The sequence below is a fragment of the Bartonella sp. B10 genome (assembly GCF_053794435.1).
On the sequence record NZ_CP200030.1, the window covers coordinates 1,292,844 to 1,350,514 of the forward strand.

The 57,671-nt window shown below is 37.5% G+C and carries 42 protein-coding genes, 2 tRNA genes, 2 other RNA genes and 3 pseudogenes (2 of these 49 cut by a window edge); 39 read left to right on the forward strand and 10 right to left on the reverse strand.

Going from position 1 to position 57,671, the window contains the following annotated elements; translation table 11 throughout:
* The 21 genes from V3565_RS05450 to ligA all read left to right on the forward strand — a co-directional run.
* Positions 1 to 510: the 3' portion of a lytic transglycosylase domain-containing protein gene (locus V3565_RS05450; protein WP_455478173.1), read on the forward strand. It extends 3 nt beyond the left edge of the window; 510 of the gene's 513 nt are visible here — the last part of the coding sequence; its start codon lies beyond the left edge, outside the window; it ends in the stop codon at positions 508 to 510.
* Between the two features lie 94 nt (positions 511 to 604).
* Positions 605 to 997: RNase P RNA component class A (rnpB, locus tag V3565_RS05455), an RNA gene on the forward strand.
* 214 nt (positions 998 to 1,211) lie between these two features.
* Positions 1,212 to 2,252, forward strand: a complete 1,041-nt coding sequence (gene rsmH / locus V3565_RS05460) for a 16S rRNA (cytosine(1402)-N(4))-methyltransferase RsmH (protein WP_455478174.1) — start codon at positions 1,212 to 1,214, stop codon at positions 2,250 to 2,252.
* Positions 2,249 to 2,635 carry a cell division protein FtsL gene (ftsL, locus tag V3565_RS05465; protein WP_455478175.1) on the forward strand — a complete coding sequence of 129 codons (387 nt, stop codon included), beginning with the start codon at positions 2,249 to 2,251 and terminating at the stop codon, positions 2,633 to 2,635. The genes rsmH and ftsL overlap by 4 nt, the downstream gene beginning before the upstream one ends.
* Positions 2,632 to 4,386, forward strand: coding sequence for a peptidoglycan D,D-transpeptidase FtsI family protein (locus V3565_RS05470; RefSeq protein ID WP_455478176.1), 1,755 nt, complete (start codon positions 2,632 to 2,634; stop codon positions 4,384 to 4,386). The genes ftsL and V3565_RS05470 overlap by 4 nt, the downstream gene beginning before the upstream one ends.
* 21 nt (positions 4,387 to 4,407) lie before the next feature.
* A complete protein-coding gene (locus V3565_RS05475) occupies positions 4,408 to 5,859 on the forward strand; it encodes a UDP-N-acetylmuramoyl-L-alanyl-D-glutamate--2,6-diaminopimelate ligase (protein WP_455478177.1) in 1,452 nt (483 codons plus the stop codon).
* Complete coding sequence (locus V3565_RS05480; RefSeq protein ID WP_455478178.1) at positions 5,856 to 7,289, forward strand: UDP-N-acetylmuramoyl-tripeptide--D-alanyl-D-alanine ligase; 1,434 nt, start codon at positions 5,856 to 5,858, stop codon at positions 7,287 to 7,289. Before V3565_RS05475 ends, V3565_RS05480 begins: the two co-directional genes overlap by 4 nt.
* Before the next feature lie 21 nt (positions 7,290 to 7,310).
* Positions 7,311 to 8,381 carry a phospho-N-acetylmuramoyl-pentapeptide-transferase gene (gene mraY, locus V3565_RS05485; RefSeq protein WP_455478179.1) on the forward strand — a complete coding sequence of 357 codons (1,071 nt, stop codon included), beginning with the start codon at positions 7,311 to 7,313 and terminating at the stop codon, positions 8,379 to 8,381.
* A 4-nt stretch (positions 8,382 to 8,385) separates the two neighbouring features.
* On the forward strand, positions 8,386 to 9,801 hold the full coding sequence (gene murD / locus V3565_RS05490; protein ID WP_455478180.1) for a UDP-N-acetylmuramoyl-L-alanine--D-glutamate ligase: 1,416 nt from the start codon (positions 8,386 to 8,388) through the stop codon (positions 9,799 to 9,801).
* A gap of 108 nt (positions 9,802 to 9,909) precedes the next feature.
* Positions 9,910 to 11,067, forward strand: coding sequence for an FtsW/RodA/SpoVE family cell cycle protein (locus tag V3565_RS05495; protein ID WP_455478181.1), 1,158 nt, complete (start codon positions 9,910 to 9,912; stop codon positions 11,065 to 11,067).
* Positions 11,057 to 12,190, forward strand: coding sequence for an undecaprenyldiphospho-muramoylpentapeptide beta-N-acetylglucosaminyltransferase (gene murG / locus V3565_RS05500; protein ID WP_455478182.1), 1,134 nt, complete (start codon positions 11,057 to 11,059; stop codon positions 12,188 to 12,190). Before V3565_RS05495 ends, murG begins: the two co-directional genes overlap by 11 nt.
* Complete coding sequence (murC, locus tag V3565_RS05505) at positions 12,174 to 13,601, forward strand: UDP-N-acetylmuramate--L-alanine ligase (RefSeq protein WP_455478183.1); 1,428 nt, start codon at positions 12,174 to 12,176, stop codon at positions 13,599 to 13,601. The genes murG and murC overlap by 17 nt, the downstream gene beginning before the upstream one ends.
* Entirely contained in the window at positions 13,579 to 14,547 is a 969-nt protein-coding gene (gene murB / locus V3565_RS05510; protein ID WP_455478184.1) for a UDP-N-acetylmuramate dehydrogenase, read from the forward strand. The genes murC and murB overlap by 23 nt, the downstream gene beginning before the upstream one ends.
* A gap of 248 nt (positions 14,548 to 14,795) precedes the next feature.
* Positions 14,796 to 15,716, forward strand: coding sequence for a D-alanine--D-alanine ligase (locus V3565_RS05515; RefSeq protein ID WP_455478185.1), 921 nt, complete (start codon positions 14,796 to 14,798; stop codon positions 15,714 to 15,716).
* Positions 15,704 to 16,609, forward strand: coding sequence for a cell division protein FtsQ/DivIB (locus tag V3565_RS05520; RefSeq protein WP_455478186.1), 906 nt, complete (start codon positions 15,704 to 15,706; stop codon positions 16,607 to 16,609). Before V3565_RS05515 ends, V3565_RS05520 begins: the two co-directional genes overlap by 13 nt.
* The gene (gene ftsA, locus V3565_RS05525) at positions 16,606 to 17,907 is read left to right on the forward strand and encodes a cell division protein FtsA (RefSeq protein WP_455478187.1); all 1,302 of its coding nucleotides are present in this window, start codon (positions 16,606 to 16,608) and stop codon (positions 17,905 to 17,907) included. The genes V3565_RS05520 and ftsA overlap by 4 nt, the downstream gene beginning before the upstream one ends.
* A gap of 70 nt (positions 17,908 to 17,977) precedes the next feature.
* Complete coding sequence (ftsZ, locus tag V3565_RS05530; RefSeq protein WP_455478188.1) at positions 17,978 to 19,729, forward strand: cell division protein FtsZ; 1,752 nt, start codon at positions 17,978 to 17,980, stop codon at positions 19,727 to 19,729.
* Between the two features lie 209 nt (positions 19,730 to 19,938).
* Positions 19,939 to 20,811, forward strand: a complete 873-nt coding sequence (gene lpxC, locus V3565_RS05535) for a UDP-3-O-acyl-N-acetylglucosamine deacetylase (protein WP_455478189.1) — start codon at positions 19,939 to 19,941, stop codon at positions 20,809 to 20,811.
* A gap of 174 nt (positions 20,812 to 20,985) precedes the next feature.
* On the forward strand, positions 20,986 to 21,879 hold the full coding sequence (locus V3565_RS05540; protein ID WP_455478190.1) for an outer membrane protein assembly factor BamD: 894 nt from the start codon (positions 20,986 to 20,988) through the stop codon (positions 21,877 to 21,879).
* 6 nt (positions 21,880 to 21,885) lie between these two features.
* Entirely contained in the window at positions 21,886 to 23,553 is a 1,668-nt protein-coding gene (gene recN / locus V3565_RS05545; RefSeq protein ID WP_455478191.1) for a DNA repair protein RecN, read from the forward strand.
* 100 nt (positions 23,554 to 23,653) lie between these two features.
* A complete protein-coding gene (gene ligA / locus V3565_RS05550) occupies positions 23,654 to 25,813 on the forward strand; it encodes an NAD-dependent DNA ligase LigA (protein WP_455478192.1) in 2,160 nt (719 codons plus the stop codon).
* 70 nt (positions 25,814 to 25,883) lie between these two features.
* On the opposite strand, the gene V3565_RS05555 is transcribed toward ligA, so the two are convergent.
* The 7 genes from V3565_RS05555 to ssrA form a co-directional block, all read right to left on the reverse strand.
* Positions 25,884 to 27,710, reverse strand: coding sequence for an aminopeptidase P family protein (locus V3565_RS05555; protein WP_455478193.1), 1,827 nt, complete (start codon positions 27,708 to 27,710; stop codon positions 25,884 to 25,886).
* Between the two features lie 14 nt (positions 27,711 to 27,724).
* On the reverse strand, positions 27,725 to 28,594 hold the full coding sequence (locus V3565_RS05560; RefSeq protein WP_455478194.1) for a 50S ribosomal protein L11 methyltransferase: 870 nt from the start codon (positions 28,592 to 28,594) through the stop codon (positions 27,725 to 27,727).
* A 26-nt stretch (positions 28,595 to 28,620) separates the two neighbouring features.
* Positions 28,621 to 29,202, reverse strand: coding sequence for an SCO family protein (locus V3565_RS05565; protein ID WP_455478195.1), 582 nt, complete (start codon positions 29,200 to 29,202; stop codon positions 28,621 to 28,623).
* Positions 29,203 to 29,881: 679 nt separating this feature from the next.
* Positions 29,882 to 32,224 (reverse strand): ATP-dependent helicase, encoded by a 2,343-nt coding sequence (locus tag V3565_RS05570; RefSeq protein ID WP_455478196.1) that lies wholly within the window; start codon positions 32,222 to 32,224, stop codon positions 29,882 to 29,884.
* A 143-nt stretch (positions 32,225 to 32,367) separates the two neighbouring features.
* Positions 32,368 to 32,658 (reverse strand): ribbon-helix-helix domain-containing protein, encoded by a 291-nt coding sequence (locus tag V3565_RS05575; protein WP_455478197.1) that lies wholly within the window; start codon positions 32,656 to 32,658, stop codon positions 32,368 to 32,370.
* A gap of 89 nt (positions 32,659 to 32,747) precedes the next feature.
* Positions 32,748 to 33,293 carry an SspB family protein gene (locus tag V3565_RS05580; RefSeq protein WP_455478198.1) on the reverse strand — a complete coding sequence of 182 codons (546 nt, stop codon included), beginning with the start codon at positions 33,291 to 33,293 and terminating at the stop codon, positions 32,748 to 32,750.
* A gap of 168 nt (positions 33,294 to 33,461) precedes the next feature.
* Positions 33,462 to 33,818: a transfer-messenger RNA gene (gene ssrA / locus V3565_RS05585) on the reverse strand.
* 97 nt (positions 33,819 to 33,915) lie between these two features.
* On the opposite strand from ssrA, the gene V3565_RS05590 reads away from it, so the two are divergent.
* The gene (locus V3565_RS05590; protein WP_455478199.1) at positions 33,916 to 34,221 is read left to right on the forward strand and encodes a DUF2853 family protein; all 306 of its coding nucleotides are present in this window, start codon (positions 33,916 to 33,918) and stop codon (positions 34,219 to 34,221) included.
* A gap of 77 nt (positions 34,222 to 34,298) precedes the next feature.
* On the opposite strand, the gene V3565_RS05595 is transcribed toward V3565_RS05590, so the two are convergent.
* Positions 34,299 to 35,606 carry an MFS family transporter gene (locus tag V3565_RS05595; RefSeq protein ID WP_455478200.1) on the reverse strand — a complete coding sequence of 436 codons (1,308 nt, stop codon included), beginning with the start codon at positions 35,604 to 35,606 and terminating at the stop codon, positions 34,299 to 34,301.
* A 336-nt stretch (positions 35,607 to 35,942) separates the two neighbouring features.
* Between V3565_RS05595 and V3565_RS05600 the strand changes: the two genes are divergently transcribed.
* The 10 genes and pseudogenes from V3565_RS05600 (at position 35,943) to ilvC (ending at position 48,377) form a co-directional block, all read left to right on the forward strand.
* Positions 35,943 to 36,737 carry a thymidylate synthase gene (locus V3565_RS05600; protein ID WP_455478201.1) on the forward strand — a complete coding sequence of 265 codons (795 nt, stop codon included), beginning with the start codon at positions 35,943 to 35,945 and terminating at the stop codon, positions 36,735 to 36,737.
* On the forward strand, positions 36,734 to 37,243 hold the full coding sequence (locus V3565_RS05605) for a dihydrofolate reductase (protein WP_455478202.1): 510 nt from the start codon (positions 36,734 to 36,736) through the stop codon (positions 37,241 to 37,243). The genes V3565_RS05600 and V3565_RS05605 overlap by 4 nt, the downstream gene beginning before the upstream one ends.
* A gap of 121 nt (positions 37,244 to 37,364) precedes the next feature.
* Positions 37,365 to 38,509 (forward strand): annotated as a pseudogene (hflK, locus tag V3565_RS05610) (FtsH protease activity modulator HflK).
* A 2-nt stretch (positions 38,510 to 38,511) separates the two neighbouring features.
* Positions 38,512 to 39,447 (forward strand): protease modulator HflC, encoded by a 936-nt coding sequence (gene hflC / locus V3565_RS05615; protein ID WP_455478203.1) that lies wholly within the window; start codon positions 38,512 to 38,514, stop codon positions 39,445 to 39,447.
* Positions 39,448 to 39,585: 138 nt separating this feature from the next.
* The gene (locus V3565_RS05620; RefSeq protein ID WP_455478204.1) at positions 39,586 to 41,103 is read left to right on the forward strand and encodes a Do family serine endopeptidase; all 1,518 of its coding nucleotides are present in this window, start codon (positions 39,586 to 39,588) and stop codon (positions 41,101 to 41,103) included.
* Between the two features lie 504 nt (positions 41,104 to 41,607).
* Positions 41,608 to 42,534, forward strand: coding sequence for a tRNA (adenosine(37)-N6)-dimethylallyltransferase MiaA (miaA, locus tag V3565_RS05625; RefSeq protein WP_455478205.1), 927 nt, complete (start codon positions 41,608 to 41,610; stop codon positions 42,532 to 42,534).
* 175 nt (positions 42,535 to 42,709) lie between these two features.
* Positions 42,710 to 44,512, forward strand: coding sequence for an acetolactate synthase 3 large subunit (locus V3565_RS05630; RefSeq protein ID WP_455478206.1), 1,803 nt, complete (start codon positions 42,710 to 42,712; stop codon positions 44,510 to 44,512).
* A gap of 351 nt (positions 44,513 to 44,863) precedes the next feature.
* A complete protein-coding gene (locus tag V3565_RS05635; protein WP_455478207.1) occupies positions 44,864 to 45,985 on the forward strand; it encodes an ATP-dependent DNA helicase in 1,122 nt (373 codons plus the stop codon).
* A 58-nt stretch (positions 45,986 to 46,043) separates the two neighbouring features.
* Positions 46,044 to 46,778: a pyridoxine 5'-phosphate synthase gene (locus V3565_RS05640; RefSeq protein ID WP_455478208.1), complete on the forward strand. Its 735-nt coding sequence runs from the start codon at positions 46,044 to 46,046 to the stop codon at positions 46,776 to 46,778.
* Positions 46,779 to 47,357: 579 nt separating this feature from the next.
* Complete coding sequence (gene ilvC / locus V3565_RS05645; protein ID WP_455478209.1) at positions 47,358 to 48,377, forward strand: ketol-acid reductoisomerase; 1,020 nt, start codon at positions 47,358 to 47,360, stop codon at positions 48,375 to 48,377.
* A gap of 84 nt (positions 48,378 to 48,461) precedes the next feature.
* Here the strand turns inward: ilvC and V3565_RS05650 are convergent.
* Positions 48,462 to 49,861 (reverse strand): annotated as a pseudogene (locus tag V3565_RS05650) (amino acid permease).
* A gap of 957 nt (positions 49,862 to 50,818) precedes the next feature.
* On the opposite strand from V3565_RS05650, the gene V3565_RS05655 reads away from it, so the two are divergent.
* A complete protein-coding gene (locus V3565_RS05655) occupies positions 50,819 to 51,055 on the forward strand; it encodes a hypothetical protein (protein WP_455478910.1) in 237 nt (78 codons plus the stop codon).
* 80 nt (positions 51,056 to 51,135) lie between these two features.
* A pseudogene (locus V3565_RS05660) lies at positions 51,136 to 51,808 on the forward strand (late control protein); the annotation flags it as partial.
* 221 nt (positions 51,809 to 52,029) lie between these two features.
* Here the strand turns inward: V3565_RS05660 and V3565_RS05665 are convergent.
* Positions 52,030 to 52,104 (reverse strand) — tRNA-Asn (locus V3565_RS05665).
* Between the two features lie 188 nt (positions 52,105 to 52,292).
* On the opposite strand from V3565_RS05665, the gene V3565_RS05670 reads away from it, so the two are divergent.
* From V3565_RS05670 to V3565_RS05690, 5 genes are all read left to right on the forward strand, one after another.
* Positions 52,293 to 52,366, forward strand: a tRNA-Cys gene (locus V3565_RS05670).
* A gap of 211 nt (positions 52,367 to 52,577) precedes the next feature.
* A complete protein-coding gene (locus V3565_RS05675; RefSeq protein ID WP_455478210.1) occupies positions 52,578 to 53,252 on the forward strand; it encodes a protein-L-isoaspartate O-methyltransferase family protein in 675 nt (224 codons plus the stop codon).
* Between the two features lie 18 nt (positions 53,253 to 53,270).
* Entirely contained in the window at positions 53,271 to 54,620 is a 1,350-nt protein-coding gene (locus V3565_RS05680) for a TolC family outer membrane protein (protein WP_455478211.1), read from the forward strand.
* Positions 54,621 to 54,854: 234 nt separating this feature from the next.
* Entirely contained in the window at positions 54,855 to 55,421 is a 567-nt protein-coding gene (locus V3565_RS05685; RefSeq protein WP_455478212.1) for a DUF2497 domain-containing protein, read from the forward strand.
* Between the two features lie 142 nt (positions 55,422 to 55,563).
* A protein-coding gene (locus V3565_RS05690) for a valine--tRNA ligase (RefSeq protein WP_455478876.1) crosses the window boundary here: on the forward strand, positions 55,564 to 57,671 show its 5' portion. 616 nt of this gene lie beyond the right edge of the window; the window shows 2,108 of its 2,724 coding nt (coding positions 1-2,108); its start codon is at positions 55,564 to 55,566; its stop codon lies off the right edge, out of view.

Sequence of the window (57,671 nt, forward strand, 5' to 3'; positions counted from 1 at the left end):
CAATTTTTGAAAGTCGGTTTAAATATAATATTTACTATATTCTTTGTGTTTTACATAAGTTTATCTCATGCAGTATTATCTGTTTCAGATTCAAGTGAAGATTCAGCAATTATTACTTCTAAAGTTCCTAATCGTCCTTATGAATTTCTTATTAAGAAATTTGCAACTAAGTATAATGTTCCAGTTAATTTGGCGCACGCTGTTGTACGTGTTGAGAGCAGTTACAAGGCTCGTACAAAAGGAGCTGCTGGAGAAATAGGATTAATGCAAATTAAACCATCTACTGCGCGATTGCTAGGGTTTAATGGTTCTGTGCAAGATCTTTACGATCCCGCGATAAATCTTGAATATGGTATGCGTTATTTGGCACAAGCGCACAAACTAAGTGGAGGCAATACGTGTGGTACAATTCTTAAGTATAATGCAGGTCATGCTGCAAAAAAAATGAATTCCATTTCAGCAAAATATTGCTTAAAAGTTAAAACTTATCTCGCTTCATTCAAACGATAATGTTTTGTGGAGAAAATTCATCATCTTCGTTAGATTTTAAAAAATTTTGAAAGTGATATTTTCACGTAATAAAAAATATTTTATAAGTGATGTGTCAGTCGGCTGGGCAGCCGCGCTTGTTTGATATATCAAAGATGCAAGTGAGGAAAGTCCGGGCTCCATGGAAAAACGGTGCCGGGTAACACCCGGCGGGGGTGACCCTAGGGAAAGTGCCACAGAAAGTAAACCGCCTATTTTATATTAGGTAAGGGTGAAAGGGTGGGGTAAGAGCCCACCGCACATTCAGTAATGAATGTGGCAAGGTAAACCCCACCGGGAGCAAGACCAAATAGAAATGACGCGCAAGTTTTAACTTGCAGCCGGTTTCCGGGTGAGTCATTTGGGTAGGTTGCACGAGGCGGATGGTAACATCCGTCCCAGATGAATGGTTGCCATGTAAAGTGTAAGCTTTACTATACAGAACCCGGCTTATAGGCCGACTGATCGCTATATGGTCTGTGTTGTACACAGTTTTTACTATATTGGGTGCTATGGCGCTTTGTGTTTTTAGTTAGACACTTAAAATAAAGAGTGTTTTTTAAAATAATAACATTTCGTTAAGTATAATGCGTCAATATATGCATTGAACCGAATTTTAATTTCATCTTCTTCTTTTATTGGAGATATTAGAGTTAAGGTTTTGGTTATATCAGTTGCCATTGATGGTGATTAATTTAGAGAAGCATAAATCAAGACGGATTATTTTGACAAAATATGGTAACAAAACTGAGCGCCATATTCCAGTGTTATTGCAGCCGGTTTTAAGTGGGCTTGCACCATTGGTTGGGGCAAAGGTAATTGATGGCACCTTTGGTGCCGGCGGTTATACGCGCGCTTTATTGGATGCGGGTGCTGATGTTATTGCTCTTGATCGTGATCCTCATGCAATTCATGAGGGGCAATCTCTTGTTGATGAATTTTTCCCACGACTTCGTTTAGTACAAATGGCATTTTCACAATTAGATTGTGTAGTAGCAGAGAAGATAGATGCGGTTATTTTGGATATTGGTGTATCTTCGATGCAGCTTGATGAAGCTGAAAGAGGATTTTCTTTTCAAAAAGATGGTCCGTTGGATATGCGCATGTCTCAGACTGGTTTTACAGCTGGAGATGTTGTGAATTGTTTAAAAGTCAGTGAGTTAACTAGGATATTTAAAATATTAGGAGAGGAGCGTTACGCGGGTCGAATTGCTCGGATGATTGAAAAACGTAGATGTATACGTCCTTTTTTGCGTACATGCGATCTTTCTAATGCTATTGAAGCACTAATAGGTCGTAATCCTAGAGAGCGTATTCATCCTGCTACACGTGTATTTCAAGCTCTTCGCATGTATGTTAATAATGAGCTTGGTGAACTTGCATGTGGTTTATTTGCTGCTGAACGCGTTTTGAAGGCAGGGGGACGTTTAGGCGTAGTTAGTTTTCATTCGCTTGAGGATCGTATGGTTAAGCGGTTTTTTGCCGCTCGTTCTGGTAGACGTAGAGGATCACGTTATCTTCCTGAAATAGAAGAAGATTCAGCGACGTTTTTGCCTTTGTTTAAAGGCGGAGTAACTGCAAATCAAGAAGAATTACAACGCAATCCTCGTGCACGTTCTGCAAGATTGCGTGTTGGTGTGCGCACAGAGGTAAACAGTCTTGCTGCAGATATGAAATTGTTTGGCCTAACAGATATCGCCAGTTTTGAAGGCAGTAAGAAATGAAAGTTTTTCGCACATTGGATATAATTCTAGTGATAGTTATAATTTGTACGACAGGTTTCACTTATAAGGTAAAATATGATGTTAAAAAACGAGTTAATGAAGTTAGTCGTCTTGAACGTGAAATTGCTGAAGAAAAAAATATGGTTAGTTTGCTTCGTGCTGAATGGGCTGTGATGATAGAGCCTTCCCGTATGCAAAGACTCGCGAAACGTTATCAAAAGGAGCTTAACTTAGAGATAATAGAACCACATCAAATTGTTGAATTAGAAGATATTCCAATGCGTTTATATGATTCAATCGAAGAAGTGATTAAACAAAATACCATTAAACAGAATAAAGACTTTTTGGCCAATAATCATGTTTCACATAAAGGTATGCGATGACGAAACGATTATTTCCATTTTTACGAAACAAAAAGAATTTAACTCACTTATTAAATTTTAAAGAATCTCCTATTTGTCATCTACATTTTAGTCGTCCATTTTTATATCTTTTTTTGTTCATATTTTTCATTTTTTATTGCACTGTGGGGGCTTGTCTTATCTTTTATGGGTTTAAAGGTGGTCAAATTGAAGAAGCAAAAGGGCCGGTAGCATTGCAGCTGGCAGCTCGTCCTGATATTATTGATCGTAATGGCCGTTTATTGGCGACAGATATTGAAACTTATTCGCTTTTTGCTGAACCTCGACGTATTATTGATGTAGATGAAACAATTGAACTGCTTTCGACAGTTTTGCCCAATCTGAATTGGCAGGAAATGTATAAGCGCTTAAAAAAGAAAACAGGTTTTTCTTGGATTCAGCGTGGATTGACGCCAATGCAAAAAGCAAAAATTATGGCACTTGGTATTCCGGGCATTGGTTTTCGTACTGAGATACGCCGTTTTTACCCAAGTAGATGTGTAGCTTCGCATATTCTAGGTATTGTCAACGTTGATAATCAGGGTATAGCGGGCATGGAAAAATATATTGATGATGCTGGCTTGAGTGTTTTGCGTGCTACTGGTCTCGCAACTGAAACATCATTAAAGCCAGTTCAGCTTTCAATTGATATTCGTATTCAAACAATTGTGCATGACGAACTTGTTAAAGCAATGACGCGTTATAAAGCAGTTGCTGCAGGGGCAGTTATTTTAAATATTCACACTGGTGAAGTCTTAGCTATGGCATCTATACCTGATTTTGATCCTAGAAATCCTGTTGATGCTTTAAAAAGTGATCGATTAAATCGGATGACTGCAGGAACTTTTGAAATGGGATCTATCATTAAAAGTTTTACGACCGCAATGGCACTTGATTCAGGTATTTTTCATTTGAACAGTGTTATTGATGCTTCACATCCCATTCAAGCCAGTAAAAACTATTTTATTCGTGATTTTTATGGAAAAAATCGTCCTTTAGCATTATGGGAAGTTTTTGTTTATTCCTCTAACATTGGATCTGCCAAAGAGGCTCTGGAAATTGGTATTGACAGACATCGTGATTTTTTGAAAAAGTTTGGCTTACTTGATCGAATGATAACAGAATTGCCTGAAGTTGCTCATCCGGTTGAGCCTCGTCGTTGGCAAGATATCCATTCTATGACAATTTCTTTTGGACATGGTATGGCAACAACACCCCTGCAAACTGCGGTAGGTGCTGCTGCTTTAATGAATGGTGGTAAATTGATAGCTCCTACATTTTTAAAGCGTGTAAAAGTACAAGATTTGAAATATGTAAAACAGGTATTACATGCTAAGACAAGTCAGGATATGCGCTATCTTTATAAATTAAATAGTGATATCGGCTCTGGGCGCAGTGCAAAAGTAGAAGGTTATCGCGTTGGTGGCAAGACAGGAACAGCTGAAAAAATTGAAAATGGCAAATATTCTAAAACAAAAAATTTTAATAGTTTTCTTGCTGCTTTTCCAATTGATAATCCTTCCTATGTTATTTTAACAATTATTGATGAACCCCAACCTGAAGATGGAAAAAAATCTGCAACAGCAGCAATGAATGCAGGGCCGATGCTTGCTAATATTGTTCACCGTTCGGCTAGTTTTTTAGGAATAAAACCAGATTTTAAGAAAGAGTATGAGCCAATTTTAAGTGAGAATAATGATATGAAATTATTTAAAACAGTGGTGAAAAATTAACATAAATATAGGTTTGTAGTGATGTTACTTGGAACATTGTTTTCGGAATGTATTAAAGATGATGGTCTTAGCCTCATTGAAATTACAGGAATAAGTTCAGATTCGCGGCAAATATTGCCGGGCTATGTTTTTGTAGCTATCCAAGGGAATAAAAGTGATGGTAGACAATACATAAATGATGCGATAAAACGTGGTGCACGAGTAATCGTTACAGACTATAATTTTGTTTCTGAGAATTTATCTGTTCCAGTTTTACATGTTTCTGATGTCCGTCATAGTTTAGCTATAGCAGCGGCACGTTTTTACGGTTTCCAGCCTAAAACTATAGTAGCTGTGACAGGTACGAGTGGCAAAACGTCTGTTGTATCTTTTCTTCAGCAAATTTGGAAATATGCTGGGTTTTGTGCAGCTAGTATAGGGACAGTGGGTGTCGTATCTCCCAAACGCAATGAGTACGGGTCTCTCACGACCTTTGATCCTGTAATATTACAGCGTTTATTATATGAGATAACTGAGGAAGGTGTAACGCATGTAGCTCTTGAAGCTTCTTCGCATGGTCTTGATCAGAGTCGTCTTGATGGGGTTCAATTAGCAGCTGCTGCTTTTACTAATTTTGGGCGTGATCATATGGATTATCACGCATGCATAGAGGATTATTTGCGTGCTAAAATGAGATTATTTGATACGCTTTTACCACAAGATGCACCTGCTGTTATTTTTTCCGATGACGTCTATTCACAAAAAGTTATTGATTATGTCACACAAGTTCGCCGCCGTGTACTAACGATTGGGCGTCAGGGAGAATTCATCACAATTAATCGTGTTGAACATCAACGTTCAAAACAGCGTGTTGAATGTCGTATGGGAAATAATATTTATACATTTGACTTACTTTTAGCTGGGGATTTTCAGGTGGCTAATTCACTTGTGGCTGCGGGTTTAGCAATTGCAACTGGCGTATCTCCTGATAAAGTTTTTCATTCTCTTGAAACTTTGCAAGGTGCACCTGGTCGATTAGAATTGGTTGGGAAGACAGAAAATAATGCTCCTGTTTATATAGATTATGCTCATAAACCAGAAGCTTTGGAACAGGTATTACTTTCTGTTCGTCCCTTTACGCAGGGGCGTTTAGTTCTAGTTTTTGGTTGTGGTGGTGATCGTGATCAAGGGAAGAGACCTTTAATGGGAAAGATTGCAGTTAATAAGGCTGATATTGTTATTGTAACTGATGATAATCCTCGTACTGAAGCTCCAGAGAAAATTAGAAGAGATATTTTACAGGCGGCACCGGGAGCAATAGAAATAGCAGATCGGAGTGAAGCGATTTTTCATGCAATAGGGCTTCTTGAAGCTGGGGATACATTGATTATAGCGGGAAAAGGTCATGAAAATGGTCAAATTATAGGGCATGAGACATATCCTTTTTCAGATCATGTGCAAGCGCTTTCTGCTTTAAAGGAAAGACGTCAATGAGTATTTTGTGGAGTAAAGAGACACTCTTAGCTGCAATGAATGGTTTTGCGATTGGGGGGGTGTCGGAAACTTTTTCTGGGGTCTCTATTGATAGTCGTACTCTTGTCAAAGGTGATGTTTTTTTTTGTATTAAAGGTGATTATTTTGATGGTCATGATTTTGCTGTAACAGCTTATGAAAAAGGTGCTGGAGCTATTGTCATTTCAAAAGATCATTTATCTGAAATGAAAAAATTAGCTCTTCCCTTAATTGTTGTTTCTGATGTTTTTCAGGCATTAGAAAAGCTTGCAAAAGCAGCACGTAAGCGTTCAAAAGCAAAAATTATTGCTATAACAGGTTCTGTTGGAAAAACAACAACAAAGGAAATTCTAAAACAAGCACTTGGAACTGTTGGAAAGGTTCATGCTAATCTTGCTTCTTTGAATAATTGTTGGGGTGTACCGCTGACTTTGGCGCGGATGCCTGCAGATAGTGATTACGGTATCTTTGAAATTGGGATGAATCATAAAGATGAGATTCGCCCTTTGGTAAAGCTGATTAGTCCTCATGTGGTTTTAATTACCTGTATTGCTGCTGGGCACATGGGTTTTTTCGAGAATCTTTCGGAAATTGCAGATGCAAAAGCTGAAATTTTTGAAGGGATAGATGGAGAGGGTATTGCTATTTTAAATGCAGATGATGATTTCTTCTCTTATCTAGTTTATAAAGCAAAGCAATGTGGTATAAAAAAGATTTTAAGTTTTGGTGAATGTAATCTTGCTGATTATCAAGCAAAGTCGATTAATCTTTTTATGGATTCTTCCCATATGATGGTACACATTTCTGATTGTGATTCTGTCTATGATATGTTTGTTAAAATTGGTGCTCCTGGTCGCCACATAGTGCAAAATAGCTTAAGTGTTCTTGCTGCTTGTGATGTGTTTGATGCAGATTTAGCACGTGTTGCTCTTTCTCTGAGCCATTTCTCTCTCCCAAAAGGTCGTGGCATTTGCTATCGATTGTCTTTGCAAAATGGTGGTGTATTTCATTTGATTGATGAAAGTTATAATGCCAACCCTGCTTCCATGCAGGCTGCTCTTGATCTGCTTGCTACAGGACCAGTAGGAAAAAATGGACGGCGTATTGCGGTCTTGGGCGATATGCTTGAATTGGGAAATTATAGTGAAAAATTTCATCGTGATTTAGTAAAGCCAATATGTATTTCTGGTGCTAATCCTGTTTTTTTATTTGGTGAAGCAATGAAGTTTTTGACTGTCGATTTGTCTGATTTTGTCCAAGTTCACTACGCTGAAAATAGTAAAAAGATTTTGCCGCTTATTTTTTCAGAAATATCGGATGGAGATTTGATTATGGTTAAATCATCTCACAGTGTTTATTCATCGAATATTGTGACTGCATTTTTGGATAATTATGAAAGAATTTTTTTATAATTTTAATAGGTTTTTTAGATCATGATGCTGTTTTTTTCTTTGCTTAGTGATTGGCTTCCAGGCGTCAATGTTTTTCGTTATATTACTTTTCGGACTGTAGCAGCTATGCTCACATCAGGGCTAATTGTATTTTTATTTGGTCCTAGCATTATCGCTTCTCTTAAATTACGGCAGGGGAAAGGACAGCCGATACGTGCTGATGGTCCTCAGACGCATTTTAAAAAAGCTGGAACACCTACTATGGGTGGATTGATGATTTTAACTGGTATTGTGGTATCGGCGCTTCTGTGGTGTAATTTATCAAATATTTATTTTTGGATATCGTTATTTGTGATGCTTTTTTTTGGGATGATCGGTTTTTATGATGATTATCTTAAGGTAACAAAGCAAACGGAAAAGGGTTTTTCTGGTAAAGCACGTTTAAGTTTGGAGTTTTTGATTGCAATAATTGCTGCTTTTATTATTTCAAAAGTTGGCTCACCAGGGCTAGCTTTGCCATTTGTGAAGGACTATTTTGTTAATTTGAGCTGGTTTTTTCTTCCTTTTTCTGCTTTTGTGATAGTAGGAACTGGTAACGCAGTTAACTTAACTGATGGTCTTGATGGGCTTGCTATAGTTCCTGTGATGGTTGTTGCTCTATCGTTTGCCCTGATTGCTTATCTTTCTGGTAATATAAATTTTGCTGATTATCTACAAATTCATTATGTATCTGGAACAGGTGAATTAGCTGTTTTACTGGGAGCTGTTGTTGGTGCGGGTCTTGGATTTTTATGGTTTAATGCACCTCCGGCAGCTATTTTTATGGGAGATACTGGTTCGTTAGCGCTTGGAGGGCTGTTAGGTGTTGTTGCTGTAGTAACTAAGCATGAAATTATTCTAGCTCTTATTGGCGGCCTTTTTGTTTTGGAAGGGTTATCAGTTGTTATTCAGGTTGGTTATTTCAAATTAACAAAAAAGCGGGTGTTTCTGATGGCACCGATTCACCATCATTTTGAAAAAAAGGGCTGGACTGAAAGTCAGGTCGTGATACGCTTTTGGATTATTTCGATTGTGCTTGCTTTGATTGGTTTATCGACACTTAAATTGCGGTGAGATTTTGATTTCTGTTGAGTGTTACAAAGGTCAAAAAGTTGCTCTGTTTGGATTAAGACAGTCAGGATTAGCTGCTGCGCGGGCTTTGATCAGTGGTGGTGCTGAAGTTGTGGCGTGGGATGATAATTCTGCATGTGTGCAAGTGGCTTATAAGGAGCATATTCCAACGAAGGATCTTCAATATGAGGACTGGTCAGAATTTTCTGCATTAATTTTAAGTCCTGGTGTTCCTCTAACTTATCCTCAGCCTCATTGGGTTGTTAAGAAAGCGCGTCAAGCAGGTATAGAAATTATAGGTGATATTGAATTATTCGTGCGTGCGCGTAATCATTTTTTGCAGCACTATGGTTTTTGTGATTGGGATATTCCGTTTATTGCAATTACGGGTACGAATGGGAAGTCAACAACAACAGCCTTACTCGTCCATCTTCTAGAACAAATGGGCTACGATGTACAGATGGGAGGAAATATTGGAACTGCAATATTAACGCTCAAGCCATTTCTTAAAAACCGTATTTATGTTATTGAATGTTCATCATTTCAGATAGATCTTGCGCCATCTATTAAGCCGACCATCGGTCTTTTATTGAATTTAACACCTGATCATATTGATCGTCATGGTAGCTTTGCAAATTATGTACAAACTAAAAAAAAATTAGTTGCTAGATCTTCTCGTTCTTTTATTTCAGTTGATGATGAAGCTAGTCATGTTATCTATCAGCAATTAATTCATGAAGGCTGTCAAATCGAGGCAATTTCTAAGGAACGCTCTATTGAAAATGGTTTTTATGCAGAGAAAACTAAACTTTTTTCTGTTCGCAATGGTCAGCGTTATGTGCTTGCAGATTTGGTCAATATGACTGAATTACGCGGTGATCATAACGCGCAAAATGCTATTATGGCATTGGCAACATTGCAAGCCTTAGAAATTATGGATCCATGTATAGAAAAATATTTAAAGAGTTATAAAAGTTTAGCACATCGTATGCAGCAGGTACGTAAAATTCAGTCAGTGTTATTTGTTAATGATAGTAAGGCTACTAATGCAGATGCATCAGCTTCTGCACTTTCTGCGTTTAATGACATTTTTTGGATTGTTGGAGGACAGGCGAAAGAAGGTGGAATTAATATTCTTAGCAAATTTTTTCATAAAGTTCGCAAAGCGTATTTGATTGGAACTTCGGCAGAGGAATTTTCCAGTGTTATCGGATCATCTTTTCCATTTTCTATGAGCTTGACTTTAGAAAATGCGGTGTATGAGGCCGCTGTTGATGCAATGAATCATGCAACAAAGGAAGCAGTTGTTCTTTTTTCACCAGCTTGTGCAAGTTATGATCAATTTAAAAATTATGAGGTACGTGGGGAAGCTTTTGTTTCTTTTGTCATGCAGTTAAAAGAAACAGAAATTGTGAAAAAATGATTTTTTGTTAACATTCCAGAATCTTTTTCCGTGTAATCCTGTTTTTGAAGTGCTGACTAAAAACAGTAATTTATTTAGGCAGAATAAAAAAAGGATAAATTAAATATTATGGTTACTCGTGCCGACCGAGATCCGATTGCCAATTGGTGGTGGACAATTGATCGCTCTATTTTTTCTGCTTGTTTGATCCTAATGGGAATTGGCATCATGCTGTCTTTTGCAGCAAGTCCCCCCATCACAAAAAAAATTGGGATTGCTGATAGTTTTTATTTTGTTCGTTGGCATATTATTTTTAGTATTTTTGCATTTTTTACAGTGGTTACTATTTCTTTTTTTTCACCTCGTAATATTCGTCGTTTAGGTGCTCTTTTATTAGTTACAACGCTTATTCTCATGGTTGCAACATTATTTCTTGGTTCAGAATTCAAGGGAGCTCGGCGTTGGATTCGTATATTTGGTATTTCTGTACAAGCTTCAGAGTTTATGAAGCCAGCTTTGGTGATTATGTCTGCTTGGCTTTTTTCAGAACAAGTACGGCGCAGTAGTATTCCTGGCCATATGTTAGCAATTGTACTTTTTATTTTGTGTTGTGTACTTCTCGTTTTGCAGCCTGATATTGGTCAAACGCTTTTGATTATTGTAGCGTGGGGTTCCATGTTCTGTCTTACAGGTGTGCCTTTTATTATTATTTTGTTTTTTATCATAGTGAGTGTTGCTGCAGGTGTTTTTTCCTATCTTTTTTTTCACCATGTACGTGAACGGGTCCACGGGTTTTGGACGGGTGAAGGCAACACTTTCCAAATAGATGTAGGACGTGAAGCTATTTTAAATGGTGGCTGGTTTGGAAAAGGTCCGGGCGAAGGAACTGTAAAACGTATCCTTCCTGATAGCCATACAGATTTTGTGTTTTCTGTAGCTGCTGAAGAATATGGCATTATCCTCTGTTTATTTATTATGATTCTTTTTGGTTTTATTGTTATGCGCTCGATTTATATAGCATCGAATACGCGTGATTCATTTACATGTTTTGGTATCACTGGCATAGCGATGATGATTGGTCTTCAATCAGGAATTAATATGGCAGTTAATCTTCATTTAGTGCCTCCAAAAGGTATGACATTGCCATTTATTTCTTACGGTGGTTCATCTATGGTAGCGATTGCTATTTCAATGGGTATTTTGCTCAGTTTAACACGTCGCTGGCCAGAAGCGCGCCTTTCAGCTTTTCCTTCATCAATTGTTTCGGATACTGTTCATGGCGTGTAAAAAGGTTATTGTTTTGGTTGCTGGTGGTACAGGTGGGCATCTTTTTCCTGCGGAAGCACTTGCTGTTGAATTAAGACAACGTGGGTATGATATTCATTTGGCAACGGATAGAAGAGCTAAGTGTTTTATACGTCACTTTGATGAGGAACATATTCATGTTATTTCATCAGCAACATTGGCACGACGTTCCCCTTTTGCATTTATAAAAACATTTTGGTACTTGTTAAAAGGCATTGTGCAATCATTGGTGCTTTTTTATAGATTGCGTCCTGTTCTTGTTGGTGGGTTTGGTGGTTATCCCACTTTTCCTCCTATTTTGGCTGCTATTTTAATGAGGCGCGTAACATTTATTCATGAGCAAAATGCTGTTATGGGGCGTGCTAATCGAATGTTAGCATCTTTTGTGCATGTGATAGCAGGTGGTTTGTTATCATCAAGCAGTGCCCACGCTCATAAAACATTTTTAACAGGTAATCCTGTGCGTGAATCTGTTCTCAAAGCAGCAAAAATTCCTTATTATCCTTCTATTGGTAAAAAGCCATTTCATTTTTTGGTTTTTGGTGGTAGCCAAGGAGCTTCTTTTTTTTCACATATCGTGCCTAAAGCAATTGCTTTGCTAGACATTGAGATACGTAAACGTTTACGGATTAGCCAACAAGTTCGGGGTGAAGCTGCACAGTTAACTAAAATCTATCGTGATATGGGTGTACAAGCAGAAGTTGCGGTTTTCTTTGAGGATATGGCTGAACGTATGGCGCGATCTCATTTTATTTTGTCACGTGCCGGTGCATCATCTGTTTGTGAAATAGCTATAATCGGGCGTCCTTCTTTGCTTATTCCATATCCTCATGCTTTAGATCATGATCAGGCAGCAAATGCGGATCTGCTTTCTGCAGTAGGAGGTGCTCAGATTATATCAGAAAAAGATTTAGATGCACAAGGACTTGCTTCTATTTTAACGAAAATTTGCAGTGAATCGCATTTATTAGAAGAGCAAGCGTTGGCTGCCAAAAAGGTTGGACAACCTCATGCAACTCGCCACCTTGCTGATATTGTTGAAGCATTGATTGCAGGGTGGTCGCTATCAGACTTAAAGGGAATTCTTAATGAAAATGCCACTTAATATCGGCCTTATACACTTTATTGGAATAGGCGGAATTGGTATGAGCGGAATTGCTGAGGTTTTTCATAACCTTGGCTATAAAGTTCAAGGATCAGATCAAGTTGATAATGCAAACGTTGAACGTTTACGGAAACGTGGTATTAGCGTTTATATAGGTCATCATTCTGAAAATTTAGGAGAAGCAGAGGTTGTAGTTATTTCTACTGCTGTAAAAAAAACAAATCCTGAATATATCGCTGCAAAAGAAAGGCATTTACCAGTTGTAAAGCGTGCGGAAATGCTCGCTGAGTTAATGCGTTTTCGGAGAGCTATTGCTGTGGGTGGTACACACGGAAAAACAACTACTACATCAATGATAGCTGCACTTCTTGATAGCGGTAATTTTGATCCAATGGTGATTAATGGCGGTATTATCAATGATTATGGCACTAATGCCCGTATGGGAGAGGGTGATTGGATGGTTGTTGAAGCCGATGAAAGTGATGGTACATTTTTAAAATTGCCTGCTGATATTGCGGTTGTTACCAATATTGATTCTGAGCACTTAGATCATTATGGTAGTTTTGGTGCTGTGCGTGAAGCTTTTCGGCAGTTTGTTGAGAATGTTCCTTTTTATGGTTTTGCTGTTTTGTGTCTTGATCATCCGGAGGTTCAGACACTAGCTAGTCGTATTGATGACCGTTGGATAATTACTTATGGTGCAAATCCACAAGCTGATGTCCGTTTTTTAAATCTTTTTATGGATGGTCAAAAAACGCGTTTTGATGTTCTTATTCGTTCACGAAAAACAGGTAAAGAAACTGAATTTAAAAATTTGGTTTTGCCTATGTCAGGGCAACACAATGTTTCTAATGCAACTGCGGCGATTGCTGTTGCTCATAAACTTGGTATATCCAATGAATCTATAAAAAAGGGTTTATCAGAATTTGGTGGAGTAAAACGTCGTTTTACGCGAACAGGGAATTGGCATGGTATTGAGATATTTGATGATTATGGTCATCATCCTGTTGAAATAAAAGCTGTTTTGCGTGCAGCTCGTGAAAGTACTAAAGGGCGAGTTATTGCAATTGTTCAGCCGCATCGATATTCGCGTTTACGTAATTTATTTGATGATTTCGCTGCTTGTTTTAATGATGCTGATACCGTGATGATTACACCAGTTTATGCAGCCGGTGAAGAGCCAATTGTTGATTTTGGTTCTGAAGAATTGGTCAAACATATTAAAATGGCAGGTCATCGTGATGTGCGTTTAGTTAATTTTTTAGAAGACGTTGTTTTTATTGTATCTACATTTGCTAAGCCGGGTGATTATGTTGTTTTTCTTGGTGCTGGCAATATTACACAATGGGCATGGGCATTACCTAACCAGTTAGCAGTACTTGATAACGATGACAAATTTTCAAAAAATTGATGGTGAGGCACTATTGGTGCGGTTGCAACCGGTATTAAGCGGTATAAGGGGTAAACTTACGCCTAATTTTGAGATGCGTAAGGTGACATGGTTTAGAACTGGTGGACTGGCTGAGCTTTTTTATCAACCTGCTGATGAAGAAGATTTAGTTCTATTCCTTCAAATTTTACCCGAATTTGTTCCTATAACGATTGTAGGAATTGGTTCTAATCTTTTGGTGCGTGATGGAGGAATTCCTGGGGTTGTTATTCGTCTTTCAACAAAAGGTTTTGGGCAAGTGCAGCAAGTTTCTTCCAGTCGCTTTTTAGTTGGTGCAGCTACAGCGGACAAGCATTTAGCAGCGGCAGCTTTAGAGGCTGGAATTGCAGGTTTTCACTTCTATTACGGCATTCCTGGTTGCCTTGGAGGGGCACTGAAAATGAATGCTGGAGCTAATGGTCTTGAGACAGCTGCACGTGTTATTGAAATTTATGCGCTTGACCGTAAAGGAGAGCGTCGTACCTTAAGTTTAGAAGATATGCATTATTCTTATCGTCATTGCGATATTTCAGAAGATCTTATTTTTACTGCTGCTTTATTAGAAGGGAAGAAAGGAAATAAAGGTGATATTCGTTCTTCCATGGATGAAGTTTCTTTGCACCGAGAAACAGTGCAGCCTATTCGTGAAAAAACGGGAGGATCTACTTTTCGAAATCCTGAAAATACGTCGGCGTGGCGTGTGATTGATGAAGCGGGGTGTCGTGGTTTGCGAATTGGTGGTGCTCAAATGAGCGAAGTACACTGTAACTTTATGATTAATACGGGTCAAGCGACAGGTTATGATCTTGAAGCATTGGGTGAGGCAGTGCGTGCTCGTGTTTTTGCTCATTCAGCTTATCTGCTGCAGTGGGAAATAAAGCGTATTGGTCAATTTGAGCAAGGGCGTATAGTTTCCTCTTTTGATTAATTTTACTGATCTATTTGGGCACAAATTTAGCACAAATAAAAAACTGAGTCATTTCAAAGAGATAATGAAAAAAATCCATTAAAAAACAATAAATTAACATAGAGGCTCTTGCGTCATGCTTCTTAGTCTGATTCATTAGAGTAAATGCTAGGTTATTGATTCGCAAGAATAAATCTTTGTCTTTCCTGTATATAGTATTAGTGATTTATATGTAGTCTATATTTAGTATATAAAGAGGATAAATTGCTATGAAGGGTAAACATATAGCTGTGTTGATGGGGGGTATTTCTTCTGAACGACCCGTGAGTTTGTCTTCAGGAGCTGCTTGTGCTGATGTTCTTGAAGCTAGGGGGTATCGTGTGAGCCGTGTAGATGTTGATGGTCATATCGCTTCTGTTCTTGAGCAATTACAGCCTGATGTTGCTTTTAATGCGTTGCATGGCTTATTTGGTGAGGACGGTTGCATACAGGGTATTCTTGAGTATTTAAAAATCCCTTACACTCATTCTGGGGTGAGGGCGTCGGCATTAGCAATGGATAAGGGGCGTGCAAAAATTGTTGTCGCTAATGTTGGTGTTTCTGTTGCTCCTTCTTATGTAATGAGCCGCTTTGCTGTAGCGCAAGAGCATCCTATGGATCCTCCTTATGTGATTAAACCTGTGAGTGAAGGATCTAGTTTTGGTGTTGTGATTGTAGAAAATCATGAATCATTTCCACAGTATAATATTGCGGGTGATGAGTGGGCTTATGCAGATGAGGTGATGGTTGAGAAGTATATTCCTGGACGTGAATTGACTTGTGCTGTTTTGGGGGATGAGGCTTTGGATGTTTGTGAAATTATACCCGATCAGAATTTTCAGTTTTATGATTATAACTCTAAGTATAAATCTGGTGGCTCTCTTCACATTTGCCCAGCACGGCTTTCATTAAATATTTACCAAAAAGTGCAAAGAATGTCTTTGGCGGCGCATCAGGCGATAGGTTGTCGAGGTGTTAGCCGTTCTGATTTTCGTTTTAATGAGGAAACAGGAGAATTGATTTGGCTTGAGATTAATACACAGCCCGGTATGACGTCGACATCTCTTTTTCCTGATATTGCAAAAGCGAGTGGTCATACTTACGGTGATGTTGTTCAATGGATGGTGGAGGATGCGTCGTGTCTACGTTAAATATTGGTGAAACAAATGTTTCGATGATGCCATTGGGGTCGGTTTTGTCGCGCCTCTATCGTCGCTTTCGTCTGTTTATATTTGGATTTATTTTTACTAATATTTATGTGCCTCGCCATTTTGGTTCCTTTTCGGTTTTATTTTTTTTCTTTGTCATTGTTCTTTATGGAGTCTCATCTAATGATCGTGTTGGGATAATAATGAAGGATGCGATGTCGGATGTTGGTTTTTTGATCACAGATGTCGACATAAGTGGTAATAGGCGTTTGGTGAAACAAGAAGTTTTGAAAATTTTGGGGCTTGATGTTTCTACCTCAATACTTAGTTTTGATGTTGATAAAGCGCGTTCTATTTTGGAGCGGCAAGTTTGGGTTCAGTCGGCTAATGTTCAAAAAATTTATCCTAATAAAGTGTGTATTGCGCTTGTGGAGCGAGAGCCGTATGCGATTTGGCAGCATGGTGGTGTGATGGATGTCATTGATAGCACGGGGCGTGTGATTATGCCGTTTCAAGGAGGTGTAGTAAGGAATTTGCCTCTTGTGGTTGGGCGTGGTGCGCAAAATGCTGCCAAGGCGTTTATCCAAGAGCTTTCTGCATATTCGCAATTTTATGATCGTGTTCGTGCTTATGTACGTGTCGGTGATAGGCGTTGGGATCTTGTTTTGGATAATGGAATACGCGTTATGTTACCTGAGCATAATGCATTGGAAAGGATCGCTTATCTCATTAAGAAAGGTATAGCACAAGATCTTTTTTCACGTGATATTTTGAGTGTTGATTTGCGTCTTTTTGATCGGATTACGGTCTCTTTGTCGGATGAGGCGTTAAAGCATCGTAGGATCGCGGTAGCGGAAGAGAAGCGCATTTTGAATGCGCTAAAGGGGGGGGTATGATGTTACTGAGATCACCTCATATAGGTACGCGTAGAGCACGTCTTTTGACGGTTTTGGATGTAGGGTCAAGTAAGGTCGTTTGTCTTATTGCCTGTTTGCGTCCTTTGAAGCATGCCCAATATTTACATGGTCGTACATATTCGGTAGAGATTTTAGGCTTTGGTGTGCAACGCTCATGCGGTATAAAGTCGGGTATTGTTAGGGATATATTTGCAGCGGAACAATCAATACGATTGGCTGTTGATGCGGCAGAAAAAATGGCTGGTTTGGTAGTGGATTCTGTAATTGTGAATTTTTCTTCAAGTCGATTACAGGGTTCCCTTATTAATGGTGTAGTGCGTTTGGGTGGTCGCGAAGTAACTATGCGTGACGTTCGGATGGCTTTCGCAAATGCTTCTCGTAAAGCTTTTGATGCTGATCGTCATGTTTTGCATTCAGTTCCTGTGTCCTATACATTAGACGGGGATAAGGGGATTTCTGATCCTGTCGGGATGGTTGGGGAATTATTTGGCGTGGATGTACATGTTGTTATGGCAGAAACAGCTTCTTTGCGTAATTTAGAAACCTGTATTAATCGTGCACATTTAAGTGTTGAAACAATGGTTGCGACTCCCTTTGCAAGTGGTCTTGCTGTTTTAATTAATGATGAGGCACGTTTAGGCGCAGCGTGTATTGATTTTGGTGGTGGAACAACAACATTTTCAGTATTTTCTGAGGGAAAATTTGTCCATGTAGATGCTTTGGCGGTTGGTGGAAATCATGTGACTCTTGATGTTGCGCGCGGATTTTCTATTTCTATTGAAGAGGCGGAACGTTTAAAGGTCGTAGAGGGCTCTGCGCTTTTGTCGAGTACCGATGATCGGCATATGATTAATGTAGCAGAAATTGGGAGTGAGCGTCGTGAAATTCAATATCCACGTTCTGTTCTTAGCCGTATCATTCGTGCACGTGTTGAAGAAATATTGGAGATGGTGCGTGATTGTTTGAATCGTTCTGGTTTCGGCTACATTATTGGTAAGCGTGTTATTTTGACTGGGGGGGCAAGTCAGTTACCGGGGTTGCCAGAAATGGCACGTACTATATTGGGAAGAAATGTTCGTATAGGGCGGCCTTTGGGTGTTTCTGGGCTTCCTACTCTTGCAAAAGGGGCGGCATTTTCATCTGCTGTCGGATTGTTGATTTATCCGCAATTGGCTGGTTTTGAAGAAAAAACAGTACAGGATGCAATAAATCACTTATCGACAGGCACGCATGGGTATTTGAGGCGTGTTGGTCAGTGGTTGCGTGAAAGTTTTTAAGTAAAGTCTATTTGGATAAAGTTAATTTTCATCGCTTTCGCTTGCGATGTCTTATAAGAAGGAAAAGAAAATGACGATTAATCTGCATCGTCCAGATATCGCGGAATTGAAGCCACGTATTACCGTTTTTGGTGTTGGTGGTGGTGGTGGTAATGCCGTGAACAATATGATTAATGCTGGTCTTCAGGGAGTTGATTTTGTTGTTGCTAATACAGATGCTCAGGCTTTAGCTATGTCAAAAGCTGAACGTCTGATTCAACTTGGTGAAAAAGTGACTGCAGGTTTGGGTGCTGGCGCTCTACCAGAAGTCGGGCGAGCAGCTGCAGATGAATGTCGCGATGAGATTATTGATCATCTTGCAGATTCTCATATGATTTTTATTACTGCAGGTATGGGGGGAGGTACTGGAACTGGAGCAGCTCCCGTTGTTGCTCGTGCAGCACGTGAAAAAGGTATTTTGACTGTTGGTGTTGTAACAAAACCGTTTCAGTTTGAAGGTGCTCGTCGTATGAAAACGGCAGAGGTTGGTATTGCGGAATTACAAGAAGCTGTTGATACATTGATTGTTATTCCTAACCAAAATCTTTTTCGTATCGCAGATGATAAGACAACATTTGCTGATGCTTTTGCTATGGCTGATCAGGTTCTTTACTCCGGTGTCGCTTCTATTACGGATTTGATGATTAAAGAAGGGTTGATTAATCTTGATTTTGCTGATGTGCGTTCTGTTATGCATGAAATGGGGCGTGCGATGATGGGAACTGGTGAAGCTTCTGGTGAAGGGCGTGCTCTAGCTGCTGCTGAAGCTGCTATTGCGAATCCATTGTTAGATGATACTTCTATGCGTGGTGCACGTGGTCTTTTGATTTCCATTACTGGTGGTCGTGATATGACTTTATTTGAAGTTGATGCAGCTGCTACTCGTATTCGGGAAGAAGTGGATGCTGATGCAAATGTTATTTTTGGTGCGATTGATGATGAGTCGTTAGAGGGTGTTATTCGTGTATCAGTTGTTGCTACGGGTATCAACCGAGAAGCTAATGATATGGTTCAGCCTTCTCAATCTAAATTGCAGAGACCTGCAGCTCCAACTCGTAAGAGTGATTCTGGAGCGCCACAAGCTCCTTTTTATCCTCAGCCGTCTCGTTCTGAATCAATGGTAGAGGTAGTTGAAGCGCTTGAGATAGAAATGAGTAAATCGGCTGAAGAACAATTTCGTCCTAAAAGCCAAATTTTTGCACAGCCTGCAGATGCGATGCCTGCACGAAGTGTGAATACTGCTTCTCATAAGCCAAGTGTTGTACATGGGCAGGTATTAAATGCTCCGCGTATGCAAGTTGGTCGTGGTTCTCAACAGTCTGCAGCAGCAGCAGTGAGTATGGAGGCGACATCGCATATTCTTGATGAAATGACTGAATTTGTGAAACAGAAGGAGAAATCATTGCAACAAATGCAGTCTCGCTCAACACCGGTGCGTATGCCGGAGTTAAAGGATTTTCCTCCTGTTGCACGTTGTCGAAATGAAAAGCCGTATGCTGTTGATCAAGGGCCTCGCAATCTTTGGCAGCGTTTAAAACAAAGTTTGACATATCGGGATGGTGATGAGCCAGAAGCTCGGTTAGAGCCTGCAGTAAAATCTTCTCAACAGCAGGAAAACCGTTCTTATAATAAAAATTCTCAGACGCTTTCTCAAGATGCTTCTGTTTATGTTCCACGCCGTTCTGGTGAATTGCATCCAAGTGCATCGCAAGATCAGCGTACTTTTTTAAGTGAAGAAGATCAATTGGAGATACCGGCATTTTTGCGTCGTCAGGTAAATTAATTGTATAAAAAATAGGAAAAGGAGAAGTTTCAATATTTCTTTTGTGGTTGAGTAGAATATTTGTTTTGCAAAATACACTATACTTTCGTTGAAAGTTTTTGCATTTTTTCAGGTCTGTTGCTGTAAATGGACTTGTGATGTGTGATGAATGTGGTTTTATATTTTTTAATATTCTAAAAAACATACAAACAACTCAATGAAGCAATACTATGAAGTTTATGCAAAAATATCAATCCACTCTTAAAAAGGACGTGATATTTAAAGGTTATGGTGTTCATAGCGGGTGTTTATCTACAGTAACAATTCATCCCACAAATGCTGGATGTGGAATTATATTTAAGCGTTGTGGAATGGATGGAAGAGAACACGCATTTCAAGCACATGCGTCGCAAATAGGAGGAACTGAGCTATCGACAGCGCTTGGGTATGGAGATGTAAGAATTGAGACGATTGAACATTTGATGGCTGCGATTACAGCCTATGATTTGGATAATCTTATTATTGAAGTGAAAAATAATGAGATACCCATTCTGGATGGTTCTTCATGGCAGTATTGTCAAAGTTTTGAAGAAGTTGGTGTCGTGCGGCAAGATATGTTGCGTTCTTATTTCATCATAAAAAAGCCAATACGAGTTGAAGTAGGTAATTGTTTTGCAGAGTTTTTGCCGTTTGATGGACGTCGATTTGATATAACAATCTCTTTTTCTTCTCCTGCTATCGGTACACAACATCTGATTTTTGATCTTAGCTTAGAAAATTTTCGAGATAATTTATCACGTGCACGTACTTTTGGTTTTATAAGAGATGTAGAAAAATTACGGAATTTGGGAAAAGGATTTGGTGCTTCTTTAGAAAATTCCCTTGTTATTGATCTTAATGATCAAATCATGAATCCAGGTGGTCTTTATTGGAAAAATGAGTGTGTTCGGCATAAAACACTTGATGCGGTTGGTGATACTGCTTTACTTGGAGCACCTTTCATTGGATTGTTTCGTTCATATTGTGGTGGACATAAGATTAATTTAGAATTAGTTAAAACTGTTTTAGCAGATGAATCTTGTTACAAAAAAATTCATTTATAGGTTCAGTATAGTAAAAGAGTAATTTCAAAGATTTTATTGTGCTCTATTCGGTTGTTGAAGGTATGATTGACCTAAGCTTATAAGTTGGCTAATTGATTTTTAAATGGTATGATATGAAGATCTTTGATAAATAATGTTTGCTACAAGGTGGTGTTTTTGGAGGCCAGAAGGAATATGAAAAAGTCTCACATATGCATTAAAAATACGAAATATAGAAAGTCTCGAATTGTGCACAAAGTATTAAGTGGGATTCTTTTAGGGAGTGTCTTGTCTCTGGCTGGCTGTTTATTTCAAGATAAAAATACTCTTAGTCCATCAGCATATGTTTTGGCAATAGATCCACCAGATATTCTATACAATCAGGCGCTTGCCTACTTTAATAACGGACGACTTAAAGAGGCAGCAAAAAAATTTTTTACAATTGAAAAACAGTATGCTTATACCGATTGGGGTCGTAAGTCTTTGGTTATGGGTGCTTTTACAAATTATCAGCTTGCTAATTATGATGATGCAGTTAGCATGGCTCAGCGCTATATTACTCTTTACCCAGGATCGGATGATGCCGATTATGCTTATTATATCATTGGCCTTGCTTCTTTTCGTCGGATTCCTAGTGTCACATATGATCAACAAGACACTAAGCGTGCTATTGCTGCTATGCAATTGCTTTTGGAGCGCTATCCAAAATCTAAGTATGTCAAAGATGCTAAAGAAAAAATACGTTTTGGGAGAGAGCAGCTTGCTGGTAAAGAAATGCAGATTGGTCGTTACTATGAAAAAGATCGGAAATATCTTGCTGCAAGTAGAAGATTTCGTACGGTGATTGAAGAATACTCAGATACAAATCAAGTTGAGGAAGCGCTTTTTCGCTTAACTGAAGTCAATCTTGCTCTTGGTTTAATTTCAGAGGCACAGGCATCAGCAGCTATTTTAGGACGTAATTATCCAGAAAGTGAGTGGTATAAATTTTCTTATAATTTATTAAAGAAGAATGGTATATCGCCGCAGGATCATAAATCTTCTTGGGTTTCAAGCACGTTTAGTGGTGATAAGAATGGGGTACGTTGATTCTATATGCTGACACAGCTTTCGATTCATAATATCGTCTTGATCGAAACGCTTGAGATTAATTTTACGGCGGGTTTATCAGTTTTAACTGGGGAAACCGGTGCTGGGAAGTCTATTTTACTTGATGCTTTATCGTTGGCTCTTGGTAGTCGTGGTGATTCTTCTCTTGTGCGTCATGGTGCCGCACAAGGGCAGGTGACAGCTGTATTTGATGTATCTATTTCACATCCTGTGCGTCATCTTATCCGTGCAAATGGTTTGGATGATGAGGGTGATATTATTTTACGACGAATTCAGTCGAGTGATGGTCGTAGCCGTGTTTTTATTAATGATCAAGTGGCTAGTGTTGCGTTAATGCGTGATGTTGGACGTATGTTGGTTGAAATTCATGGACAGCACGATGATCGTGCATTTTTTGATATTGCTACGCATCGCCAACTATTAGATGCTTTTGCCGGGCTTGAAGATGAAACAGAGAATTTGCGTCGGCATTATCAGGTATGGCGTAAATTTGAAGAGCGTTTGCAACAACAGCGTACTAAAGTGGAATATGCTGTGCGTGAGGCTGATTATCTTCGTGCGTGTGTAGAAGAGCTTGATAGGCTCGATTTTCAAGTTGGTGAAGAAAATGCATTATCTCTTCGTCGTGGAGATATGCTTAGATTAGAAAAGGTAGCGACAGATATTAAGGAGGCTGATGATCTCTTAGGCGGTTCAAAATCACCAATTCCTGTTCTTTCCAATTTGGTTAGACGTCTAGAAAGGAAAATTCCTGAGGCGCAAGATATGATTGCACCTGTAGTAAAGTCTCTTGATGATGCGTTGCATGCACTTGCAACAGCACAAGATGATATTAAATTAGCAATGCAGGCATTGGATTTTGATGCTGGTGAACTGGAGCGGATAGAAGAACGACTTTTTTCTCTTCGTGGTTTTGCTCGTAAATATCATGTTTCCGTGGATGAATTAGCTCAATTGCGTGATAAAATGGATGCTGAGCTTGCTGATTTTGAAGAGGCTAAGAACACGTTGGCGCATTTTGAAGATGAGGTGCGGAAAGCAAAAAAAAACTATGATACATTGGCTCAATCACTATCAATAAAACGTCGAGAAGCAGCAAATCGCTTATCTGAGCGCGTTATGATCGAGTTACCTGAATTGAAATTAGAAAAGGCAGAATTCATAGTTGAAATACAGAGTGATGCTGAACAACGCAGTGCAGATGGTATAGATCGTATTGAATATTGGGTTCGAACAAATCCTAAAACACGGGCTGGGCCGATGCTTAGCGTGGTTTCTGGTGGTGAACTGTCTCGTTTTTTATTGGCATTAAAGGTTGTTTTATCTGATCGTGGATCAGCTCCTACGTTGATCTTTGATGAAATTGATACTGGGGTTGGTGGGGCTGTTGCAGCTGCTATCGGGCAAAGATTGCAGCGTTTATCAGAAAATGTTCAAGTTTTTGCTATTACGCACGCGCCGCAGGTGGCATCTAAAGCGAATAGTCATTTTCTTATTTCAAAAATTGAAAATGTCGATGAAGGGTATTTCATTACAGCTGTTCATAGAATGGAAGAGCATGAGCGTGAAGAGGAAATTGCGCGTATGTTAGCAGGAGAACAGATTACTGAGGAGGCACGTGCGGCGGCTAAGAAGCTTTTAGCACAGATGTGATGAAATATTGATTGCACATATTATATGCATTTAAATTTTCTTGAGAAAAATTGGAGTTAAGAAATCGTACAGTTTTGATATACGATTTTGAATGAGGTTTATGGATAAGAACGTAATAAAAAATTTAACTGCTCTTGAAGCAGAAAGAGAGTTGGAGTGGTTAGCAAAAGAAATAGCACGTCATGATGTTCTTTATAATAACAATGATCAACCTGAAATTTCTGATGCACAATATGATGCTCTTCGTCGTCGCAATGCAGAGATTGAAGCTCTGTTTCCCGAGTTAATTCGTGCAGATTCTCCTTCATATAGAATTGGTGCACCGGTTTCTGAGAAATTTGAAAAGTCTGTTCATACACAGGCAATGCTTTCTCTTGATAACGCTTTTAGTTCTGAAGATGTTAGTGAATTTGTTGCGCGCATTCGTCGCTTTTTACGATTTCCAAAAACACAGATATTAGAGATGACAGCTGAGCCAAAGATTGATGGTTTATCCTTATCTTTGCGTTATGAAAAAGGAAGGCTTGTGTGTGCTGCAACGCGTGGTGATGGGTACGTAGGTGAGAATGTCACAATGAATGCGCGGACGATTTCTGATATTCCCAAAGTTTTGCAGGGTAATTTTCCTGATATTATAGAAATTCGTGGTGAGGTTTATATGAGGCGGGAGGATTTCCAAGTTCTCAATATGAATCATCAAAGAGAAGGGAAATTGATTTTTTCTAATCCTAGGAATGCTGCAGCCGGTTCTTTGCGTCAGCTTGATTCACGAGTAACTGCCAGCAGAAAGCTTAAATTTTTTGCTTATGCTTGGGGTGAAGTAAGTGAAATGCCAGCAAAAAGCCAAATGGGAATGATAAAAAAGTTAAAAGAATATGGCTTTGTTATCAATCCATTAACAAAAGTTTTTAAGACAGTAGAAGAGATTCTTGCATATTATCATGATATCGAAAAGAGTCGTTATTCTTTAAGCTATGATATTGATGGGGTTGTTTATAAAATTAATGATTTGGTGCTACAAATGCGTTTGGGATTTGTATCTCGTTCGCCACGTTGGGCAGTTGCACATAAATTTCCCGCAGAAAAAGCAATAGCTCTTTTGGAAGGTATTGATATTCAAGTAGGTAGAACAGGAGCATTAACTCCTGTTGCACGTCTTTCACCTATTACCATTGGGGGGGTAGTGGTTACCAATGCAAGTTTGCATAATGAAGATTATATTAAGGGGATTGGTCATAAAGGTGAAACCATTCGTGAAGGGCGTGATATCCGTGTGGGTGATACGGTGATTGTACAGCGTGCTGGTGATGTTATTCCCCAAATTGTTGATATTATTCCTGAAAAGCGTCCTCTAAATTTGCCTGCTTTTGTTTTCCCTCATTTATGTCCATCTTGTGGAAGTTATGCTGTTCGTGAGATAGATGAAGCTGTGCGTCGATGTACTGGTGGACTTATTTGTCCAGCACAAGCGATTGAACGTATTTGTCATTTTGTTTCGCGTAATGCTTTTGATATTGAAGGATTTGGTAAAAAACAGGTGGAGTTCTTTTTTCATATTCAAGATGAGACACTTTGTATTCATACACCAGCTGATATTTTTACTTTACAACGACGCCAAGAAAAATCTTTGACCCGTTTAGAAAATATGGAAGGTTTTGGTACTGTTTCAGTTCGTAAACTTTATGATGCTATTAATGCTCGTCGACAAATTTCTTTAAGCCGTTTTTTGTTTGCATTAGGAATTCGTCATGTTGGAGAAGTGAATGCACGACGTCTTGCACGTGCTTATCACAATTATATTTCTTTTGAAACTGCAGTAACATCAGCTATTATGCCGTGTAATAGGATGAATAAAGAAGGAAATGAAGATTGGATAGAGCTTACTAATATTGAAGGGATTGGACCTCGTGTAGGCAGAGCAATTATTGATTTTTATCGAGAAGAACATAATCGCAATATTTTATCTTCTTTATTTAAAGAAATAACATTTCTTCATGAAGAGCACGTGATGACAGATTCTTCGCCGATAGCAGGAAAGACAATCGTTTTTACAGGAACTTTGGAGCATATGTCACGTGATGAAGCGAAAACATTAGCAGAACGTCTAGGTGCAAAGACGTCCGGTTCTATTTCTAAAAAAACTGATTTGCTTGTTACAGGAATTGGAACCGGATCGAAATTGGTCAAAGCACAAAAGCTAGGCATTGATGTTATGGATGAAAAAACTTGGTTACAGCTCATTGATGGGCATTATATTTAGGATTTTTTCTTTTAAATATAATGGTTAGTATTTTATAAGAAAAGTAAAAAGGTATTTTATATTGGTTAATTTAAAGAGGCATAGTTGCCTCTTTCGCCCATTTTTTATCTTCTTCGTTTAAGTATGGCGCATTAACGTGATAAACGTGAGCATGATAATCATTGAGCCATTGTCGTTCCTGTGATGTTAAAAGATCTGGAAGGATTAATCTCTTATCAATGGGGCAGTTTGTCAATGTTTCAAATGAAAGCATATCTATGCCACCATCAGTAATTTTTTCTGCTGGTTTTACGATCATTAGATTTTCAATACGAATACCAAAAACGCCTTCACGGTAATATCCCGGTTCATTTGAAATAATCATTCCGGGTACAAGTTCTTGGCTTCCATGACGTGAAAGATTCTGTGGACCTTCATGAACAGATAGATAAGATCCAACTCCATGACCAGTGCCATGTGCATAATCAAAACCATTCTTCCACAGTGCGATGCGCGCCAGTACATCAATGTCTTGTCCGCGAGTGCCTTTTGGAAATCGTGCAGTTGAAAGAGAAATCATACCTTTTAGGACAAGAGTAAAACAACGTTTTTCTTCTTCTCCAATATTCCCAATTGCTACTGTACGCGTGATATCTGTTGTTCCATCGCGATATTGTCCACCTGAATCAATAAGATAGAGCTCACCATCATTTAGTTGTTTATTTGTTTCAGTAGTTACGCGATAATGAATAATTGCACCATTTGCTCCTGCTGCTGAGATTGTATCAAAAGACAAATCTGCAAGTTCTTCTCCCATTTCTTTTGCTGTTATTATGCGGTATTCTTCTAATTTTTGGGCAGCAAAAATTTCGCTTATGCTGCTAGGTGTTTGTTTATCCAGCCAAGAAAAAAAACGAATAAGTGCTACACCGTCACGCAAATGTGCATTGCGTGCGCCATTTAATTCTATATTATTTTTAATAGCACGTGGTAAGGCAACAGGATCGGTCATCTTAATGAAAGAGCTGCCTTCTGCTTCAATAACAGTGCGTAACTTTTCGCATGTTAGATATGGGTCTAAAGCAAAAGCTGTTCCTTTTTGAATATAATCCTTCATTTTTGAAATAAGCTGTTCTGGTTCATATAATTGCGCATATCTTTGCAGATATTGCTTTTGTTCTATGCCAAGTTTTTTATTATCAATGAATAAAGTTGGCATTTCTGTGATTGAAATAATAGCAAAACAAAGAATAAAAGGTGTGTTAGAAACATCATTGCCACGTATATTGAATAACCATGCAATAGATGAAGGATCTGTAAAAATAAAAGCATCTGCATTAGCTTGTTGTATATTTTTGCGAACTAATGTTAGCTTTTCATCAGTATTGCATCCTGCATATTTTAGAGGATGAATTGACAATGCAGACTGCGGTAATTGTGGTTGATTATGCCAGATAAGATCAACGGGATTGGGGTGAATTGCTATAAGTTTTCCACCTGATTGCAATTCTAATGCTTGTTTCAATGAATCTGTGGCAGCAATAGTGTGAAGCCACGGATCGAAGCCAATAGAAAGCTTTTGCTTACTTTTTTCAAACCACTGAGATGGTGAGCAAGTTGCTAGATCTTCATAATCAAAAATACGAGAGTCAGTTTGTTGGCGAACTTGAATTTTATAGCGTCCATCTGTGAATATAACAGCCTTATCTTTTAAAATTAATGCGATACCAGATGAACCAGTGAATCCAGTTATCCAACTAAGTCGTTGAGCATGTGGAGGGACATATTCCCCTTGATGTTCGTCTGCACGTGGAATTAAAAAGCCATCTACTCCGAGATGATTAAGTTTTTTACGGAGGGCAGAAATGCGTTCTTCAGAATAGGCTGGATTTGTTGTTGCCTCAAAAGACTGGTACATAATAACGTCCTTTTTTATTTCATATGTATAGTAACCCATCCTTGACGGTGGTATGTTTCAATATGTGTTAGACCCTGTTTTATATAAGCATCTAGAACATAGTCATGTTGTTCTTCAAGGATTCCAGATAATATGAGTGCTCCACCTTTTTGAAGTATTGGTACTATTTTGTTGGCAAGTTCAATGAGAGGGTTGGCAAGGATATTGGCAACAATGAGATCAAAAGGTGCACGGGATGTAATTTGTTTATGGTCAAGATTTGCTGCTGTCACAGCTGTGATATATTTTTTAACACCATTTAGCTGTATATTGTGTTGTGCCACTTGGATAGCAACTGGGTCGATATCAGATGCCAGTACAGAAATAGGCTTAAGCATTGCGATACCAATGGCTAATACTCCGCTTCCAGTACCAAGATCAAAGGCATTTTGTGGATTTTCATTTTGCATCACTTTAGCAATCATTTCCAAACATCCGGATGTTGTTCCATGATGTCCTGTACCAAAAGCTTGATTAGCATCAATTTCAATGGGTAAAACATTAGGAGGAATATGATTTCGGTTATGGCTTCCATGAAGAAAAAAAGGACCAGAATGTACGGGTGTTAGTCCTTCAAGACTTTGTTTGACCCAATCAATATCTGGCAAAATTTCTATATTAATTTGACTGATATCTACAGCAAGGATGCGCGCAAAACACTCTGAAGCATACTCTTGGCTTTCTTTATCTATATAAAGTGAAAGTTCATATACAGCATCTTTTTCATCTATTTCTACAAGAGCAAGAGGATATCCTTTTTCTTCAAAGGCTGTTTCCATAAGGTCATAACATCGTTCTGCTTCGTTTTTGAAAGCAGTATAATATAGGCGAATCTGTTGTGACATCCTGCCCTTTCTTTAAAAAGCTTTGCTTAGTTTGCGATGAGTTTCTTAAGCCGCCTAATGGCAATATCATCTTGTAATTCATCACTGCTTTCTTCAATTTTATAAGGAATAGTGTTAGCTAACTTTCCACCTTTTTTAAGTAAGAAGATTGCAGCTGTATGCTCATAGGTATAATTACCATTGTCCCCAGGTATTTTTTTTGAAAAGATTTTAAAAGAAGATACCATTTTATGAACTTTTTCAGGGTCTCCACTAATACCAATAATTTTATTATTAAAATTATTAAGATAATTATGAAGAACCTCTGGTGTATCGCGCTCAGGATCAACAGTGACAAACCATATCCCCAATTTATCAGCATCCGATCCAAGCTCTGTAAGCCATCGATCAAGATTAGTTAGCGTAACAGGGCAACTCTCAGGGCACATAGTGAAGCCGAAGAAAATAGCTGAAGGTTTGCTACGAATATCAGCCTCAGTAACAATTCTACCATTAGAATCAATGAGTGTAAAACTTTCACCTATAGGCCTATTTTCTAACGCATCATAGATAAAAACACCAGCAAGAAATATGATTGTTAGCACCAAGATGCGAATTACATTTTTCATAACTTAACCTTCTTAAAGTACCAAAGAATTGTAGCATTCATAGGTTGGTTTTGCAATCTTTGTTTATAGCTTATTTTGTTTGCTTGGTTGTGGCATGTTTGTTACTTTACATTGATGAATTGTAGAAAGATAAAAGAATATTCGGAAATATCTTTGATGTTATAATGCTGCTTTTTACACCAATAAATAATATAACTGTATAGTTGCAAATGAGGATACTGCATAGAAAATTGATGAATGGACAGTTTTTATGTGATTCAGCTAATAGGAGAAATTATTTGGAGTATAACAGTGAGGTGTCTCAACGCTATAGGGTGTTTTATTTTATTGCATTTCATTATATGCTAATATCTTAGATGATTTTATACCACAATTTCGGAATAGAGTGTGGCATAACGTATGAATTTAACGTGGTTTAGTGATTGTGTTTTTGATAACGGTTGGATGTAGTGTAATCATCGGAGCTGAGGCTGTTATAATGTATCTAGTGCAGTCATTATGATAATTTTTAGAGGGTGGTTGTGGATATATGATCCAAGATAAGCTGATTTAGATATTTTGAGACATAAAAGTTCATAATACGTTATTCAAAAAACATTAATTAGGATATGTAGAAGTAGTGTCCAAAGTAAAAAACAGGTTTTCTTTTAGATTAAAGAAAGGCTTGTCGTGTTTGTTGCTAAGCTTTGGTTACAAAGTTATCAAGAACACGCTTCTCTCCAGCTTTATCGAACATAATAGTTAACTTATTATCGTCTACTGCTGTGACACACCCATAACCGAATTTTATGTGAAAAACTCGATCATTTATTAAAAATTTTAATGATGTATTGGAGATTGATTGAGAGAATATGTTTTTTTCAATATTTTTTCGTTCACAATTCCATTTTGATGTTGGATTATCATTATAAGAGGGATTTTGATGTTTCAAGTGTGATTTTCCATAGCTATCATAAAATGCTTCTGTTTTTATTACTTCTATATGTTCTTCTGGCAGTTCATTAAGAAAACGGGAGGGAGTTGTAGATTGCCAAAACCCATGAACTCTTCGATTAGACACAAACCATATATGCAGGTGTTTTTTTGCTCTTGTCAGCCCCACATAAGCTAATCGTCGTTCTTCTTCTAATCCTAAACGACCACCTTCATCTAATGAGCGTTGATGAGGAAAGAGGCCTTCTTCCCAACCAGGAAGAAATACTGTTTCAAACTCAAGTCCTTTGGCTGCGTGAAGAGTCATGATGTTGACTGCATCCATATTTTCATTACTTTCAGAGTCCATAACCAATGCAACATGTTCTAAAAAGCTATGAAGGCTTTCAAATTGTTCCATAGATCGGATCATCTCTTTGAGATTTTCTAACCGTGTTGGCGCTTCTGGTGAGCGATCTTCTAACCACATAGCTGTATAGCCTGAATCATCAAGAATTATTTCGGCAAGCTCTTTATGAGGTGTAGCTTGTAGCATATTCTGCCAACGATGAAAATTTTCAACAATATTCCGTAAGGCATTGCGTGCTTTAGGTTTTAGCTCGTCTGTCTCAATTATTTCAGCTGCAGCAGTAAAGAGAGGAATAGAACGTGCTCGCGCACTCGCATAAAGAGTGCGTAGAGTTGCGTCTCCCAAACCGCGTTTAGGTGTATTGATAATACGTTCAAAAGCTAAGTCATCTTCTGGTTGGATAACAACACGAAAATAAGCCATGGCATCACGTATTTCCATCCGTTCATAAAAACGGGGACCACCAATAACACGATAATTAAGACCAAGGGTTACAAAGCGATCTTCAAATTCACGCATCTGAAAAGATGCTCTTACTAATATAGCTATATGATTTAATGAATGACCATTTTGTTGTGCTTGTTCAATTTTCTCTCCGATTGCGCGCGCTTCTTCTTGTGAATCCCATGCTGAATGAATTTTAACTTTTTCTTCTTCGGTATTTATTTTATCAGAAAAGAGAACTTTTCCGAGTCTCCCTTGATTATGCGAAATAAGATGAGAAGCAGTTTTAAGAATATGCGATGTTGACCGATAATTGCGCTCTAAACGAATAATTTTCGCAGAGGGAAAATCTCTTTCAAAGCGTAATATGTTATCGATTTTAGCACCACGCCACCCATAAATGGATTGATCATCATCTCCGACACAGCAAAGATTAACTTGCTGTCCTTTGGGCTGTTGTGCTAAAAGGCGCAGCCAAAGATATTGTGCTGTATTCGTATCTTGGTATTCATCTACAAGAATATAGTGAAATTTTGAATGATATTCACGGAGAATATCTGGATTATGTTGAAAAATAGAGATAGAATGAAGTAGAAGATCGCCAAAATCACAAGCATTAAGACTCTTTAACCGGTTTTGATAACTTTGATAAAGTTCGCGTCCCATGCCGTTTCCAAAAGAATATGCTTCACTTTCTGAAATTTGTTCTGGTGAAAGCCCTTGATTTTTCCAAGCATCAACTAACATTGCAAAATTACGCGCTGGCCAGCGCTTATCATCCAATCCTTTAGCTTGAATGAGCTGTTTTAGGAGGTGGATAACATCATCGTTGTTGAGAATTGTAAAATTACTTTTCAAATTAACAAATTCTGCATGGCGCCGCAAAATTTTCGCACCAATGGAGTGAAAAGTTCCAATCCAAGTCATTCCCTCGACCGTTTCACCAATAAGCTCACAGATACGCATTTTCATTTCTCGCGCTGCTTTATTGGTAAAAGTTACAGCTAGTATTTGCTGAGGAGATGCAAGACCAGAGTGTAAAATATGAGAAATGCGGGTAGTTAGAACACATGTTTTCCCAGTCCCAGCTCCAGCAAGAACCAAAAGAGCCCCTTCTGTCCTCATAACTGCTTGTTGTTGTTCCGAATTCAGTTTCTTTAAATAATTCAAATCACATTGCGCTTCTTCTTCCTTTGCTGCTGCCGTAATATAGGAAGTTAACTTAGAACTATTCTCGCATCCAAGAATAGAAGACTCATCTTCGCAGAATGATATGTGATTAGAAAAATTACTCATTATGTTCTTTGTGTAGTATTTTTTTGATTTGAGTGCTAGGTCTAAAAACATTTTTCTTTAAAAGGATATGCAATTTTTGTTTAAATAAGGAGATAAAGATCATAAAAAAACAAAAATGAATATTGCAGATGATTTAACATACATTATGTTTTGGGAGACACTTCTTCTATTGAATATTTGGTACAAATATCTTGAGTAAGAACATTATGAAGAACATAAATGCGTAATGCAGCTGAAAGATTCACATGCTGTGGTTTTTGTTTATCAATGTTGGTGATGATAAAGGTTAAAGATCGTCCTTCTTTACGTGCTATGGCTTTTAGAATTTCCAGAAATGGTTGTTCTAAAGATACACTCGTTGAGTGCTTGTTAATACGGATAGATATTTTTCGCGGAATAGCTTTTGACCAATTAATAGGATCGTTTGTCTGCATTCTATTCCGCTCTTGTTTAATCAACGATTATTTTATGTACTCTTTATTAATTGATGAAGTTTAATGGATTTATCCATAGGCAGATTTATCTATTTTTTGCGAAAAGAATCCAAGGAAACAACATCAGCACTTTGTTTAACATCGTTGTTCGGTGATTTATTGTCTGTTTTTATATTTTGTTCTTTTTTGAATATGTTTTCCTTTTTTTGTGTATCTGATAGGGTGACAGGTGTGGATGAAGTATTTTTTGAATTCTTTTTCTCTCTAGATGTGAGATTTGAAGGTAAGTCAAATGCTGCTTCAAATGCTGCTACAGGGTCATAAAATACTTGGATAGAGGTAAAAGGAATCACTAATTTTTCGTTAATTTCTTTAAAAGAAAGTGTTACCTCAAAAGCAGTTTCTGATACACTTAAATCTCTAAATTGATGTTGTAATACGATCGTCATTTGCTCTGGATAGCGGCTTTTAAGTCGTGGAGAAATTTTTATTCCTGGTGCATTTGTTAAAAAAGTAATAAAAAAATGGTGGTTGTCTGGAAGACCTGCCTCGGCAACTTCCGATAAAACTTTACGGATAACTCCACGAAGCGCATCCTGAACGAGAATATCGTAACGGATTTGATCTTGAACCATAGAAATTTATTCCTTTTACTTTACACAGCAGTTAAACGATGAATGATATTGTGCAATGAAATGTTTCTTTAATTTAGCAATATTGTGTCTATGGTACACCTAAATTAATAAAAAAATGAAACCTTATGGCAAATAATATCTGAAAGATCAATTAATAATACTTATAAAAGTGAAGGCTTCTGTTGCCAGGTGCCTCCGGACCCCGCTTAAACCTGCGACGGTTTAAGGCTTAATTTGAAACATTCGCACTGCATTAAGCAGCGAGACGTGCTTCCGCATAGTTGTCATTTGCAACTACTGATTTAGTCCGATAACGGTGGTACTATGCCGAGTAAAAGAGCAATCTTTACACTCTTGTCGATCCTATTTCGCCCCCACCAAAATATAATTTTTATTTTTTATATTTTGGTGGAGGCGCCGGGTACCGCCCCCGGGTCCAATAAGTTTATTTCATTGTCCATTTATTACCATAGCTGGTAAGCCAGCTTCTTGAATATAGATGAAGAACAGCCTTTAGAAAAGGGGGGGGTTGTTAATATTTTAAATCCTCTAGTTATTTATTAAATGATATTATGTGGTTGTAAGGTGCAACCATTCATTCTTGGATAAGGGGTGTTGCAGAATGACAAATGATTTAGCAGATATTAAATTATACGATCCAAATCCTGATGAAGATGCTATAAAGCGACTTAGTCATCGTTTAACTTTAGTAATGGGTAAGCAGGATGCATCGTTGGTTGCTACATCAGATCCAAAAGAGTTAGAGCGTGTTGAAAAATGGGTGCAAAATGTATTAGGTACTGATGAGCAGAGCGCTAAAATAGCTGTTTCAAAAGTTACAGATATAATGTCTGAAAATCGAAGAAAAAGCCGCATGACTTTTTATTATTTAGTAGCTAAACAATTAGGTAAACTTGATAAATTATAAACTGTATAAAAACTGCATTGTATATAATTAAGTAAAAAAGCCCAATATATTGGGCTTTTTTGTCTAATATGAAAAAGTTAATGGATATCATCTCCTTGGAGATATCCCTCTTTTCGAGCATCTGGCATAAAGCAAATCGCAATAAATGCAATAATCATCATGCCTGTTATGTAAAAATAGAAGACTGATCCGTACCCAATATCTTTTAATCCAAGTGCCACAGCTTCAGCAGAACCACCAAATATTGCATTAGCGATGGCATAAGACAACCCAACTCCTATGGCTCGCACAGAAGAAGGAAACATTTCTGCTTTTACTATACCAGAGATAGAGGTATAGAAGCTTATAATGCATAGCATGCCAATAATAGCTGATAGGGCAATCCACGTATCATCAGTGTTTCCAATTAATGAAAGCCCAGGAATTGTAAAAATAATGGACAAAATACTCCAAATAAGAAGCAAAGCTTTTGTTCCAATTTTATCAGCTAAAGCACCAAATATAGGCTGAATTAACATGAAAACAAAGAGCGCAGCGGTCATTATAGTTGTAGCTGTGTGTTTATCGAATCCAGTAGTTGTAATTAGATATTTCTGCATATAAGTCGTGTATGTGTAAAATGTAAGCGACCCTCCAGCTGTAAAACCAATAACTAGAAAAAAAGCTTTCCTGTGGTTGCGCAAAAGTTCTCTAAGACTACCAGTGTTTTCTTTAGAACGACTCTCTTTGGTTGTTGTTTCGTGAAGTGAACGACGAAGGTAAATCGCGACGATTGCTCCTAGTCCACCAATAGCAAATGGAATACGCCAACCCCATGCTTTTAATTGATCTTCTGTAAGATAAAGTGCTAAAATAAATATGACAAAACTTGCAAGAAGTTGACCGCCAATGAGTGTTGTGTATTGGAAAGAACTAAAGAATCCCCTATGATTTTTGAGAGCAATCTCACTCATGTACGTTGCTGTCGTACCATATTCACCACCAACAGAAAGTCCTTGCATCATTCTAAGTAAAAGTAAAAGAATTGCCGCTGCTACTCCGATTGTTTCGTAGGTTGGAAGTATAGCAATCAGAAATGAGCCACCACACATCATAAAAACAGAGATGAGCAGGGAGCGTTTACGACCATAACGATCAGCAATATATCCGAAGAGCCATCCACCTATTGGTCGCATAAGAAAACCAATAGCAAAAACTCCTGCGGCTTTTAAAAGTTGGGCAACAACATCACCGTCTGAGGGAAAGAATTGCGATGCAAAATAAATCGATGTAAAGGAATAAACATAGAAGTCGTACCATTCTACTAAGTTACCTGATGCACTAGATATAATAGCTAGGATGCGTTTTTTTGTGTCATGCGGCGCTAAAGTTTCTTCATTCTCCATAAATCTAACCCTTTGATATGTTTATGTGTGTATCCTATTCCCCTATGTCTTTTAAAGGTTACTTACAGTATTTTATTTTTTTCGTCATCAAAATTAATCCATATTACGATAATTTTTTGTGTAAGATGTCTAGAAGGGATGTAAGTAAGATATATGGAAGGGATATGAATGATATTTTATTTGTAATAAGTCGATTTAAGTTATAACGTTTACAAAATTATAACAGTTATGAAATTATAACAGTTGTGCAAATGCATACCTTGATCTTTTAGCTTACACTTTAAGTTATAAGTTAAAGGTATATCTAAAACGTTAAACTGGGGCTAGAACGCTATTATGAAGATATACCTAGATCTTTTAGCTCATGTTTTAAATAACGGTATTGATCGTGAAGATCGAACTGGTGTTGGGACGCGGTCTGTTTTTGGTTATCAAATGCGGTTTGATTTACAGGCTGGGTTTCCATTATTGACAACGAAAAAATTACATTTTCACTCCATTGTTTATGAGCTTTTATGGTTTCTTAGAGGTGATACAAATGTTGCATGGTTGCAGGAGAATAACGTGTCTATTTGGGACGAGTGGGCTGATGAAAAAGGTAATCTTGGTCCTATTTATGGCTATCAGTGGCGTTCTTGGCCTGCTCCTGATGGCCGTCATATTGATCAAATCAGTAATCTTTTAACTATGATTAAGGAAAACCCTAATTCTCGTCGGTTAATTGTATCTGCGTGGAATCCTGCCTTGATAGAAGAAATGGCTCTGCCTCCTTGTCATTGTTTCTTTCAATTTTATGTAGCAAATGGCAAATTATCTTGCCAGCTTTATCAGCGTTCAGCAGATATTTTTTTAGGTGTTCCATTCAATATTGCTTCCTATGCGTTATTAACAATGATGATTGCACAAGTGAGTGGACTCCAAGTAGGTGAATTTATTCATGTTCTTGGAGATGCACACCTCTATTCTAACCATTTTGAACAGGCTAGATGCCAATTGTCTCGTGTACCGAATGCTTTACCAGTTGTATTAATAAATTCCGAGGTAAGAAATCTTTTTTATTTCAAATTTCAGGATTTTAAATTACTTAATTATGAAGCGCAACCACATATCAAGGCAGCAGTAGCGGTATGATTTTTCCAGTTTATTTAATTGCAGCTGTTGCAAGAAATAATGTTATCGGTTGTAAAGGTACTATGCCTTGGCATTTATCAACAGATTTGCAACGCTTTAAATCTTTGACTTTTGGTAGACCTGTTATTATGGGACGGAAGACTTGGGATTCTCTTAGTTGCCCTTTACCAGGACGAAAAAATATTGTAGTTACCCGTAATCGTGCCTTTACAGCTGAGGGTGCTGTTATTGCGCATTCTTTGAATCAGGCTTGTCACATTGCAAAAAAATTGGCTTTTCAAGATGGTGCGGATGCAATTTTTATCATTGGTGGTGGTGAAATTTTTCAACAAGGGATGAATATTGCTGATAAGATATTCCTTACGGAAATTTTGGATTCAATTGAAGGTGATAGTTTTTTTCCTGTTTTTGATAAAGAAAAGTGGACTATCGTGCAGATGCAATATATTCCAGAAGGAGATAAAGACAGTTATCCGACACGTTTTGTAGTTTATGAGCGGAGATAGTTTTTGTAGTTAGATGGAAAGAGCATATTAGTTGCATTATGATCAGATATGATCACATGCACTGTAAAATGTAAGTAAAGAATTGGTATTTATTAATGATACTGAATGAAAAGAGGTGATTATGCCCTGGACAAATCAAAATGGCGGTGGCCCTTGGAATATTGATAAAAATAAGCCTAATAGTGATAAAAAAACTACAGCTAAGAATCTCTTCGGTTCTAGTGGTAACGGTAGTGGCGATAATAATCCAAATCTTGACGATATTTTGCGTAAGGGACAAGATCAGCTTAAGCAATTTGGAGGGGTAGTTTTTTTGTTTTGTTGTTTTTATTTGCTGTATTTTGGGTGTTGTACCAGTCTATGTATATTGTGCAGCAAAATGAACAAGCAGTCGAGTTACGTTTTGGAATTCCTAAATCAAAGATTATCGGGGATGGTTTGCATTTTCACTTTTGGCCAATTGAGACCTATATGAAGGTTCCTTTAACGGAAAAAACAATTGCAATAGGTGGACAATCTGGTCAAATGCAACAAAGTGATGGTTTGATGCTTTCAAGCGATCAGAATATTGTTAATGTCAATTTTTCTATTTATTATCGGATTTCACGTCCTAGCCAATTTTTATTCAATGTAAGTGATCAAGAAGGAACAGTGCGCCAAGTTGCTGAGAGTGCAATGCGTGAAGTTATTGGTTCTCGTCCAGTCGATGATGTTTTACGTGATAAGAAAGAAGAAGTCGCAGATGACGTTAGAAAAATCATACAGTTGACTGCAGATAAGTATCAACTTGGTGTTGAAATAAATCGTGTGTCGATCAGTGAAGCTGCTCCTCCTACTAAGGTTGCAGCTGCATTTAATTCTGTTCAGCAAGCAGAACAAGAGCGTGGTCGCATGATTGAAGAGGGAAATCGTGTACGCTTCAATAAGATTGGTTTAGCTAATGGTGAGGCTTCACGTACACGGGAAATCGCAAAAGGTGAAAAGGCGCAAATGGTCGAAGAGGCAACAGGTCGTGCAGAGCGTTTTCGGGCTATAGCTCGTGAAGCCGCAATTGCACCAGAAGCTGCTCGTTATCGCTTGTATATGGAAACGATGGGACGTATTCTTTCTTCACCGAATAAGTTGGTTTTTGATCAAGCAAATTCTTCAGCGGTGCCTTATTTACCCCTGAGTGAATTGCTGCATGGTGGTTCATTGGGAAAAGTAAAGACGACATCATCGCGTCCTGCATCACCAGTGAATTCTATCGTTTCTGGAGGACGCTGATTATGCAACAATCTCGTTTTTTATTTGGTTTCAGTATTATAGTATTTGTTCTTGTGACTTTATGGATGTCCATTTTTATTGTTTATCCTCGTCAACAGGTGGTGATTAAGCGTTTTGGGCAAATTGTTAAGGTTGAGCCTAATCCTGGTATCTATATGAAGATACCATTTTTGGATAAGATGGTTGTTGTTGATAACCGTCTGTTACGTTATGATGTTCCTACACAATCTGTACAGGTTCGTGGTGGTGCTTATTATGAAGTGGATGCATTTTTTATTTACCGTATCACAGATCCTAAGCTATTTTTGCAGCGTATCGCATCTGGGCGTCCGCAAATTGCTGCGCGTGAAAATCTTGCACCACGCTTTATTGATGCTTTACGTGCTGTTTATGGTAAGAGAGAATTTAAGGCAGCTTTATCAGATGAACGTGGGATCATGATGGCTGAAGTACAGCGGCAGTTTTCTGTGGATGCAGGTTCACTGGGTATTACCATTGTTGATGTGCGTATTCGTAAAACTGATTTGACTGATGCTGTTTCTGAAGATGTATATCGCCAAATGGCTGCTGAACGTGAAGCTGTAGCAGAAAATATTCGTGCTCGTGGTCAGCAGGAAAGGGATCGTATTGTGGCAGAAGCTAATAGGGAATATGAAGAAATAGTTGCAACAGCAAAGCGTGATGCTGAAATTACTCGTGGTGAAGGTCAAGCTGAAAGTATTCGTCTTTTATTAAATGCAAGAGAATCTAATCCACCTTTTTACGATTTTTGGTTGGCGATGGAACAGTACAAGAATTTAGAGCATACCCCAATGGTTATTTCTCCGAACGAGTATTTTTTCTTTTATTTTCGTAATCCATCGCAATCAAATAGAATATCTTTGCCAGTAATGGGCACTGGTCTTAATAATGTTGCTCCAAAATCCGTGAAAGAATAGATAAAACGATAAATTGCGATTAATATTTTTGGTTGATTTCTTTTATTGTGAAAGCAGTTCTGGTGGTGAAAGGTGTGTCCTTGTCTTGTATAGATGAATTTATTGATACTTTTTTCAGCCTTTTGTAAAAGGTACATTATGAATAAAAATGTTGAAAGTAAAAACACGTCTCTGAAGTGCTTTGCCATACGAGTTACTTTTTTTGTGGTTTTGTTTTTTTCTGGCTCTATGAGTTGGTCTGAGGAAAAACGGTTGGAGAGTACGCCACTTTCCATTCCTGATTTAGCTTCTGAGCTTTTGGAAACAGTTGTGAATATTTCTATAGCACAGACAGTTGATGGAACTGAACAGGATGAACATACTTTAACGCCTGTTATTCCAAAAGATTCATTGTTGCAGGAATATTTTAGTGATTTTTTTACATCAAAAGATGGTAAGAAAAATAATCAGTTTCAAAAGGTACGTTCTTTAGGGTCTGGTTTTGTGATTGATGCGCAAAAAGGGCTTATCGTTACTAATTACCATGTTATTGTTGATGCTGATGATATTGAAGTTAATTTTACTGATGGTACAAAGCTAAAAGCTAAATTGCTTGGAAAAGATAGCAAGACTGATTTGGCACTACTTCAAGTAGATGCAGGAAGAAAAAAATTAACAGCTGTACATTTTGGTGACTCAGAGAAGGTGCGTATTGGTGATTGGGTAATGGCTATAGGCAATCCCTATGGTTTTGGTGGAAGTGTAACTGTCGGTATTATTTCTGCACGCAATCGTGATCTTAATGCTGGTCCTTATGACAATTTTATTCAAACAGATGCAGCAATCAATAGAGGAAATTCTGGGGGGCCATTATTTGACAGAAATGGTAAGGTGATTGGGATTAATACAGCAATTATTTCTCCCTCGGGAGGATCAATTGGTATTGGTTTTGCTATTCCATCTGATATGGCTCTTTCTGTTATCAATCAGTTACGTGATTTTGGAGAAATAAGACGTGGTTGGTTGGCTATCCATATTCAGCCAGTGACAGAAGATATCGCAAAAAGTTTAAAATTAAATAATGCTGCTGGGGCATTAGTTGCGGGTAAAATAAAGCATGCAGGAGTAGATAATAGCCAACTGCACATAGGAGACATCATCCTCCAATTTGGAAAATACAAAATTCAGAATGCACGCGATCTACCACGTTTAGTAGCAGAAAGTTCAGCAGGAAAAGTAGTGAATGTTACAGTTTTGCGTAATGGACAAGAAAAAATAGTAAAAGTTAAGCTGGGTCGTTTGGTTGAGACAGATGCAAATGAAAATACTGAAGAAGAATCTGATGATGAAAAAGGTGGTAACGTATCAAAAATAGAAACAATGCAATTTATGGGGATGACATTATCTGAAATTACAGATGATTTGCGTCGGAATTATTCAATTTCTGATAAGGTCAGCGGATTGGTTGTTATATCTGTTGCACAAAATAGTGTGGCTGATAGAAAAAGTATTCGAGTTGGTGAAGTGATCGTTGATATTAATCAAAGTGCAGTAACAACGGTTGATGAAGCAAAAAAACGTGTTCATAAATTGCGTGAGGCTGGGCGCAGAACCGCTTTATTTATTGTTGCTCGTCCAGATGGGGAATTGCGATTTGTTACAATGCAAATGGATTGATGCTATTCAGTTTTAGAAAAGTCTCTTACACAGGGATGTTTATACAAGGTTAGCAATTAAATTTATTTCTGTTGTGCTCTATTTTTAATAGAGAAAAGGTAACAAAATTGGAGGATTTATATTATATTTTATAATAGTCATAAGCGATCTTTTGTGTTTAAAAAGTTATTTGATGTAAATATGGATCTTGTTTTACACGCAATTACAAGTGTTTTTTTGTTCTTGGTACTTACTTATAGGGGCTCTTTAATCCAATTTATCGTTTGATTATATGGTTATGAATAATGTCTTAAGTATCCTTTCGTAGTTTTATCATATTAGCTTTTATGCTCAAAAAGGTGCAAGACGACTTGGGTGTACTCTTTTTCCACCTGATTAAATAAATATCATTTGTAATTTTTATTTCAACAAAGAACTCGCTCTACGATATCGTAGGTGAGGTTTTGGATAAGTCGTGTGTAATTACAATAAGTTATGATTGATGGGATTGGAAGGTTTTTATTTATGACACAACGGACGATTACATTAATAGCAGGTCCTACTGCTAGCGGTAAGTCGGCATTGGCATTAAAAATTGCTCAAGAAAAAAACGCTGTTATCATTAACACCGATTCTATGCAAATCTATGATACATTAAATATTTTAACAGCGCGGCCAACAAGAAAAGATACTGCGATTATTCCGCATTACCTTTATGGTTATGTGAATCCTTCTCTTCACTATTCTGTAGGACAGTGGTTACGTGATGTTGATAAGATTTTGAGTACATTAACTTCGAAATCATTTATTTTTGTCGGTGGAACAGGGCTTTATTTTCGTGCCCTTTTGGAAGGAATTTCTGAAATTCCTCATGTTCCAGATATTATACGGCAAAAATGGAGACTTCAGCTTAATGAAGAGGGAGCGGAAAGTCTTTATCAACGGTTATTGCAGGTTGATATTTGTCTCTCTGAAAAAATTTCTTCACAAGACGGTCAACGCATTGTACGTGCCTTGGAAGTCTATGAAGCAACTGGTAAAAGATTAAGTTGGTGGCAAAAGAAAAAAACAACGCCATTGGTTAGACAAGATTGTGCAGAGAAAATTCTTCTTATTCCACCACGTCAATTGCTTTATGAACGTATTAATACTCGGTTTAATGATATGGTTAAGAAAGGGGCTTTAGAAGAAGTGATTGCCATGAAAAAGCTCATGCTTTCTCCTTTACTGCCAGCAATGAAAGCTATTGGTGTGCGCGAATTAATGGCTCATTTAGATGGATATAAAAGTTTTGATGATGCTCTTGAAGAAGCAAAAATAAAAACGAGGAGATATGCGAAAAGGCAAATGACATGGTTTCGTAATCAATTTGATAAGAAGTGGACAATCATTTCTTCAGAATATTTTGAGATGGTTCAAAATGAAGAAAGCGTTTTGAATGGAAAATTTTAAGAAAGGTAGTTTTTGATTGACGAAAGGCATTGATAGAATTAGTCTTTTGTAAGAGATATCCCTATCATTAGGGTATCAAAGTGGGGAGGGGATGTTGTGCGGTATATATTTTCGCGTGTAATAGGCTCCTTTAGGAGCCTTTTTTATTGTGCTGTAAAATGGATGAGTAGAAAAAATGACAGATCATCAAGAAACAAAAGATAGTGCAGATGGGAAAATAATGTCGGGGGCTGAAATAGTTATTCAAGCTCTTATTGATCAAGGGGTTGAACATATTTTTGGTTATCCAGGTGGTGCTGTTCTTCCTATTTTTGATGTTATTTATCAACAAGATTTAATTCAACATATTTTGGTTCGCCATGAACAAGCAGCAGGTCATGCTGCAGAAGGCTATGCACGGAGCACAGGACAAGTAGGTGTTATGCTTGTAACTTCTGGGCCTGGCGCAACTAATGCTGTGACACCTCTGCAAGATGCATTGATGGATTCTATTCCTATCATTTGTATCTCTGGTCAGGTACCAACAATTGCGATTGGAACAAAAGCTTTTCAAGAAGCTAATACGGTTAGTATTACAAAGCCCTGTACCAAACACAATTATTTAGTTGAAGATGTAAATGATCTTTCGATGATTATTCATGAAGCTTTCGACATTGCTCAATCAGGATGTCCGGGGCCTGTTTTTATTGATATTCCTAAGGATATTCAATTTGCATCAGGTGTTTATAAAGCTCCTAAAATATCAAAATTTATGCGTTCTTATCCACAGCCCAAAAAGGATGATATTAAAGCTATTGACTGCGTTGTTTCTTTATTGGCTGAAGCAAAGCAGCCCGTTATTTATTCTGGTGGTGGTGTTATTTCATCAGGATCTGAAGCTGTGCAGCTTTTGCGTGATTTTGTTCAGTTAGGAGATTTTCCAATTACTTCAACATTAATGGGGTTGGGTGCTTATCCAGCATCTAACAAAAATTGGCTTGGAATGCTTGGAATGCATGGAACTTATGAAGCTAATATGGCAATGCATGATTGTGATGTTATGCTGGCCATTGGCGCACGATTTGATGATCGCATCACTGGGCGGATTGATGCATTTGCTCCTCATGCACGCATTATCCACATTGATATTGATCCTTCGTCTATCAATAAAATTGTAAAAGCAGAGATCCCACTTATTGGTGATGTGGCTTATATTTTACGCAATATAATACAACGTTTGCATATGTATAAATCAACGTTCAAGAGTGAAAATCTTGATGCATGGTGGATGCAAATTAACCGCTGGAGAGCTCGTAATTCATTAGCGTATGCTGAGAAAAAAGATGTTATTATGCCGCAATACGCTCTTGAACGACTTTACATCCTCACTAGGGATGCGAGCGCTTATATCACAACTGATGTTGGGCAACATCAGATGTGGGCTGCACAATATTATCACTTTGATGAACCAAGACATTGGATGACTTCTGGTGGACTTGGGACTATGGGGTATGGTTTACCAGCTGCTATTGGTGTTCAAATAGCACATCCTAGTGCACTTGTTTTGTGTATTTCTGGTGATGCTTCAATTCAGATGAATATTCAAGAACTTGCAACAGCAATGCAGCATAATTTACCTGTGAAAGTTTTTATTCTAAATAATCAGTATATGGGCATGGTTCGACAATGGCAGCAATTGTTGCATGGTAATCGTCTTTCCCATTCTTATACGGAGTCAATGCCCAATTTTGTGAAATTAGCGGAAGCTTATGGAGCGGTTGGTATCTATTGTTCAAAACCAGATGAATTGGACAGCAAAATTAAAGAAATGATTAGCTGTGATAAGCCAGTTCTCTTTGATTGTCGTGTTGAGAATTTAGAAAATTGTTTTCCAATGATCCCTTCTGGGTGTGCGCATAATAATATGCTGTTGCCGGATGAAGCTAATGATGAAGCAATTGCTAATGCTGTTCCTGCGGAAGGACAATTTTTTGTATAAGGGATGTATAATTATGATTATACAGATTTATAGTTTTATTTTAGCTACTTTTTTTTCGTAAAATAGTTGAATAAAAGTTCATATGTGAGTTTTTTAGGCTGTTGTGTATATTCATTATAGGGTAAAATGTTTCTTGTTTAGCAAAAATAAGACGTGATCAAGATGGTTGATAAAAATTTTGTATTAGCTAGTAAGTTTTATAGATTATTGACGTATTTTTTACGACAGTCATTAATTTGATAATTGATGGTTGTGCTGTGAAAGTATTTTGGTACTTTTATCTAAGAAATCCCGAGGGGCAAATGTTTTTTTATGTTTGTGCTTTTCATTCGAATCTTATTTTGATGAACTATGCAGTTTTCACTAGAACAGAATAATGCATTAAAGGCTGTTTCTGCTTGGTTGAAGGATAGGCGTTCTCCTATTTTTCGTCTTTTTGGCTATGCAGGAACGGGGAAGACAACGCTTGCTCGCTATTTTGCTGAAACGGTTGATGGATCTGTCCAGTTTGCTGCTTTTACTGGTAAAGCAGCTCAGGTTTTACGGTCTAAAGGTGCAAGCAATGCTTGTACTATTCATTCCTTGATTTATCGTCCGCGTGGGGAAGAAGAAATTTCTGATGAAGTAACAGGGAAAAAATCTATTGCGCCGACATTTGTGTTGAATAAGAAAAGTTCTGCTGCACAAGCGAAGCTCATTATTATCGATGAGTGTTCAATGGTAGATGAGCAGTTAGCACGTGATTTAATGAGCTTTCGAACCCCAATTCTTGTTCTTGGTGATCCTGGTCAGTTGCCTCCTATATCGGGATGTGGTTTTTTTTCTAATGGTACGCCAGATTTTCTTCTTTCAGAAATTCATAGACAAGCTCGTGATAATCCAATTGTTCGTTTAGCTATGGATGTACGTAAAGGACGAGATATTGCTTATGGCGATTATGGGGTGGCGCGCGTTATAAAACGTCAAGAAGTAGATCAACAATTGGTTTTAAATGCTGATCAGCTCTTAGTAGGGGTTAATCGAACACGTTCCCTGTATAATAAACGTTTGCGTGAGTTAAGGGGATTTACAACGGATTATCCACAAGCAGGAGATAAGCTTGTGTGTTTACGCAATGATCCCACTAAAGGTTTTTTGAATGGATCTTTGTGGGAAGTGATAACTTCTAAAACAGGAACTGTTAAACCGATTATTAATCTTCTCGTTAAGCCAGAAGAAAATGAGCGTGGGATTGCAAAGATTAAGCTTTTAAAAGCAGTGTTTGAGAATTCTAATAATGAAGTTTCATGGCAGTTAAAAAAAAGATATGATGATTTTGATTATGGATATGCATTAACTGTTCATAAAGCGCAAGGCTCACAATGGGATAATGTGGTTTTATTTGATGAAAGTTTTGCATTTCGTGAAATATATGCACGCTGGCTTTATACTGGAATTACACGTGCAGCTAAGAGTTTAACAATTATTCGATAAAGAAAAGTATTTTTATTGTCTATGATGAGGCAGAAAATATATAAAAATGGGAGTGTATATGGCAGTAAAACTTTCAGTCAATCTTAATGCTATTGCTGTTTTACGTAATCGACGTAATCTTCCTTGGCCAAATATCAAAAACATTGGATATATAGCTCTTAGATCTGGTGCAAAAGGACTAACAGTTCACCCGAGAGCGGATGAAAGACATATTCGTTTTTCTGATTTACCTGATATATATGATTTAATTCAAAGTACATTTCCCACTGCAGAGTTTAATATTGAAGGTTATCCAAGCGATAAATTTTTGGATTTTGCAGAAAAGTATGCTGATCAGATTACTCTTGTTCCTGATGATCCAGATCAGTTAACTTCGGATCATGGTTGGGATTTTGTGCAAAATGCAGAATTTTTATTCCCCATCATCCAGCGTTTAAAAGAAAAAAAAATTCGTGTGTCATTATTTGCTGATCCTGTTGTAGACGGTCTTGAGATTGCCAAAGCGATTGGTGCTGATCGTGTAGAGTTCTACACCGGTCTTTACGGTGGTAGTTTTCACGATAAAATAAAACAAGATTACGAGTTAAATAAACTTATTTTGGCAGCAAAAACAGCTAAAAAACTACAATTGGGTATTAATGCAGGTCATGATTTAACGATCACTAATCTTCCTGCTCTTGTTAATGAGATTCCTTGGCTTAATGAAGTTTCCATCGGTCACGGACTTATTGCTGATGCACTAGAATATGGCATGCATGATACTGTTCAGAGGTTCATTCAGTTATTATCGTAATTTTTTCTAATTCTATCCCAAAAGGACAATTTTACAATATCGAAGTAAATATCATCGCTGTGCTGTTAGTTATGAGGATCTTTGGTTGAGATTTTCTCGTATAATCTTTACATGGATATAAAAATAAGATTTTGAAAGTGTTTTTAATAAAAAAATTTATAAGGTTACATAAATGATATTTTTTATGAGAGAAATAAAATTAATTTTTTGTATTGAAGTATAAAAAACTGTTATGTTCATTTTATAATTTTTCTTGCTATCTGCTTCAATTTGGTTCACGTTCAACCGTATCGTGTATTTTAAATTTAATAATACAATGGTTTTCTATATAAAGATAGTATATATTATATTTTTATAAGTATTGTACTGTATAATTTGTTATTTTTTTATATTAATTTTAATAATAAATATATTTATGGAGGGTATAATATACAATATATTATTTTTTAATATTGTTTAAATTTCTTCATTTTTTATAAAATATTATTAATATTATGAAAGTAACTTAATAATAGTTTTAAATTTTTATTAAATAAAAAATATAAAGCTTTTTATCTATAAATATAAGGAAGTGTTTTTATGCGTGTTTATTATGATTGTGATGCGAATATTAATTTGATTAAAGAAAAAAAAGTAGCCATTGTTGGTTATGGTTCACAGGGGCGTGCACATGCCTTAAATTTAAAAGACTCAGGTGTTCAAAATATGCAAATTGCTTTGCGCTCAGGATCAGAAACAGCTAAAAAGGCTATCGCAGATGGTTTTGAAGTTGTTAGTGTCGCTGAAGCAGCAAAATGGGCAGATCTTATTATGATGGCAACACCTGATGAATTACAGGCCGATATTTATAAAGACCATATTCATGATCATTTATGTGATGGAGCAGCGATTGCTTTTGCGCATGGTTTAAATATTCATTTTGGTTTAATTGAAGTTAAAAAAACAGTTGATGTTGTGATGATTGCTCCTAAAGGTCCAGGTCATACAGTTCGCAATGAATATCGGCATGGTGGTGGTGTTCCTTGCTTAATTGCGATTGCCCAAGATGCTTCTGGTAATGCTCATGATATAGCATTGTCTTATGCTTGTGGCCTTGGTGGTGGACGTGCTGGGATCATTGAAACCACTTTTAAAGAAGAGTGTGAAACAGATCTTTTTGGTGAACAAGCTGTTCTTTGTGGTGGGCTTGTTGAGCTGATTCGTGCGGGTTTTGAGACATTGACAGAAGCAGGTTACGCACCAGAAATGGCTTATTTCGAGTGTTTACATGAAGTTAAACTTATTGTAGATCTCATTTATGAAGGTGGTATTGCTAATATGAATTATTCAATTTCTAATACTGCTGAATGGGGTGAATACATGTCTGGTCCTCGTGTTATTACTGACAAAACTAAAGCAGAAATGGGGCGTATTTTAAAAGACATTCAGACAGGCAAGTTTACGTCAAATTGGATTCAAGAATATAAGGCTGGTGCTGCCCGTTTTAAAAGTATGCGCAAGTTAAGTGACAATCATCCTATTGAAGAGGTTGGTAAAAAACTTCGCATGATGATGCCTTGGATTGCATCTAATGCCTTAGTTGATAAAGAACGCAACTAAATTCTTGGATTATATATAGAGATTATCTTATTATATAAAAAAGACAACTTTTGTTGTCTTTTTTAATATTATTTTTACGTAATTCTATTTTTCAACTTTAATAAGGCTCTTTTTTTTAGAGAAATAATACGTGATTCCTAAAAAAGTGAACCATAATGGAGAGTACTTTAAAGTTATCAAAGTATCAGCATCTAGTGTTAATAAAACGATGATGAAAGCAAAGAAGACTAAAATAGCACAGCACATGAAAATTCCTCCAGGCATTTTATAGATAGATGCTGCGTGCTGTATGGGACGATTACGACGATAAATAATATAGCTAATCACAATTGTTGACCATACGAATATAGATAAAATTACTGACATGGTGGTCACAACAGTAAAAGCACTTATGAGGGTAGGAGATAGTGATACGATCGTATATCCTAATAAAATGCATAAGCAAGAAAAGAATAGTGCATTGGCTGGAACATGGTTATTGGAAAGTTTTCCAAAAAAGTTGGGAGCTCCTCGTTGAGCTGCAAGCCCATATACTATTCGGCTTGTAGAAAAAATACCACTATTTGCAGAAGATGCGGCTGATGTGAGAACAACAAAATTTACTAAACCAGCAGCTATTGGAATACCGGCAAGTAAAAACATTGAAACAAAAGGGCTTTTTTCTGGAATAATCTGATTCCAAGGTGTAACTGACATAATCACGACAAGAGAAGATATATAAAATAGCACAATACGGATGGGGATTGAGTTAATCGCTTTTGGCAAAACCTTCTCGGGTTCTTTTACTTCGGCTGCAGCTGTTCCAGCGAGCTCAATTCCAACAAAGGCAAAAATGGCAATTTGAAATCCGGTAAAAAATCCTTTAATTCCTTTAGGGAAGATATTGCCATCATTCCATACGTTATTAAGAGAAGCAACAGTACCGTTTGGAGAAGTAAAGCCGTTAAATATCATAAAAAATCCTACGGCAACTAATGAGAAAATTGCTATAATTTTGATGAGGCCAAACCAAAACTCAAGTTCACCGAACAGTTTTACGGCTAAGAGGTTGAATATTAAAAAGAAAGCAATGCAGGTAAAAACAATAATCCATGGATTAAGCGTAGGCCACCATAAGTGTGTATAACTAATGATTGCAATAATATCCGCGATTCCAGCTACAACCCAACATAATCCATAGCTCCAACCAACAAAAAAACCAGCTCCTGGTCCTATAAGATCAGTTGAAAAATCGATAAAAGATCGGTATTGTAGGTTAGATAGCAGTAACTCCCCATAGCACGCATCACAAAATAGAGAAAACAGCTAATAATGGCATAAACCAATATAATTGATGGACCAGCTGCACTAATTGTTTTTCCTGATCCCATAAAAAGACCTGTTCCAATTGCACCACTTATGGCAATAAGTTGTACATGGCGTGTATCCAATGCACGACGTAATTTTTTATGACCGTTTCTATATAAATTTTGTTTTGAATCCATTTTTTGAGGTTCCCTTTATTATTTTAAGATTAAAATTACGCTAAAAAAAAAGGTAATCCTCCACATGGAAGCATGATATGAGTGAGTCGTAAAGAAGAAAAATGTTTTTAACAGCTTCGTAATTTAAAATGTATTACAGAAAAAGATAAGAGAGATAATTGATACAAGATTGTGTAACGTATGTGATTAATAGAATTATATCATGAAAATTTTGGTATGGGGTTTTAAGTTGTAGTTTATATATGCAAACCGACAGATATTAGATGATCGGGCTCATGATAACTGTTGTAATACTTGTAAATACTACCGAATTTTGTGGATAGTGGTCAGGTTGCTTAAGAATTATAATGGGTTAAATCTAAACAATAACGGGGAAAGTTTTTAAATTCTCATATAGATTTTCTGGATATATTTGAAGATTTTGTGGGGCACTACAGCCGTTGAGATTTGCGTTTTTAAAGACCTCAATGTTTTTTTGTTACATGTGCAACAGTAGGGGTTTTGGGTTCCATGGTTAATATTGTTAGGAGTATGTAAGCGCAAATAACTTTAATATTCATGAAGAGTTGTAGACAGTTATTCCTCTTGTGTATAAAATATTTATAGAAAATTTTATTCCTACTAATACAAAACTTAGAAATTAAAAATGGGTATTGTTGTATTAAGGGAATAGTCTTAGGGAATGATGGTCCTTTGATTATTTTAGAAAGTATTTACGTAGGGAAAGTGTATTTTTTGCTGAAATAATTTAGAAAAATAAAGTATAATTATTATACTTATTTTTATAAAATCAGAATACATACGTGATAATTTATTTATTGAATTTTTACATCTAAAATCGCAAAAATTGCAATTTTTCGGTAAAAAGGGTTGAAGGCTTTGGAAAGTCTTTGAAAGCCCAGAAACCAGCTTTAAAAGCCGTGTAGTAGAGCCTGTTTTTGCTAACGCCTATCACAAATGGGCAAAGTATGTGAAGGATTTGTTTTTACAAAAGATAAGAAAGGTGCAGCGTGTAATTTTGTGGATATTTTCTTACCATGCTTTAAGGCTTTTGTTTGCGCTACGAGAGCGTTTTATCTGTGGGATGAGGTTGTGAGTGAAGATGGATTATTGTTGTTGCAAGGGGATGAAGTTTTGTTAACAGAGATTTCATGGCTCCAGTTTGAGAGCCAATTCGGGTCTTGCCCAATATAGTTTTCTTTTGTTTCGTGGATTAAGCGTTGTCCTGCTTGAATTTATTATGCCTGATCAAAAAAAGCTTGGTGAAGTCGGTTATGGGATTAAAGTGTATGCATCCCTTTATTATGGTAAAGGTAGGAGAAAAACCCTTTCATGAAGTTTTTTATCAGTGTCTTTTAATGGCAACAATCATTGATCACGTAGGTAATGAATCAGATAGTTTTGAGGCAGAATTTGATGATGTAAGCTATGATTTAGAGCTCCTCCACAGCAAAAGCGTGCTCCAAGTCATTTTTGGCTACAAGGGAAGTATCAGTGTTATTGTTGATCAGTTATCAGTTCAGGAGGCAATGAAGGAGAAATTTTGCGTCTTTGTGGTAAGAGCGCTTCTATGCGTGAGGAAATTAAGGAACAAAGCAGTGAACATTTTGACAGCAAAACAATCAGGGAGATTGTTGAAACCTTAGCCAAGCAGCACGGTTATCAGGCAAAAGTAAGCCAAGGTTTCTACGAAAAATCTTTACCCTATATTGTTCGCACCGAGCAGTTGGCTGTTGATTTTTTGACGCGCTTTGCTGATCGGATGCAAGCGCGTTTTTTGATCAAAGACACTAAGTTTTTTTAAGCGGTGACAATTTACCGGTATTGGGAATCGATCAGAATGCTTGTTCAAATTGTGCATTTACGCTTAAGCTTCGCAGCCAATACGGCACCATTAAAGCTTTTTACTTTGATCGCGCTTAAGAGCAACAAAGAGAGGTTAAGCATTGAACAGGTTTTGATGGTTCCACGCGTCGTTTGCGTCATTGTTATAGCTGCTGAAGAAAAGAAAATAATCTGCATTCAAGAGGATTTGAAGATTCTTGAAAGGTTTTTGAAGACCCTGTTATTTCCCCTTAAAAGCACTTTGGAAAAAATAAATTGGTGCAAAACGAGGTGGCAAGCTACAACAGGAAAGCCATATTTAGTAAGAAAAAAATATCGCACAATGGCTCCCCGGGCCGGATTCGAACCAGCGACCAACCGGTTAACAGCCGGTTGCTCTACCACTGAGCTACCGGGGAACAGTGCTCAATCATTCAATTAAAAGGGCTATAGCAAAGCAATATCGATTTGCAAAGGGTAAAATTGCTTTTTTTGAAAAAAATGTTACAAGTTATACTAAGATGAGAGAAAAAAAGATTAGAGAAGATTTCTATGTCTTGACGTATGCGTTGCCTTCCCTTATTGACAATTCTATGTTTCTTTATGAGGCCTCGTGGCAGAATGGTTACGCAGAGGACTGCAAATCCTTGTATCTCGGTTCGATTCCGGGCGAGGCCTCCATCATATTTTAATAAAAATGGTTTTTAAGGGTTAATATCCTTGAGTAGTCTGTGTTCTTCTTTGTATGAATACCTTTATATGAAAATGGCAAAGTTATAATCTAATTGTTGACTGTTGCATGCTTTTTTGCAATACCCCGTTTAAGAATTTTAGGCCACAGCTATCGTAGTTTTGGCATAATTCTTTTTTATGTAGGAAAATAAGGTTAGCTATGGTTGTAGATTTTGCAGAACTTCGCCGCAAAATGGTTGACAATCAGATTCGTACAGTGAATGTAACGGATTTAACGGTTCTTAAAGCATTTTTAACGGTACCTCGTGAAGATTTTATACCAGAAAGTCATAAAGTTTTAAGTTATCTTGATTCCGATATTGTTGTGCATCCAGCCCAAAATGGAATGCCTGCACGCTACTTGATGGGTCCCGCACCTTTAGCAAAGTTACTACAACTTGCGGCTGTAAAACCATCAGATATTGTTTTAGATATCGGTGCAAATAGCGGTTATTGTGCGGCATTACTTTCAAAACTTGCAAGATCTGTTATTGCTTTGGAAGGTAATAAAGATCTTTCTGAACAAGCAGTAAAGAATTTAGGGCGTAATCGGTGTGACAACGTGGTAGTAATTCATGGTGCATTAGAACAGGGATGTGTCGTTGAGGGGCCTTATGATGTTATTTTTATTGAGGGTTCTGTTGATTTTGTTCCTGAAGAGCTCTTTGAACAAATGAAAGATAGTGGACGTCTTGTTGTTGTTGAAGGATGTGGTAATTCAGGTGTTGCACGAGTTTATGTGAAAGAGGATGGGGTTATTTCTGTGCGTCGTGCTTTTAATCTTGCTATAAAATGTATTCCTGATTTTTTAAGAATTCCTGATTTTGTATTTTAGCACTTGTTTTATTTATAGATGCAAGATAGTTTTGAAAGGTCTGTTAGGAGATTTCTGGTTATCGTTGTGTGTATTGTATCAAAAATAAGCAAGAAATTTCAGGTACATGTGTTACTGGTGTCGATTTTTATTATATCGAGATCAGTTTGTGCTGAGACGTTGATGGATGCTTTCACTAAAGCTTATACACACAATATTAAGTTGAATAGTGAGCGTGCATCTGTACGTATATCAAGTGATGATGTGGCTATTGCGCGTTCTGGATTATTACCACATATCGAAGGATTTGGAAGCTATGAGCGAAACAAATCTATCACAGGTCTTTATAGTAATGCTGGATCCATAGGAATTAGATTAAATCAAAGATTGTTTGACGGTTTTACAACGCAAAATATGTTTTATTCATCTCGTGTTAAATTGCAAGCACAACATGAGTATCTTCGTAATGCTGAGCAAAATATGTTTTTAGACACTGTAACAGCATATGCTAATGTGTATCAGGCGCGTCGTATTGCCGATTTACGTAAAGAGAATTTAGCTGCTCTTGAAGAGCAGGTTCGTTCGAATAAAGCAAAACTTGATATAGGAGAAAGGGGGCGCATTGATTTTTCTCAGGCACAAGCCGCACGTTCCTTGGCTATTTCAGAACTTAGTCTTGCATATGCTGATGTAAAATCTGCAGAAGCAATTTATAGACAAGTTGTTGGGTCTTATCCTCAAGAATTACATCATCCACCAATGGCAAAAGATTTACCAGAAAATCTTGATGTGGCGTATCAAATTAGCGTTATTATGCATCCAGCAATTCTTTATGCGAAACATTTAGTTGATGCTAGTTTTTATAATGTAAAGGCAAAAGAAGGAACGTTGCTCCCTAAAATTGATTTTTCTGCAGCGGTATCTTATAATCAGATTTATAGTGGACTTAAAGAAAGCGGTGTCTCTAAGTCAATTGGGCTGGCGATTAGTGTTCCAATTTTTGAAGGTGGTCGCACATCTGCGCAAATTCGTCAGTCGAAAGAACTGTTTGAGCAGGCTCATCTCCAGCTTGATTTAGCTCGTAGCAATATAAGGCAGGCGCTTACTTCTGCTTGGTTCCAGTTAGAGGGCGCACGTGCATCTGTAATTGCTTATCGTGAAAGTGTTCGTGCTGCTGAAATTGCCCTTAAAGGCCGTATCCAAGAAAACGAGGTAGGGAGAGCAACAACATTGGATGTTTTAAATTCTCGGACTCAGTTGATTAATGCTCAAATTGCGCTTACAGCAGCGGAGCGCAATGCTGTTATTGCGAGTTATGGTGTTCAATCTTCTATCGGGAAATTGACTGCAAATTATTTAGGATTAAAAACTATTAAATACGTTCAATAAAAGAATAAAAATAGTTCTTTAATTTGATTAAATAATTGATCTTTGAAAAAGATGGGCATGTTAGAAAATATAACAGATGGATGTTATATTATAAACAAAGAAATCTGCGTACAGTGTCATTTTTGTGTGTAGCACCATTTTCATGACAAAGAGGCATGTTGATCTTATAATTCTTTTGCTTACACTAAATATAGTGATTCTGTTTGTTGTTGCGTCTTTGAGAGGTTTTTAAGTATGGTACAGAGTTCAAGCGTATTACGTGAGCCAAGTATGGATGAAATTTTGACATCTATTCGTGAAATAATCGAGGAGAATGCGGTTCAGTCTGATCGTTTTTCAAATGAAGATACTGTTGTGAATGATTCTGTAGATCATTTAGCAGTATCGTCCGAGGGTGCTTACGATACATCTTTATCGGTTGATGATGCAATGAGGGCTTTGGCTGATCGTATTGGTCTCTCTCCTGAGAGTCAGGATTTTTCTATGACGCAGGTAGAAGAAGATAAAGAAGTAAAAAATAGTACGGTTGGTATGGATATGCAAAAGATAAAACTTTCTTCTGAAGAACAGCGTTCTTTTCATAAAGCAAATGAATATAGTGGTAAAGAGTTTGTATCGCAGCCGCAAAATACGGCTGCTGGTCATGTGGAATTGTCTCCTTACTGTGTTTCTTTTGCAGATAAAGTTGCAAGAGATGTGTTGCGTCCTGCTATAGCAGAATGGCTACAGTGTAAATTGCCTACTTTAATTGAAGATATTTTGCGTGAAGAGATAGTAAAGGTAATTAAAAAATTGCCTTAATAATTTTTTCCACTCTGTTTATGGATGTTTCATTCTCAATTTTTTGGGGTCTTTTGTAGATAGGTATGGTTTGCGGGTAGTGTGATCATATTTTAGATTACACAGTTTGCTTTCGGTAGCGTTGTTGAGTGAGTGAATGAAAATGTTAGAAAAAAACTATGACGCTGCTTCCATAGAGCAACGGGTTGCAAAGAGATGGGAAGATCGTGGTGTTTTTAAGGCGGGAATGGGTTCAAAAATAGATGCAGAACCTTTTTGTGTTATGCTTCCCCCTCCGAATGTTACAGGCTCTCTTCATATGGGGCATGCATTAAATACGACAATTCAAGATATTGTTGTTCGATTTCAGAGGATGCGCGGTAAGAATGTATTATGGCAGCCTGGTATGGATCATGCAGGAATTGCAACCCAAATGGTTGTTGAGCGCCAATTGGCAGAACGTAAAGAGCCAACGCGTCAAGAAATGGGAAGAGATAAGTTTGTTGAACGGATTTGGGCATGGCGTAATGAAACTGGTGGAGTTATCAGCAACCAATTACGGCGTTTAGGTGTCTCATGCGATTGGTCACGTGAGCGATTTACAATGGATGAAGGTTTATCTCAGGCTGTTCACGAAGTTTTTGTAACACTTTATAAACAAGGGCTGATATATAAGGATAAGCGCTTGGTAAATTGGGATCCAAAATTGTTAACAGCTATTTCGGATCTTGAAGTTGAGCAAAAAGAAATCAAAGGTCATTTGTGGCACTTTAGGTATCCGCTTGAAGGTAAAGTTTTTGATCCAGATGATGCTACAACTTTTATAACAGTGGCAACGACACGGCCAGAGACGATGCTAGGTGATACTGGAGTTGCAGTCAATCCTAAAGATGATCGCTATAAAAATCTTATAGGTCAGAATGTTATTTTGCCGCTTGTTGGCCGTAAATTACCGATTGTTGGTGATACATATGCTGATCCCGAAGAAGGAAGTGGTGCTGTAAAAATCACACCAGCACATGATTTTAATGATTTTGAAGTAGGGCAACGTAACAACCTGCGTTTTATAAATATTTTTACACAAAAAGCTGAGATTTTTTTGCGTGAGAATGAAGCATTTTTTGATGGATTGATTCTATCGGATGAATTAAAAATATTGGTGGAAAATTTAGATCGATCTGATCGTTTTTTTGCACGTAATAGAATTGTTTCTTTGATGGAAAAGGGGGGGTATTTAGCAACTGTTGATGATCACACCCACACTGTTCCTCATGGTGATCGGAGTGGAGTTCCTATAGAACCATTTTTAACAGATCAATGGTATGTTAATGCTATGGAATTAGCTAAGCCAGCAATAGAGGCTGTTCAGCAGGGGAAAATGAAATTTGTTCCAGATAGTTGGAAAAAGACTTATTTCAATTGGATGCAAAATATCCAACCTTGGTGTATTTCTCGCCAATTGTGGTGGGGGCACCAAATCCCAGCTTGGTACGGTCCTGATGGTACGATTTTTGTTGAAAAAAGTGAAAAAGAAGCTGTAGATGCAGCTGTATCTCATTATGGTGAGGTGGTGGAGTTAGTCCGTGATCATGATGTTTTAGATACTTGGTTTTCATCAGCTCTTTGGCCATTTTCAACGCTAGGTTGGCCAAATAAAACAGCTGAGTTAGCAACGTATTATCCAACATCTTTGTCTGTTACTGGGTTTGATATTATCTTTTTCTGGGTTGCTCGTATGATGATGATGGGACTTCACTTTATGAATGAAGTTCCTTTCCCTACTGTTTATGTGCATGCTCTTGTACGAGATAAGAATGGTGCAAAGATGTCAAAGTCTAAGGCAAATGTTATTGATCCATTGGAACTCATTGATCAATATAGCGCAGACGCGCTCCGTTTTACTTTGGCTATTATGGCTGCACAAGGTCGTGATGTAAAATTGGATCTTTCACGTATCGCAGGATATCGTAATTTTGCTACAAAATTGTGGAACGCTGCTAGATTTGCGCAGATAAATGGCGTTAGACATGATTCAAATTTTAATCCAGAACAGGCAAATTTTGCGCTTAATCGTTGGATTTTAACTGAATTGTCTAAAACTGTTTTAGCAGTGACTACCGGTATTGAAAATTACAGGTTTAATGATTCTGCTAGTGCGCTTTATCGTTTCATTTGGAACATATTATGTGATTGGTATCTTGAGCTTCTAAAACCTGTGTTTCAAGGTTCAGATGAAAATGCTAAAAAAGAGTCTCAGGCGTGTGCTGCTTG

Coding starts and splice junctions, on each gene's coding strand:
- V3565_RS05580 (WP_455478198.1), bottom strand. CDS start 33,293: ATGGTTCAAGATCAAATCCGTTACGATATTCTCGTTCAGGATGCGCTT.
- V3565_RS05515 (WP_455478185.1), top strand. CDS start 14,796: ATGAAGGGTAAACATATAGCTGTGTTGATGGGGGGTATTTCTTCTGAA.
- ftsZ (WP_455478188.1), top strand. CDS start 17,978: ATGACGATTAATCTGCATCGTCCAGATATCGCGGAATTGAAGCCACGT.
- V3565_RS05675 (WP_455478210.1), top strand. CDS start 52,578: ATGGTTGTAGATTTTGCAGAACTTCGCCGCAAAATGGTTGACAATCAG.
- V3565_RS05595 (WP_455478200.1), bottom strand. CDS start 35,606: ATGGAGAATGAAGAAACTTTAGCGCCGCATGACACAAAAAAACGCATC.
- V3565_RS05655 (WP_455478910.1), top strand. CDS start 50,819: ATGGGCAAAGTATGTGAAGGATTTGTTTTTACAAAAGATAAGAAAGGT.
- murC (WP_455478183.1), top strand. CDS start 12,174: ATGAAAATGCCACTTAATATCGGCCTTATACACTTTATTGGAATAGGC.
- V3565_RS05540 (WP_455478190.1), top strand. CDS start 20,986: ATGAAAAAGTCTCACATATGCATTAAAAATACGAAATATAGAAAGTCT.
- murG (WP_455478182.1), top strand. CDS start 11,057: ATGGCGTGTAAAAAGGTTATTGTTTTGGTTGCTGGTGGTACAGGTGGG.
- V3565_RS05590 (WP_455478199.1), top strand. CDS start 33,916: ATGACAAATGATTTAGCAGATATTAAATTATACGATCCAAATCCTGAT.
- ilvC (WP_455478209.1), top strand. CDS start 47,358: ATGCGTGTTTATTATGATTGTGATGCGAATATTAATTTGATTAAAGAA.
- V3565_RS05600 (WP_455478201.1), top strand. CDS start 35,943: ATGAAGATATACCTAGATCTTTTAGCTCATGTTTTAAATAACGGTATT.
- V3565_RS05620 (WP_455478204.1), top strand. CDS start 39,586: ATGAATAAAAATGTTGAAAGTAAAAACACGTCTCTGAAGTGCTTTGCC.
- V3565_RS05470 (WP_455478176.1), top strand. CDS start 2,632: ATGACGAAACGATTATTTCCATTTTTACGAAACAAAAAGAATTTAACT.
- ligA (WP_455478192.1), top strand. CDS start 23,654: ATGGATAAGAACGTAATAAAAAATTTAACTGCTCTTGAAGCAGAAAGA.
- V3565_RS05680 (WP_455478211.1), top strand. CDS start 53,271: ATGCAAGATAGTTTTGAAAGGTCTGTTAGGAGATTTCTGGTTATCGTT.
- recN (WP_455478191.1), top strand. CDS start 21,886: ATGCTGACACAGCTTTCGATTCATAATATCGTCTTGATCGAAACGCTT.
- ftsA (WP_455478187.1), top strand. CDS start 16,606: ATGATGTTACTGAGATCACCTCATATAGGTACGCGTAGAGCACGTCTT.
- V3565_RS05555 (WP_455478193.1), bottom strand. CDS start 27,710: ATGTACCAGTCTTTTGAGGCAACAACAAATCCAGCCTATTCTGAAGAA.
- V3565_RS05685 (WP_455478212.1), top strand. CDS start 54,855: ATGGTACAGAGTTCAAGCGTATTACGTGAGCCAAGTATGGATGAAATT.
- V3565_RS05635 (WP_455478207.1), top strand. CDS start 44,864: ATGCAGTTTTCACTAGAACAGAATAATGCATTAAAGGCTGTTTCTGCT.
- V3565_RS05575 (WP_455478197.1), bottom strand. CDS start 32,658: ATGCAGACAAACGATCCTATTAATTGGTCAAAAGCTATTCCGCGAAAA.
- V3565_RS05605 (WP_455478202.1), top strand. CDS start 36,734: ATGATTTTTCCAGTTTATTTAATTGCAGCTGTTGCAAGAAATAATGTT.
- ftsL (WP_455478175.1), top strand. CDS start 2,249: ATGAAAGTTTTTCGCACATTGGATATAATTCTAGTGATAGTTATAATT.
- murB (WP_455478184.1), top strand. CDS start 13,579: ATGACAAATTTTCAAAAAATTGATGGTGAGGCACTATTGGTGCGGTTG.
- V3565_RS05475 (WP_455478177.1), top strand. CDS start 4,408: ATGTTACTTGGAACATTGTTTTCGGAATGTATTAAAGATGATGGTCTT.
- rsmH (WP_455478174.1), top strand. CDS start 1,212: ATGGTGATTAATTTAGAGAAGCATAAATCAAGACGGATTATTTTGACA.
- V3565_RS05640 (WP_455478208.1), top strand. CDS start 46,044: ATGGCAGTAAAACTTTCAGTCAATCTTAATGCTATTGCTGTTTTACGT.
- V3565_RS05560 (WP_455478194.1), bottom strand. CDS start 28,594: ATGTCACAACAGATTCGCCTATATTATACTGCTTTCAAAAACGAAGCA.
- hflC (WP_455478203.1), top strand. CDS start 38,512: ATGCAACAATCTCGTTTTTTATTTGGTTTCAGTATTATAGTATTTGTT.
- V3565_RS05630 (WP_455478206.1), top strand. CDS start 42,710: ATGACAGATCATCAAGAAACAAAAGATAGTGCAGATGGGAAAATAATG.
- lpxC (WP_455478189.1), top strand. CDS start 19,939: ATGAAGTTTATGCAAAAATATCAATCCACTCTTAAAAAGGACGTGATA.
- V3565_RS05495 (WP_455478181.1), top strand. CDS start 9,910: ATGGTTACTCGTGCCGACCGAGATCCGATTGCCAATTGGTGGTGGACA.
- V3565_RS05480 (WP_455478178.1), top strand. CDS start 5,856: ATGAGTATTTTGTGGAGTAAAGAGACACTCTTAGCTGCAATGAATGGT.
- mraY (WP_455478179.1), top strand. CDS start 7,311: ATGATGCTGTTTTTTTCTTTGCTTAGTGATTGGCTTCCAGGCGTCAAT.
- V3565_RS05565 (WP_455478195.1), bottom strand. CDS start 29,202: ATGAAAAATGTAATTCGCATCTTGGTGCTAACAATCATATTTCTTGCT.
- V3565_RS05570 (WP_455478196.1), bottom strand. CDS start 32,224: ATGAGTAATTTTTCTAATCACATATCATTCTGCGAAGATGAGTCTTCT.
- miaA (WP_455478205.1), top strand. CDS start 41,608: ATGACACAACGGACGATTACATTAATAGCAGGTCCTACTGCTAGCGGT.